A 52,247-nucleotide genomic window follows, 5' to 3' on the forward strand; every position below is an offset into this window, starting at 1 on the left:
CATCAAATACCCCATGCATTGTCCGCGCCGCCCCATGGGACTATAGTTCCCGGACATGTAGAACCGCGCCCGTACTTGGGGGCAACGAGCATTCGCGGGGTAATTGTGAGAAAACTGGCTGCGCCTGCCGCTATCGTGCTGGCTGGCGTATTGGCTCTGGGGGTGGCCGCCTCCAGCCAGATTCTCCCGTCAACGCAGACGGTCCCCGGGCCCACCGCCACACCTTCCGCCGTTGTCCCTTCAGGGATGACGGCACCAAAGGAAACCACGACGGCGGACCCCGCACCTTCAGCGCCCCTCCCGGCGGCCGGCAACGCCTCGGACCCCACCACAGTGCCCGCGCCGGACCCCGGAACGCCGGAGTCGACACCAAGCGTCGGCGCGGGAACCGACACGGACGGCGGGCCCGTCGCTATAGATCCGGTGTTTGAGACGCCACCCCCCGTGCCCAACATCGGGCCCTCCTGGGGGCCTGACAACCCCTCGGACCCCGGCGCCACCGAGCCACCCGTAGCGGAGCCGTCTCCACAAGAGACTGTCGGTCCTGTTCCAGCCGCACCAACACCATCCGCCCAGGCCGCCGGGCCTGGACCGTCTGCCTCTACAACCGAAACGCCTGCACCAACTCAACCAACTTCCCCCAGCGAAACATCGCCATCAACCGAAACGCCTGCACCAACAGGAAGTCCGTCCCCCACTCCAACGCTCGAAACCGCCTCACCAGCCCCGACGGCGACGCCCGAAGCGACACCAACCCCTACACTCACCCCCTTCCCGGGCAAGAGCCCGAGCAGCACCGTGGATCCGGAGAACGGCGCGCTGGCGCTCCTCCCGGACAGCAACACAGCTGCGATCCTGACGGTGTTCAACGCGATCAACAGCTACCGTGCATCGCTCGGCCTGGCTCCTGTGAAGTACCACGCCACGGTGGCCAGCCTGGCTCAGGACTGGTCCAACAACATCGCGACGCGTGAGGTGATCCAGCACCGCGCCAACTTCTGGACTGATCCCCGGGCTCTCAACCCCAACAACGGGGCGGGTGAAGTCATCGCTGTCCGCTGGGACCGTGACGCAGCGCAGCTTGTGGAGTGGTGGAAGGGTTCTCCCGGTCACGACGCCCTTCTGCGTGATCCCCGGTTCAACGTCATGGGCATCGGCATCACCTACACGGACGGCAACTGGCAGACCACCCCCAACCGCTACACGCTCTGGGGCGTAGTGAATTTCTTTGGCTACACATCTTTGCCGGCAGGGACCACCACAAGCCCGGGCGGTACAGTCCCGCCACCAACCGACCCTGTGGGTGTCTGCGAACCGGGCAGCAAGCACCAACCGCCCACCCTTAACTTGAGCGCGGCCTCCATCAGCAGCGCAGCCGACCTCGTGTCGATCGCCGGCGACGGCTCGGTGGTTGCCTACCCATCGTGGGGTGGCGGCAGGTACGGCGGCGGCAAGAGAATCGGCGTCGGCTTCACAGGGCTCAAAGACCTCTTCATCACGGACTGGGACCGCGACGGCGTGTTTGATCTGATCTCCCAAAGACTCGACGGCGCCCTGCTGGTGTACCCCGGCCTTCAGACAGGTGGGTTCAAGGATCCCATTGCCCTTGGCCAGGGCTGGGGGACCCTGAACATCACCGTGGGCACTTGGTGCGCCAACAACCGGCTTCCCCAGATCGTTGCCATGGATTCGGGCGGCAACCTGTACCTCTATAAGAACGCCGCCCTTGCCTACATCCGTGCCCAAGCGGCAATCGGCACGGGATTCCCAGCGATCAGGCTAAGCATGGTGGACTACAACGCCGACGGCTTCCAGGACCTCCTCACCACTGAGGCCAATGGAACCCTCAGGCTGTACCGCGGGAGCGGGCTGGGCACACCCAAGCAGGAATCCCGTCCGGTAGTGGGCGCGGAATGGACCGACTACACGGGCTTGAGGGCGCTTCGCGGCGTAACGGGTCCCGACTCGACGGGTGTTGCCGGACTGGACCGCAACGGAGTCGTTGAATATTGGGATCTCAACACAGGACGGCTTACCACGCCGGTGACCATCGGCATCGGCTGGGGCGGGCTGAAGTTCGCCCAATAGAAAGGCATGCCACCCCAACCTGCGTGTCGGCGTCGTGCGCCAATCCGACGTCGCGCGTCAATCCGGCGTCGCGCGTCCACAGCCGCGGCTAAGCGTCCGAGTGGGACTCGATGGCAACCTTGAGTTGTTCCAACTGCGCCACTTCGCCCTCCAGCGCCTTCTGGAATATGCCATTCATAAGCTTCCGCAGGCCCTTGGGGTGGTACTCAAGGGCGAACCGGAGGCGGGTGGTGTTGCCTTCGGTGCTGAGGTAGAAACCTCCGGTAGGCCGCGCGGGTCCGGCCACCACGGCGTAACGGACTTCGGCTCCCGGGCGGGCTTCGGTGATCCTGAAGTCGGCGGCTACGGGGCGGCCGCCGGGGCCGGAAACCGTCTGCTGGTAGAGGGCGCCTTTTTGGCCGCGAATGCCGGAGCGAAGCGCGATACTGCGCACACCCGAACGCCATAGGGAGTTGTTCATCCCGTCCATGAGGAATCCGTAAACGGTCATGGCGTCCTTGCTGATCACCACTTCATTGGCAGCGAATGCCATGGATACCTCTTTCGGCGTACGGTCGAGTGTCGTAGCCCGGTTCCCCATACGCTGCAGCTAACACCTTCAGAATAGTCAGCGGCGGCCGCCAGCAACACATGACTGCCGAGCCTTGACCGAATGGTTATCTCCCGATTTTCCCGGGGTACTGCTGACAGGAGTCCGTGGGCCGGGTAGAGTGCCTGCGGCTGGCTACAAGCAAATTGGGGGCGTAATGCGAGGTCGAAACTACTCAGGTTCCATGAGGAACGCACGACGACGGCTGGCGGCTTGCGCTGCTTTGTTCAGTCTGGCCGTGGCTGGCGGCGCGGTAACTGCGGCTCCTGCCACGGCTGCGCCGACCACCGCGGTGCCAGCCACTGCGGCCGTTAAGGCACAGAGCAACGCACGCGCCGCCGTCGTCGTTCAAAGTGCAGTACCGGCCACTGCGAATCCACTGCCGAGCGTCGATCCTGTGGGCGACCCCGCGAACTACTCTGTCCTGGTTAACAAGTCCCGGCCCTTGAATCCTGTGAGCTACGCGCCCGGCGACCTAGTCAACGCCCGCGGCTCCGGCCAGTACCTGCGTGCCGAGGCTGCAGCCTGGCTCAATGGGTTGTTCCAAGGTGCGGCTGATGCCGGCACGGGCGGGTTGGCAGTGGTGAGCGGTTACCGTTCCTACGCGCAGCAGCAGCAGGTCTACTCCTATTACGTCAGCATCTACGGCCAGGCACAGGCAGACCTGATCTCCGCACGTCCGGGGCACAGCGAGCACCAGACGGGGCTCGCCGTCGACGTCGGGAACGCCAACGGTTCCTGCGGCCTCAGCACCTGTTTCGGGGACACTCCAGCCGGGATCTGGGTGGCAGCGAATGCCCACAAGTACGGCTTCATTGTCCGCTACCCCAACGGCTACACGAACGTCACTGGCTACAGCTATGAGCCGTGGCACCTGCGCTACGTCGGAGTGGATCTCGCAACCGACATGAAACGCCGTGGCTTCCCCACCATGGAGCAGTATTTCGCCGGCAACCCCACTGCGTATGCCAGCATCACCTCCGGCGCGGACCTGGTTGCTGCGGACTCGTCCGGGCGGCTGCTTCGCTACCCTGCACACGGCGGTGGTGGCTATAGCATCCCCACGGTGATCGGTTCCAACTGGCAGGGCTTGAAGCAGGCCTTCGTGGTGGACTGGGACGCTGATGGCGTCTACGACATTTTGGCGCAATGGGACAACGGCACCTTGGGCTTATTCAAGGGTTGGCCCGGCGGTGCGTTCTCCACGCAGATCGTGGTGGGAACAGGTGACTGGGACAAGATGACTATCACCGTGGGCAAATGGTCCGCGGCGCAGGGGTATCCAGGCATCGTGGGCTACTTCCCCGATGGCGGTCTCCGGTACTACCCCAACACCTCGGGTAGGGCGTTGACCTACCGGGTGGACATTGGAAGTGGCTGGGCGGGCATGGGCCTGACCATGGCCGACTGGAATGCCGACGGCGCCAACGACATCCTGGCCACCACAACGTCCGGGCACTTGCTGAGTTATCCCGGCAACGGCGGGGGTGGCTTCGCAGGCCTGCCCACCACAGTGGGTTCCGGGTGGGGAACCATGAAAGCACTGGTTCCGAGCTTCGGTTTATCCGGTCCGGGCACGCGCAGCATCACTGCCCAAACCGTGGATGGCTACCTCGTCGATTACCGTCTGGGGACCGGGGCCTGGGGCGGTCAGCGCCAGGTGGGCAACGGCTGGAATGGCATGAAGCTGTTCAAGTAGGCGTCCGGTGCGCCGGTCATGGGGAGTCCTGCAACTGCGCTAAGCTAGGACTCGCTCGGGGAGTTTTTCCGGGCAATGCGGGCGTAGCTCAATGGTAGAGCGCTAGCTTCCCAAGCTCGATACGCGGGTTCGATTCCCGTCGCCCGCTCCAGGAAAGCCCCGGATCCAGTGATCCGGGGTTTCTCTTTGCCCGAGGACTGAACCCTGTCCAAGAACAAAAAAGCGCTCGACGACGTCACTCACCAAAGGGGGCCACTTACCCGTCGACCGGGAGGCCTCGTAAGCCTAAACTCTTACGTACATCCACCTATCCGGGAGGTCCTCCAATGACTCTCACCGACGATGGTGAGGCGGGTCCACTCGCCGTCATCAACCGCCTGCTGGAAGCCACGAACAAGCACGATCTTGAAGCCCTGGCTGAGTGTTTCGCGCCGGGCTACGTCAACGAGACACCGGCCCACCCCACCCGGGGATTCACGGGACGGGACACTATCCGCAGCAATTGGGAGCAACTGTTCACCGGCGTACCGGACATCGCAGCCCGCATGTTGGCGCACAGCGTGAGCGGGACCAGCGTGTGGACTGAGCTGCACCTGAAGGGCGCCCGCCGTGATGGCACCCAGCATGAGATGACCGGAGTCATCATTTTCGGCGTGGATGAGGGCATCATCAGCAGTGCCCGCTTCTACCTGGAGCCAGTGGAGAAAGTTGCGACCGTGGACGACACCGCGGATCGCGTCACTCATCGTGTAACGCATGGCCGCCCGGCGGTTCAGCCGGCGCAATAGTCCGACGCCGGCCGGCCCAGTCAGCCAGAGGCCTGCGGTCCAGCACGCGTGACTCCGGCCACAAAGCAATGCGGGGAGGTGTATCGTCAGGAGTCAGGAGCCATTTCGGCTCCGCTCTAAGGGAGCCATCATGGGCGACAAATCACCGCGCCAAACTGCGTCAAAGAAATCCAGCAAATCCATCAAGGAAAAACGCGCGGATAAGCGGGCTTCCGAGTCCTCCGCCACCGAGGCCGCCAAGCCCTCTACCGGCAACAAGAAGTGACCGCACCTACCGGCCCGCTGAGCATTGGTGTTCTTGCTACTTCGCTGAAACCCAACGAGCGACGCCTGCCGATCCACCCGCAGCACTTGGAACGCATTGCTCCGGAAGTGCGCCGGCAACTTCGCTTTGAGTACGGCTACGGCGAGCGGTTCGGTGTCCCGGACAGCAAGCTGGAATCATTGGTGGGCGGGCTCGGTACACGCCAGGAGTTGATTGCCAACAACGACGTCATCCTCCTCCCCAAGCCGCAGGCCCAGGATCTGGCCGAACTCCGTGACGGGCAAACGTTGTGGGGCTGGCCGCACTGTGTGCAGGACCGGGCTATCACCCAGCTTGCCATCGACAAGAAGCTCACACTCATCGCCTTTGAGGCCATGAACCACTGGGCGGGCGACGGCGGCTTTGGCCTGCACGTCTTCCACAAGAACAACGAGCTCGCCGGCTACTGCTCTGTGCTGCATGCCCTGGCATTGACTGGTTCCACCGGTGATTACGGCCGCCGCCTCAGCGCTGTGGTCATCGGTTTCGGGGCCACTGCCCGTGGTGCCGTCACTGCGCTGAATGCCCACGGCGTCCACGACGTCCAGGTGCTCACCAACCGGGGCGTCGCCGCCGTCGGGTCTCCGATCCATTCAGTGCGGATCGTGCAATTCGACCATGACAGCAAGGCGCCGTTCCTCAGCGAAGTCATCACGGACAAGGGGCGCAAGCCCTTGGCACCGTTCCTGGCCGCGGCGGACATCGTGGTCAATTGCACCCTGCAGGACCCGAACGCTCCGCTGACCTACCTCCGCACGGAGGATCTGGCGGAATTCCAGCCGGACAGCCTGATCGTTGACGTGTCCTGCGACGAAGGCATGGGCTTCAGCTGGGCGCGGACCACCACTTTCGACGAGCCCATGTTCCGCGTGGGCGGGCACGTTAACTATTACGCCGTGGACCACAGTCCGTCATACCTTTGGAACTCGGCCAGCTGGGAGATCAGCGAAGCCCTGCTTCCCTTCCTGGACACTGTTGTGGCCGGGCCGGAAAACTGGGATGCCAACGAGACTGTCTCCCGTGCCATTGAGATCCGTGAAGGTGTTATCCGCAATCCGGACGTCCTGGAGTTCCAGGGACGCTCGGCGGAATACCCGCATCTGCCAGTGGCACAGCTTCAGCCAAGATAGCCCGCACAGAATGAAGCGCCCCCGACTGTCGGGGGCGCTTCATCCTGGTTAAGCCGTCTGAGGCTCCTGCACGATCCGCAGCACCCGACGCCGATCGCGCAGGTCCACTTTGATGTGCAGGGATGACTTCCGGGCCAGTACGACGGCGACTACCGCAGCCGCGATGGCCGGTACGCCACCGGAGATCAGGACGGCAAGGTGGGGACCGAGGTGCTCGGCGAGCCAACCCATCATGGGGCCGCCGATTGCCTGCCCACCGATCAGCACCACGAGGTACAGGCTCATGACGCGGCCGCGGATGCTCATGTTGGAGCTGGTCTGCACCATTTGGTTGGCCGCTGTGAGGAACATGAGGCACCAGAATCCGGCGAGGACCATGGTGACGCTGAACCACACCATGGACGGCATCAGCGAGGACACACAGAGCATGAGCCCGTACAACCCCGCCGACGTCACCACCGAGCGCAACCGCAACTGGCGACGCCGTGTGGACGCTACCGCTCCCATCAGCGCACCGAGCGCAACCATGGCGTTCAGCAGGCCGTAGCCTCCGGCGCCGGCGTCGTACACGTTGTCCGCGAAGGCGGCCAGCAGCACCGGCAGGCTCATGGCAAAAACTGCCACGAACCCGGCCATCAACCACGGCCAGTAGATTGTGGGCTTGCTGAGCGCGTAGTTGAGTCCTTCGCGGAGCATTCCCTTCTTGCGAGGGGTCGGCTGGCTGAGGTGCAACTGATCCTTGCGGAGGATCAACAGCATGGCAACAGTGGAGCAGCAGGCTACGGCGTTCGCCGCGAAGGCCCATCCGGCACCCACTGCGGTGAGCAGCACACCGGCCAGGGCGGGACCGATCAGTCCGCCGAGCTGGAATGTGGTGGAGTTAACGCTGATGGCATTCCGGAGGTATTTGGGTCCGACGAGCTCATTGACGAAAACCTGCCGGGCCGGCTGGTCCAGAACCGTCACGAAGCCCAAAAGCAGGGCGATGACGTACACATGCCACACTTCGACGCGCTGGCTCAGGGAGAGCACCGCCAACGCGGCCGCGAGCACGGCGGCCGCGGATTGGCAGATGATGAGGATCTTTCGCTTGGCAAAGCGGTCGGCAATCATGCCGCCCCACGGGCCAAGGAAAAGCGAAGGCATGAACTGCAATGCCACAGTAATTCCGACGGCGGTGACGGAACCGGAAAGCTGCAGCACCATCCAGTCCTGGGCGATGCGCTGCATCCAGATCGCGATCACGGCGATGAAATGACCGATCGCGAAGATCCTGAAATTGGGGACCTTCAGGGAGATGAAGGTATGCCGCCAGGGCAGCTTTTCACTCACGACGGCGAGTGGCTGGGTGACGGTGTCCGCGGGCTGAGGTGCGGATAGGGAATCGATGACGGGCTGGCTGACGTTTGCCGCTGAAGGCGGTGGGGGTGCCAAAGGTAGTCCTCGGATGGAGAGTTTCGGTGGGATGCGTTTAACGCTAGGGTTGCGAGCAGCAATTATGGAAGCGTATTGCGCCTATAACTAGCATTGCGGAACGCAATGACCATGCTGCAAGGGCGCAGTACTCCGGCCCGGCGCTGACCTGCGCTTTAGGAGTTCCGTGTTCGAACCTGTCCAGCTCCGTTCCTTTTTGGCCGTCGCAGAAACGCTGAGTTTCACCAAAGCTGCGGAACGCCTTGGGCTCGCACAGCCCACCGTCAGCCAGCATGTCCGCAAGCTTGAGGCCGCTGCCAAGCGGGTGCTGGTTGCCCGCGATACCCGCGAGGTCCGGCTCACCGACAACGGCGACGCCATGGCCGGTTTTGCCCGCAGCATCCTTGCCGCCCACGACTCCGCCGCCCGCTACTTTTCCGGTTCGGCCATGAGAGGGCGCCTCCGGTTCGGCACCGCAGACGACCTCGCCATCACCGGCCTCCCCCGGATCCTCCGCGAGTTCCGACAGTTGTACCCCCAGATCAACTTGGAGCTCACCGTCAGCCAAAGTGACCAGCTGTACAAGCGACTCAATGCCGGCCAGCTGGACCTTGTGTTCGTGAAATGGGTGGCCGGAGCAAAGGAAGGCACGGTGGTCCGGCACGACAATTTCGCCTGGGTCGGCGTCGAGCAGACCGTACTGGAACCCGGGGCGCCCGTCCCGCTCATCGCCTACCCAGCGCCAAGCCTGAGCCGAAAACTAGCCATTGACGCACTGGAAGCCGAAGGCCGGACCTGGCGGATCACCTGTAGCACCAAGCAGATCAGCGGAGTGCTCGCGGCCGTTCGTGCCGGCATCGGAGTTGCCGTGATGCCGGCGTCGCTGGTGCCCGAGGACCTGAAGGTCATCACGCAACGTTTCGGGCTCCCGCCGGTAGGCGACGTCGACTTCACCCTGATCCGGAATCCCCTGGCCAACGCCGAGGTCATCGATGCCCTCACGCAGGCCATCATGGGGAGGACGCTGAGTAAGTCGAACTAGTGGGCGTGCAGGCTCGGCCCCGTACTGGGACGCCGCCCGGCCCACCATCGGATCATCCGGAGGTCATTCAGCGTGAACCGCCCCTCGGGCAGCGCGGCTCTGATGCGTTCGTCGTCGAAGGGGAGCGCCGGACGCAGTCCGAACGGAAGCTCCGGCGCGAAGGGCGCGGGTTCGCTAACCCCTTCGGCGAGCATATGCGCTTGTGCTTTGGCAACGAGCGGCACCACCATGGTCCACTCCGTTAACTGCGCGAGCACCCGGATTGCCCATACTGGAGCGCGAACGTACAGAGGCCGCCCACCTGCAAGCCGCGCGATCCTGCGGACAGCAGTTCCCAGCTCAAGTTCTTCGGCTCCAAGTAGGGTCACAGTAGGGCTGGCGACACGGCCTTCCATGGCAGCAATCAATGCGTTGACAGCCTCTTCCACTGGAACCGGCCGAACTGTCCGTTCGTGAAAGCCCACCGTCGCGAAGATCGGAAAGGTACGCACGGCGCGGGTGACGTGGTCCACCATATGGTCACCTAGGCCGTAAATCATCCCCGCTTTGAGGATGGTGTGCTCGATGCCGGATTCCCGCAAGAGCTCCTCGGCCGCCCACTTGGTCTCGTGGTAGGCCGAGCCACAGTCAGGCCGGGCCCTTAGGAAGCTCAGCATTACTATGCGCTGCACGCCCGCTCGTCGGGCCGCCTCAATGACCGCCCGGGTGCCATGGACGTGTACACGATCGAAGGTCTGGTCGCCGACCTCCCGATTGATCCCGGCACAATGCGCCACTACGTCGCAGCCAGCGAAGGCAGCCGCCAAGGCATCCACATCATTGATCTGCACGCCCATCCGCCTGGAGATGACAACAGTGTCCGGACTGTTGAGTCGCCCTGCCAAGTGACGCCCTACAAAGCCGGTTCCACCGGTAATGGCTACACGCATATTCTTGCTCCTTCGCTTATTAGCAATGAAGCTAAACTGTATATAGCAATTGTGCTATATTGCAAACATGGCAGATACAGCATCAGACATCTTCGCCGCGCTCGCGCACCCTACAAGGCGGCAGATTCTGCAGGACCTTAAGGACGGCGAGTTGGCTGCCGGTGAGATCGCTGCGCGGTTCAGCGCCACGGGCCCCACCATTTCCCGTCACTTGAGCGTGCTCCGGCAGGCCGGCCTGATTGCGGAGCGGCGCGATGCCAATCGCATCCTGTACTCACTCGTCGGCGAGCGGCTTGCGCTCTCAGTCGGCGACTTCCTCTCCACCGTCTGCCCCGAGCAGATTGTGTTGCGCGAGGTCCGGAAGCGCACCACCCTCCGCCCGTCAACGAGCACATCTGAGGCCTGAATCAACAGGCGTAGTAGGCTCACCGAATGATTCACAAGCTCACTACGCCGTCGGCAAGCTTCCATACCTCCTGGCTGGAAAGTTATGACGAGTGGGGAACCTTGGACCAAGACGGTTCTGCGGCCTTCGTGGCAGCGAGATACGACTTGGATCTTCGCGACAGCAGCGACTTCGCGAAATGGATTGAAGTACTGCATGAATTGCCCAAGCAGAGCTTCCGGCCTCCCGAGAGGCTGGCCAACCAAAGCACCATTTGGGTGGTTCGGGATGCTACCTACCTGGGCTCCGTCAGCCTGAGGCACGCACTCGCAACCGAATACTTGACCGAAGTTGGCGGACACATCGGCTACGGAATAAGGCCAAGCGCAAGAGGCCACAGCCTCGCCAAGTTTGCCTTGAAGGGTGCCATGGAAGAAGGGCGCACGCTCGGAATGGAGCGCGTCCTGGTGACCTGCAAGCAGCCTAATGTGGCGTCCGCCCGCACCATCGAGTCGTGCGGAGGCGTCCTTGAGAGCGTCCGTCCTCCAGCGAGCTTCGCCCCGGCGCTGGGTGTCACCGAATCGATCCGACGCTACTGGATCGATCTGTAGCGCGGAGAAGTGCGCGGTCACTGTCATTGCTGACTTGGCGCGTTCGCTGCACGTTCCGCGCTTTGCACCAGTAACCTCTGGTGCGCACGGCGGGAACGGGTGCGGCTTTGGTGCCCAGGGGGTGCGCACGGCGGGAACGGGTGCGGCTTTGGTGCCCAAGGGGGTGCGCACGGCGGGAGCCGGGAACAAATGTGTTCAACAGGCGATACGTCCTTACCGGGTAAGCGCATTCCCGATATCCTGTGACCATGATCGACCTCACTACGCTGGCTGACCTCACGCCAGGCATCTGTTCCGTCACTCTCCGTTCGCAGGGGATAGACGATGTGGTCCGAATTTCTTCGGACGCAGGCTTGGCCGGGATCGAGTGGGGTACCGATGTACACGTCAGCGATTCCGAGTCAGCGGCGCACGCCAAGGAAGCCACGGTGGCGGCCGGACTCAGCGTCCTCTCGCTCGGCTCGTACTACCGCTGCGGCGCCTTCGAGGACTTTGGCCGCGCGCTGGACCTTGCCACAGGGCTTGGCGCTCCCCGGATCCGCGTGTGGGCCGGGGAACTTGGCTCTGCCGAGGCCAACGAGGACCACTGGGATGCAGTGGTCCAAGACACCCGGCGTATCGCCGATCTGTCGGCCGCCCGCGGCATGGCCATCGCATTCGAGTACCACGGCAACACCCTTACCGACTCCCCCGCCACTACCCTCGACTTACTGAACCGGGTGAATCACCCCAACGTCGGCACCTACTGGCAGCCCGCCGTCGGACTTTCGGATAAACAGGCGCTTGAGTCCCTCCACGAAGTCTTGCCGCACCTGGCGGGCGTGCATTGTTTCTCCTGGGGACCCGAAGCCGAGCGCTTTCCACTGCGGAACCGGAAGCTGCTGTGGCAGACAGTCACCGATGTCCTGCGCGGCAACGGCAAGGATATGGACATCATGCTGGAATTCGTTGAGGATGACCTGCCGGAAAACGTCCTCAACGACGCCGCTTTCCTGCACACGATCACACTGGGCGAGGACTAGCGCCGGCTGCTCAGTCCAGCCCATCCGCTGAAATAGGGCCGTTGTGCCTTGACCTCCACGACGGTTATGACTTCTGACCTGGTCAGACTTGCGATTCCACCGGAGTTTCCGTGCTGCGGCGGAGTTTCACCGCGCCGCTGACCGGCGCGGTGTCAGGGTCGCCGGCGGCCAGGCGGCCGATGTCCTCCAGCGGCAGGTGCACCGTGGACAAGGCAGGGCGGAAGTCGCGGAGGGTTTCGATGTCGTCAAAACCCGCGATAGTGGCATCCCGGGGAATCCATACGCCTTCGGGCCGGAGCGCAGCGGTAACGCCAATGGCCATGACGTCGTTCACGGCGAAGATGCAGAGCCGTTTTTTGGAGGCCTTGATCCGCTCGGCGAGTGCGGGCCCGGCGTCGTATCCTCCAGCGCGGTTGAAGCCGGTACGGATGATCTCTGCTGCGGGTCTTCCAGCGTCTGCGAGACCCCGCTGGAAGCCGCGGACCCGGTCGTCGGAGGTGTACAGCCCTTCGGGACCCGCAACGATGAGGAATTCACCACCATGCGTAGCGGCCAATTCCACAGCAAGGCCGGCTGCGAGCTCCTCATTGGGGACTTCAACCACGTGGTAGCCCTCTGTAGTGGAGGCGCCAACCACCGGGTGGCCAATAACCCCCACATGTCCGCCATTGCGGCAGTAGCGGTCCAGTTCCGCGGCGAGTTCGATGTTGCCTTGCTTGTCCTCGGCGCGCACGGACCGCGAGCCGGCGATCACGATGGAGTCGGCACGTCGGGCGGCGAACGCGGCCACTGCTTCTTTTTCGTCCTGCGCGGCGCCGGATGTGCTGGCCAGCAACACCATGCGGTTTTGCTGGCGGGCTGCTTCCTGGACCCCGCGGGCGATGGCGGAGAAGTAGGGGTCGGCAATGTCGTGAACAATGAGGCCGATCAATCCCGAGCTCGACTTCGCCAGGGCCTGCGCCTGCGCGTTGGGAACATAGCCGAGCTTGTCGGCGGCTTCGCGGACGCGCTCCGCGATGTCCTCAGCCGGCTTACGGGACGAGCCGTTCAGGACCCGGGATGCGGTTGCGAGGGAGACCCCGGCCAATCGGGCAACTTCACTCAGTGTGCTGGCGGCCACGGGGCCCTCCTTTTCTGCAAGCGTCGGGACTGGCGCTAAGAAAATTATGGCAGTCTTCCACCATTTTTGGGAAAGCGCTTGCCAACACGGCGCGCCATGGTGCATGATCGATTGCAGCGGGAATGCGCTTTCCCACATCAAGAACTGCAAGCACCGGCAACCGCAGAGCGACCGGCACACAAGGCACTGGAGAAAACATGGGCTACGAAACAAAGACGATCCGCATCGCCATGAACGGCATCACCGGCCGTATGGGATACCGCCAGCACTTGCTGCGATCCATCCTGCCCATCCGCGACGCCGGCGGCTTCACCCTGGAAGACGGCACCAAGGTTCAGGTCGAGCCGATCCTCGTTGGCCGCAATGAAGCCAAGATCCGCGAACTAGCCGAACTCCACAAGGTTTCCGAATGGACCACGGACCTCGACGCAGTCATCGCCGATCCCACCGTGGACATCATCTTTGACGCCTCCATGACCAGCCTCCGCGCCGCCACCCTGAAGAAGGCCATGCGCGCCGGCAAGCACATCTTCACCGAGAAGCCCACGGCAGAGACCCTCGAAGAGGCCATCGAGCTTGCACAGATCGGCAAGGAAGCCGGCGTCACTGCAGGCGTTGTGCACGACAAGCTGTACCTCCCCGGCCTGGTCAAGCTCCGCCGCCTGGTGGACGAAGGTTTCTTCGGACGCATCCTCTCCATCCGTGGCGAATTCGGCTACTGGGTCTTCGAAGGCGATGTCCAGGCTGCGCAGCGTCCGTCCTGGAACTACCGCAAGGAAGACGGTGGCGGAATGACCACGGACATGTTCTGCCACTGGAACTACGTCCTTGAAGGGATCATCGGCAAGGTCAAGAGCGTCAACGCCAAGACTGCCACGCACATCCCCGCACGTTGGGACGAAGCCGGAAAGGAATACACGGCCACCGCTGACGACGCCTCCTACGGCATCTTCGAACTCGAAACCCCGGGGGGCGACGACGTCATCGGCCAGATCAACTCCTCCTGGGCCGTCCGCGTCTACCGCGACGAACTGGTTGAGTTCCAGATCGACGGCACGCACGGTTCCGCCGTCGCCGGTTTGAACAAGTGCGTTGCGCAGCAGCGCGCCCACACCCCCAAGCCCGTCTGGAACCCGGACCTGCCCGTCACCGAATCCTTCCGCAGCCAGTGGCAGGAAGTCCCGGCCAACGCTGAACTGGACAACGGCTTCAAACTGCAGTGGGAAGAATTCCTGCGCGACGTCGTGGCCGGCCGCGAGCACCGCTTCGGGCTGCTTTCCGCAGCACGCGGCGTCCAGCTGGCCGAGCTCGGCCTGCAGTCCTCCGCTGAGCGCCGCACCATCGACATCCCGGAGATCACGCTCTAATGACGTCACTGATTCTTCCCACCAACGACGGCGGCACCCGCGAGTACCGCCTTCAGGCAGCCACATCGTGGGCCAAGCCGACCGCTCCTTTGACGGCCCGCCACGCCTATGCAGCAGCCCACGTCATCCCCGAGGTCGCTGCGGACAACACTCCAGGCGCACCGGCGCAGCTCGACTGGGACGCCACCCTCGCTTACCGGCACGAGTTGTGGTCCTACGGCCTGGGTGTCGCCGACGCCATGGACACCGCGCAGCGCGGCATGGGCTTGGACTGGGCAGCCACCCAGCAGCTCATCAAGCGCACCGGCGCAGAAGCCGCATCCGTTGTTGCGGCAGGCGACGCCGCCATTTCCGGCAAGTCCGTCCGCGATCTCGTCTCATGCGGCGCGGGCACCGATCAGCTGGACATCGCCACGCTTCCCGAGGGTGCAGCTGGTATCCAGGCCGTCATCGACGCCTACCGTGAGCAGATCGCCGTCGTCAGTGAGGCCGGCCCCAAGGTCATCCTCATGGCGTCCCGCGCCTTGGCCAAGGTTGCAAGCGGTGCTGACGACTACCTGCACGTCTACTCGACACTCCTGCAGGAAGTGGATCAGCCCGTCATCCTGCACTGGCTCGGCACCATGTTCGACCCCGCACTGGCCGGATACTGGGGTTCCGACGACGTCTCCGTGGCCACCGAAACGTTCCTCAGCCTGATCCGCGAGCACGCGGACAAGGTTGATGGCGTGAAGGTTTCGCTGCTGGACGCCTCGCACGAGGTGGCTCTCCGCGCCGCACTTCCGGAAGAGGTCCGCCTCTACACGGGCGACGACTTCAACTACCCGGAGCTGATCGACGGCGACGAGACCCACCACTCGGACGCCCTGCTGGGCATCTTCGCCGCCATCTACCCTGCCGCTTCGGTGGCATTGCAGAAGTACGACGCCGGTCAAGGCAGCGAAGGGCGCGCGATCCTGGACTCCACCCGTGAGCTCGGAAAGCACATCTTCAGCGCACCCACTTTCTACTACAAGACCGGTATCGCCTTCATGTCCTGGCTCAATGGCAAGCAGCCCGGTTTCCAGATGGTGGGCGGCCTGCACTCCGGCCGTTCGGTGCTGCACTTGGCCAAGACCTTCGAACTGGCCGACCAAGCCGGCCTGCTGAAGGATCCGTCACTGGCCGCGTTCCGGATGTCTGACTTCCTGCGGATCAACGGGGTGGGCGCATGAGCGCGGACTTCTCCCGCCTGTCGCTGAACAGCGCCACCACCAAGAAGTGGACGCTTGCTGAGGCTGTGGATGGTTGCGCCCGCGCCGGCATCCCCGCGATCGGTCCGTGGCGTGACCGTGTGGCCGAGGCCGGCTTGGATAAGGCAGGCAAGCTCATCAAGGACGCAGGCCTGCGGGTCTCGTCGCTGTGCCGCGGCGGCTTTCTCACTGCGGCCGACGCTGAAGGGCAGGCCGCAGCCCTCGCCGACAACTTCGAGGCCGTCCGCGAAGCAGTAGCGCTGGACACCCAGGAGCTGTTCCTGGTGGTTGGTGGGCTCGCTCCTGGTGAGAAGGACGTCGTCGCTGCACGCCAGCGCGTCGCCGACCGCCTGGAGGAACTAGTCCCGTTCGCTTCCGAGAACGGTGTACGGCTGGTGCTGGAACCCCTGCACCCGATGTACGCCGCAGACCGCGCGCTCATCTCCACCCTTGGCCAGGCCCTCGATCTCGCCGCGCCGTACGACGCGAAGGCGGTCGGCGTCGCCGTCGACACCTTCCACGTCTGGTGGGATCCGGAGCTGAGGGCTCAGGTTGAACGTGCCGGCCGCGAAAACCGCATCGCTTCCTACCAGGTGTGCGACTTCAACCTGCCGATCGCTGCGGACGCGCTATTGTCCCGCGGCATGATGGGCGACGGCGTCATCGACTTCGCGACCATCGGCACCTGGGTCAGGGACGCCGGATACACGGGCGACATCGAAGTTGAAATCTTTAACCAGGACATTTGGGACGCCGACGGCGACACAGTCTTGGAAACCATGAAGCAGCGCTATGCGGAGCTCGTCCTCCCGTTCGCGTAACAACGTGATCCTCCCGCGGATGCCCTAAGCTCCGCGGGAGGATCGCTCCAAAAGCCAGCGGGTTCCTGCCAAGGTCACGGCGGGGGCCCGCTTTTTTGCGCCACCCATCTTCCTCCGGGCCACAGCTAGCACGGCGGAGGTGCGGCCACCACCCACTTTGATTCTGAAACTGCCCGGACACGCCGCATTGCGGGTGTGTCGCCGCAGTCCCGGGTCCGAAGAAGGTGGTGACGGCGCACCCTCTTTCCAGCATCTCGTGGCCGAGTCCTCTCCATCCGCGCCACGCGTAAATGCCGCGACACTGGGATTCCGCCGGCGGGAGTCGCTTTCGGAGGCGCAATGGGCTTTGCATGACGTTCGCCATCCCCGCTGCCGGAAAAGGCTCGACGGCGGGGGCCCGCGAGCGCCGCCGTCGCATCTTTTAGCGTGCTTGGCTGCTGCGAAGGTACGGCCACCACCCACTTTGATTCTGAAACTGCCCGGACACGCCGCATTGGGGGTGTGTCGCCGCAGTCCCGGGTCCAAAGAAGGTGGTGACGGCACACCCCTATTTGTGTCCGCTATAAGTCGTGGAGTGCGCAGGTGAGATAAGTGGTACACAGCTGAAACATTGTGTCGACGAGAGGAAACAATGGCCGCCTACGCTGGTTTTACCTGGACAAAGACGTCCACGAAACCACTGAAAGGACACCACCATGATGCTCTTGAAGACCCTGAATTTTTTCCTCGACGCCAGCGGCAGCCACAGCGGCCCATCCGGCGAATCCAGCCCCGAGCACTCCCCCGCCATTGCCACGAAGCGCCTGACCTCAAGCGCCTGGGAGGGCTGGTGGGATGACGCAGATCAAGGCTTTCCCGCCGAAGCCTGAGCCTTCAACCCGCCACTGGCCCGGATTCAGGAGGCTCGCGCAGCGAGCTGCACTTTGGCCTTCGGCAGGCCGATAAGGGTGACCAACCCGCCGTCGAGCCCTTCCAATTCCAAGCTGATGTTCCGCGAGCCGTCCTGGGGTTCGACGGAGTTGACTTGGAAAACCTCACCACTGATCCGGACGCTGTCGCCGTTCTTAATGGCCTTGAGCTTCTTGCTCCTTGCACCGGGTGCCATGGCCAGATCCTCCATTGCCGCTACCTGTTCTTTTTCGGCTCGTCACCGTGGGTTTCGCGAAGTTCCTCACCGCGGCGAACTACTTCTTCTTCCTTCTCCTGCATCTTGTCGCTCTTCTTGGTATCGCGCGGCGGAAGCTGGATGCTTTCTTCGGCCTCAATGCCGCCCTGCAGTTGGCGTCCGCGTTCCATCTCGGCGTCGAACTCTGCACCGAACAGTAGGGACATGTTCAGGATCCAGAGCCACAGCAGCATGATGATGACCCCTGCCAGGGCGCCGTACGTCTTGTTGTAGTTGCTGAAGTTGGCAACGTAGAAGCCGAAGCCCAGCGATGCCAGTGCGAAAATCACCAGGGCGATCAGGGAGCCCATGCTCATCCAACGGAACTTGGGCTGCTTGACGTTGGGAGTGAAGTAGTAGAGCACCGCGATGATCGCGACCACGATAATGATGAGGACCGGCCACTTGGCGATGTTCCAAACGGTGAGGGCGGTCTCCGACAACCCGATGGCGCCTCCGATAGCCTCGGCCACGGGGCCGCTGAGGACCAGCATGGCTGCGGCGATGGCTGCACCGACGACGGCAACGATAGTGACGGCGAGCATCGTGCCGCGCAGTTTGACGAAGCCGCGGCCCTCGTCCACTTCATACACCCGGTTCATGGCCCGGCTGAAAGCTGTGGTGTAGCCGGAGGCCGACCAAAGCGCCACCAGAATACCGAAAACCAACGCCAGCCCTGCCGTGTTGGACTGCGTGAGTTCCTCGATCGGCTGGCGCATGGCGTCAACGCCCTGCCCCGGCGCGAACTGTTGGACAATGTCCAGCAGCGCCGATGTTGTGCGTCCGGCGTCGCCAAAGATGCCAATCAGCGAAACCAGGGCCAGGAGCGCGGGAAACAGCGAGAGGACAGCGTAGTAGGTCAGACCTGCCGCCGCATCCGGACACTGATCCTTGGTGAACTCCCGCAACGTCCTCTTGGCAACGTACATCCACGTGGGCTTCACCAGGTCATTGGGACTGTCCGGCTTGCGTGAGTCCTCGGGGGACGGAGCACTCTGCGCCTTGGCTGTGCTGGTGTGGGCTGAGTCTTGTGTAGTCATGGGGCACTCGTCCGTTTGGGTATTTTGCGCGAACAACTGACCCATCAATAGTAAGCATGCTGATGATTCATTCGGAAGAACCCACGCCGGTTAATCCACGCCGATCAGGACCTTCGGCCCCGGAAGATTATCGCGGACCGCATTGGACTGGCCTAAGCCAGCTTGCTCGCCAGCAGGAACTCGAACGGCGACTCAATCACTGACCGGATCACTTGGCCGGCAGCGCCAAGGAGCGTTCCGGAATGTTCAAGGGCAGACACTGTCAGGTTGCCCGGATCCAGCAGACCCGGCGCGTAGCGCTCCAAACTGCTGAGCAGCGCCGGCCTGAGCCATTCCGCAAGCACGGCAAAGTGCCCGCCGAGGACTACGGCTTCAATATCCATCAACCGGGCAGACGAGGCGAGCGCGACGCCCAAGTACCTCCCGGCGTCGTGAACCGCCCGCGTGGCCCGCGGTTCCCGGGCAGCCAAGGCCGCCAGCAGCAGTTCCGTACGCCCACCCAGCGATCCTTCGGGGATGCCGGCCGCCTCGAAAATGGCTTCCTGGCCGGCAAAGGTTTCCAAGCACCCCGCCCCACCGCAGGAGCAAGCAGGCCCGTCAGGGTGGACGACGATGTGGCCAAGTTCGCCGGCTGATCCGCCAGGTCCGGTGTAAAGTTCCGAACCGATAATGACGCCCCCGCCAACACCCACCTCCCCCGAAACATAGAGGAAGTCCGGCCGACCTGCGCCATACCAAAGCTCTCCGAGTGCTGCACTGTTGGCCTCGTTGGACAACCTGACGCCAAGCGGTGCGCCTTCCAGCAGGTCCTGCGGATTCAGCGCTTCGTGCTCCCAGTGCAGGTTTGGAGCGGACAACACAAGGTTGCGCTGCTCATCCACCAAACCCGGAACCGCCAGCCCGCCGCCGAGGATCGAGATGTCCGCAGCGGCCGCAGCGGCTATTGCTTCGTCGGCCAGGCAACCCAGGCGTTCCATGACCTTTTCAGGCGCCAGGCCCCGGTTTCGCGATTCAACAGTCGAGTGGAATCGGAGATTTCCTCCCAGGTCCACGAGGCCCACGGCCAAGTAGTCCACGTTGATCTCCATGCCCACTACGCCACGGCGGGCGCTGAGTTCCAAGCCCTGGCCGGGCCGTCCCCGCTCCCCGTCCCGGTAAAGGCCCACTTCCGAGACCAGCCCGGACTCAACGAGGTCGGCGACCAGGCTGGAAACCGCCGCTTTGGTCAGTCCGGTTCCCGCGGCCAACTGCGCGCGGCTGGGCTTGCCTTCTCCTGTTCGGGCAATGGAGTCCATCACCAATGAAAGATTTCGACGGCGGACGTCACCTACGCGTCCGGGTGCGGTCTGCTCATTCACTGGCGCGGGACCTCCTTACAGATTCTAAGAAATTTTTGCCGGCTTCCATTGACCATGATCCATCATCCACCATATAGTTCAGATTGAAAACTAATTGGAGTGCTTTTCTTCAAGTTCTTCCCCAGTGCTTTGCAAAGGAGCAAAATGACCCCGCAGCCCACCCCGCAGGACCGCTTCACCTTTGGCCTTTGGACCGTTGGATGGACCGGCGCCGATCCGTTCGGCGTCGCCACCCGTCCCGCCCTGGATCCGGTGGAAGCTGTTCACAAGCTCAGCGAGCTTGGCGCCTATGGCATCACGTTCCACGACAATGACTTGATTCCCTTTGATGCCACGGCGTCCGAGCGGGACCTGATCCTGAAGAACTTCAAGGCAGCCTTGGCAGAGACCGGCCTGAAAACGCCTATGGTCACCACCAACCTGTTCAGCCACCCGGTGTTCAAGGATGGCGGGTTCACCTCGAACGACCGGTCCATCCGCCGCTTTGCATTGAGCAAGATCCTCCGGAACATTGACCTTGCTGCGGAACTGGGTGCCGAGACCTTCGTGATGTGGGGCGGCCGCGAAGGCAGCGAATATGACGGTTCCAAGGATCTTTCCGCAGCACTGGATCGCATGAAGGAAGGCGTGGACACCGCAGCCGGGTACATCAAAGAGAAGGGCTACGGCCTTCGGATTGCCTTGGAGCCCAAGCCAAACGAACCCCGCGGCGACATCTTCCTGCCCACCGTCGGCCACGGCCTGGCGTTCATCGCGCAGCTGGAACACGGCGACATCGTGGGCCTTAACCCGGAAACAGGCCACGAGCAGATGGCCGGCCTGAACTTCACGCACGGCATCGCCCAGGCCCTGTGGGCGGGCAAGCTCTTCCACATCGATCTCAACGGCCAGCGCGGCATTAAGTACGATCAGGACCTTGTCTTCGGCCACGGCGACCTCACCAGCGCTTTCTTCACCGTGGACCTTCTGGAGAACGGCTTCCCCAATGGCGGTCCGAAGTACGACGGTCCGCGCCACTTCGACTACAAGCCGTCACGTACCGATGGTTACGACGGCGTCTGGGAATCAGCCAAGTCCAACATGTCCATGTACCTCCTGCTGAAGGAACGCGCCCTGGCCTTCCGCGCAGACCCGGACGTCCAGGAAGCACTCACCACGTCAGGCGTCTTCGAATTAGGCGAGGCGACGCTGAACGCTGGCGAGACCACCGCAGACCTGCTGGCTGACGCCAGCGCGTTCGACACGTTCGACGCCGATAAGGCCGCCGAGCGCTCATTCGCCTTCGTCCGCCTCAACCAGCTGGCCATCGAGCACCTGCTCGGCTCCCGCTAGGTCACTCCCACCCACCGTCATCCCGCCGCCGGGCTCCCCAAGGTCTCTCCTTACAGGGGTCCTTGACGCCCGGCGGCGGTCCCCATAAGGAATGAGCGCATGCCTCTCGTAGCCGGGATCGACAGCTCCACCCAGTCCTGCAAAGTGGTCATCCGGGATTCAGCCACTGGCGCCTTGGTACGTCACGGGCGGGCCTCCCACCCGGAGGGCACCGAAGTTCACCCGGACCATTGGTGGTCAGCCCTCCAGGAAGCAATCGCACAGGCAGGCGGTTTGGATGACGTCGACGCCGTGTCTGTTGGCGGTCAGCAACACGGCATGGTGTGTCTCGATGAGTCCGGAGGCGTTGTCAGACCCGCATTGTTGTGGAATGACACCCGCTCGGCCCCGGACGCGGAAGCGCTGATCCTTGACGCCGGCGATGGCGATGCCACGGCAGGCGCGTCCTACTGGGCATCGCACACCGGAACCGTCCCGGTGGCATCGCTGACGGCCACCAAGCTTCGATGGTTGGCCCGAAACGAACCCGCTAACGCCCAACGGACAGCAGCGGTTTGCCTACCCCACGATTGGCTGTCCTGGCGGTTGGCCGGACACGGGCCCGGAAGTGGGCCGGCCGCCTTGGATCTCCTCCGCACAGACCGTTCGGATGCTTCCGGCACGGGCTACTACTCTGCCAGCAGCGGCGGATACCTTCCAGAAGTCCTCAACAACACGCTCGGCCACGTTCCCGTGTTGCCCGTTGTCGCCGGGCCGTTGGAGGCCGCGGGAAAGACCCCCGGCGGGGCACTCATCGGGCCCGGTGCAGGCGACAATGCAGCAGCAGGTCTGGGAGTAAGTGCGAGTGTCGGGGACGTAGTGATTTCAATTGGAACGTCGGGGACAGTCTTCGCGGTTTCAGATGTCCCGGCGCTTGATGCAAGCGGGCTCGTGGCAGGCTTCGCGGACGCTACCGGCAACTACCTGCCGTTGGCCTGCACGCTCAATGCGACGAGAATCTTCGATGCCACAGCTGCACTACTGGGCATCACCCTGCCGGAGCTCGGCGACTTGGCACTCTCTGCTCCGGAGGGCGCCGGAGGGCTGACCCTCGTCCCATACTTCGAGGGCGAACGAACCCCTAATTTGCCGGAAGCCACCGGCTCCCTCCACGGCATCACCGTTTCCAATTACACTCCCGCCAACATGGCACGGGCCGCTGTAGAGGGTGTGTTGTGTTCGCTGGCCGACGGGCTGGCCGCCTTGCAGGAACAGGGGGTCTCCGCCCAGCGCATCATCCTGGTGGGTGGGGGTGCGCAATCGACTGCGGTCCAGCAGATCGCCGCTGCAGCCTTCGGTGTGCCGGTGTTCGTCCCCGAACCAAGAGAATACGTGGCAGACGGCGCGGCCCGGCAAGCTGCAGGCGTTCTGACAGGGAGCTTGCCGGAATGGCCACTCGAGGGAACAGAGGTTGTTCGCGGAAATATCGCCGAGAGTCCCGAATTCCTGACGAGGTACCGCCACTACGCTGCCAAGGTGGCCAAAAGCTGATCGACGTCGCGGGTGCTCTATCGTGACAGGGTGAGCACTGAAGAAACCGCACCGCCCCGGCCTCCTGTCATGGAGGACGTTGCCCGAGTGGCAGGTGTCTCCCACCAGACCGTCTCCCGGGTGTTGAACAACCACCCCAATGTGAGCTCCAAGACCCGCGAGCGCGTGGAGCAGGCCATCACAGAGCTGGGGTACCGTCGGAACACCGCCGCACGAAGCCTGGTAACACGGCGATCCCAGACCATTGGCGTACTCGGCAGCGAAATGGCGCAGTACGGGCCATCGCACACGCTCCTCGGAGTCCAGCAGGCGGCGAGGGAGGCGGGCTATTTCGTCAGCGTCGCAGCCCTGCGCGAAGTGACGCCGGAGACCATTAAGGACGCCATGGCGCACTTCATGGACCAAGGCGTCGACGGCGTCGTAGTAACGGTGCCCCACCCGGGGACCTTTGATGTCCTCAAAGACATCACCGCCCAAGTCCCCATGGTCGCTGTGGGATCCATCGGCGACGAACACCTCACGGGTGCCACTGTGGACCAGCGGCAAGGCGCGCGTCTCGCCGTCGAGCATCTCTTGGAACTGGGGCACCAACGGATCGGACACTTATCCGGGCCCTCCGATTGGATTGACGCCGCTGCCCGTATCGAGGGTTGGCGGGATGCCCTAACAGACGCCGGGATTGAACCTATGACGCTCATCGAGGGCGACTGGAGCGCCGAATGCGGCTACCGCGAAGGCTTGAAAATCGCCGCCGACCGCTCCGTATCGGCTCTCTTTGTCGCAAATGACCAAATGGCCCTCGGCGTTCTCCGAGCGTTCCATGAACTCGGCGTCCAGGTACCGGAGGACATCAGCGTGGTGGGCTTCGACGACCAACCGGAGTCGGCATACTTCATCCCGCCGTTGACAACGGTGGCCCAGGACTTCGAGGAGCTCGGCCAGCGCTGCATCGCCTTGCTACTGGACCGGCTGGAGAGCGGCACCACCGGCACGCCTGCCACGGTGGCGCCCCGGCTGGTAGTCCGCTCCACCACGGCTCCCGCCTCCAACTAGGTCGCAGCAGTGCGCGTTCTGAGCGCTCAAAACGACGTCTGCTGCTACCTACTTGGGTGCGCCTTCGCCTGACCTCCGCCATGAGCACCTGTTCCACATGGTCCCCTCTTGACATCAAAGTTGTGAGCGCTAACAATTGCATCAGACCTTCTTCACTTTTCCACCCCGACCCCCGGCAATGAGGCCTTGGCCAGCCGGATGGAGACCCCATGAATACCTTTGAAAATCTCCCGCTGGACGAGCAGTTCGTTGTCGGCGTGGACTATGGCACTTTGTCCGGCCGCGCCGTCGTCGTGCGCGTTTCGGACGGAGCAGAACTCGGCAGCGGCGTGTTCGAGTATCCGCACGCCGTCGTGACGGAAAAACTCCCGGGTACCGGCCAGCGCCTCCCAGCCGACTGGGCCCTCCAGGTGCCCAATGACTATCGCGACGTCCTGCGCAATGCGGTACCGGCCGCCGTCGCCGATGCCGGAATCAACCCGGCAAACGTGGTGGGCATCGCCACCGACTTCACCGCGTGCACCATGGTTCCGACGACGGCGGACGGCACGCCGCTGAACGAACTGGAACGCTTCGCCGACCGGCCGCACGCGTTCGTCAAACTGTGGCGCCACCACGCGGCCCAGCCGCAGGCGGACCGCATCAACCAGCTCGCTGAAGAACGCAGCGAGTCCTGGCTTCCCCGCTATGGCGGCCTGATCTCCTCCGAATGGGAATTCGCCAAAGGGCTGCAGCTCCTCGAGGAAGATCCCGAAGTCTACGGCGCCATGGATCACTGGGTTGAGGCCGCGGACTGGATTGTTTGGCAGCTTTGCGGCAGCTACGTCCGCAACGCCTGCACGGCTGGCTACAAGGGCATTTACCAGGATGGAAAGTACCCCTCCGAGGACTTCCTGGCTGCCCTCAATCCTGATTTCAAGGACTTTGTCAGCAGCAAACTCGAACACACCATCGGCCGCTTGGGCGACGCCGCCGGTTACCTCACCGAAGAAGCCGCGGCTTGGACCGGGCTTCCGGCGGGAATCGCCGTGGCAGTAGGCAACGTGGACGCCCACGTCAGCGCGCCGGCCGCGAACGCTGTTGAACCAGGCCAGCTCGTAGCGATCATGGGCACTTCCACCTGCCACGTAATGAACGGGGACGTTCTCCGCGAAGTCCCCGGCATGTGCGGAGTCGTCGACGGCGGCATCGTGGACGGCTTGTGGGGCTACGAAGCAGGCCAGTCCGGAGTTGGCGACATTTTCGGTTGGTTCACCAAGAACGGGGTCCCGCCGGAATACCACCAGGCCGCCAAAGATCAAGGCCTGGGCATCCACGAATACCTCACCGGACTCGCAGAAAAGCAGGCCATCGGCGAGCACGGACTGATCGCCCTGGACTGGCATTCCGGCAACCGATCAGTGCTGGTTGACCACGAACTTTCCGGCGTGGTGGTGGGCCAGACCTTGGCCACCAAACCCGAGGACACATACCGGGCTCTGCTGGAAGCCACGGCTTTCGGGACCCGCACCATCGTGGATGCGTTCCGCGATTCGGGTGTTCCCGTCAGGGAATTCATCGTGGCCGGTGGTCTCCTGAAGAACAAGTTCCTGATGCAGGTCTACGCTGACATCACTGGCCTACAGCTTTCCACCATCGGATCCGAGCAGGGTCCCGCCCTGGGCTCGGCAATCCACGCCGCTGTTGCTGCCGGGAAGTACAAGGACATTCGTGAAGCAGCCGCCGCCATGGCAGCTGCACCCGGCGCCGTTTACACTCCCATCCCCGAAAACGTGGCCGCCTACGAGGTCCTCTTCCAGGAATACAAAGCTCTCCACGACTACTTCGGCCGCGGCACCAACAACGTCATGCACCGCCTCAAGGCCATCCAGCGCGCCGCGATCCAGGGTTCAGCACAACAGGGTTCAGCACAACAAGGCCAGGCCACCCAGTCCGGCACCTTGGAAGGAGCCACAGCATGAGCACCCTTCTGGAAACAATCGCGAAGGTCCGCAAGGAAGTCTGCGAGCTGCACGCCGAACTGACCCGGTACGAACTTGTGGTTTGGACCGCCGGCAACGTTTCGGGTCGGATCCCGGGACATGACCTCATGGTCATCAAGCCATCGGGCGTCTCCTATGACAACCTGACGCCCGAGCTGATGGTGGTCACCGACCTCTATGGCACACCTGTGAGGGGCATCAACACCGGAAGCGCCGGGACCGTGGACTGGGGCAACCCGGACCTCTCCCCGTCATCGGATACCGCCGCGCACGCGTACGTCTACCGCCACATGCCGGAGGTGGGTGGCGTGGTCCACACGCACTCCACCTACGCAACGGCCTGGGCTGCCCGCGGCGAGGAAATCCCCTGCGTGCTGACCATGATGGGCGACGAATTCGGGGGGCCCATTCCGGTGGGACCGTTCGCGTTGATCGGTGACGATTCCATCGGGCAGGGCATCGTGGAGACGCTCAAAAACTCCAACTCTCCCGCGGTGCTCATGCAGAACCATGGCCCCTTCACCATCGGCAAATCCGCCCGCGACGCCGTCAAGGCTGCGGTCATGTGCGAGGAAGTGGCCAGGACAGTCCACATTTCCCGACAACTCGGCGAGCCGCTGCCCATCGACCAAGCCAAGATTGAGTCCCTCTACGACCGATACCAGAACGTTTACGGCCGCTAAAGCGCCGCCGCTAAACCATTCGGACCACCACACTCCAGGAGCACCCCATGCCTACCGCCGTCAATACTTCCGCTAACAACACTTCCCTCGACCAGTACGAGGTCTGGTTCCTCACGGGCAGCCAGCACCTCTACGGCGAGGACGTCCTCAAGCAGGTCGCAGCGCAGTCGCAGGAGATTGCCAACGTCCTCAATGCCAACAGCAACGTTCCGGTCAAGCTCGTGTGGAAGCCCGTCCTCACCGATTCCGACGCCATCCGTCGCACCGCGCTGGAAGCCAATTCAGACGATTCCGTGATCGGCGTGACCGCCTGGATGCACACGTTCAGCCCCGCCAAGATGTGGATCCAAGGCCTGGATGCCCTCCGCAAGCCCCTGCTTCACCTGCACACACAGGCTAACCGGGACCTTCCCTGGGCTGACATCGATTTCGACTTCATGAACCTCAATCAGGCAGCCCACGGCGACCGCGAGTTCGGATATATCCAGTCGCGCCTCGGCGTGCCGCGGAAGACCGTCGTCGGGCATGTCAGCAACCCTGAGGTTGCCCGCCAGGTTGGTGCGTGGCAGCGCGCCTCGGCCGGATGGGCCGCCGTCCGCACGCTGAAGTTGACCCGCTTCGGCGACAACATGCGCAACGTCGCCGTCACCGAAGGCGACAAGACCGAAGCCGAGCTCCGCTTCGGCGTCTCCGTGAACACGTGGTCCGTCAACGAGCTCGCCGACGCCGTCCACGGCGCAGCAGAGTCCGACGTCGACGCTTTGGTTGCAGAGTACGAGCGCCTTTACGACGTGGTTGACGAACTCAAAGCAGGCGGCGACCGTCACGAGTCGCTGCGTTACAGCGCCAGGATCGAGCTGGGTCTCCGCAGCTTTCTGGAAGCCAACGGCTCCGCAGCCTTCACCACCTCTTTCGAGGATTTGGGGGCGCTGCGTCAACTGCCGGGAATGGCCGTCCAGCGCCTCATGGCCGACGGTTACGGCTTCGGCGCCGAGGGCGACTGGAAGACCGCGATCCTGGTCCGCGCCGCCAAGGTGATGGGCGGCGACCTGCCCGGTGGCGCGTCACTCATGGAGGACTACACGTACCACCTTGAGCCCGGCTCCGAGAAGATCCTGGGCGCGCACATGCTGGAGGTCTGCCCGTCGCTCACCGCCAAAAAGCCGCGTGTTGAGATCCACCCGCTGGGCATCGGCGGCAAGGAAGACCCTGTCCGCATGGTGTTCGACACCGACGCGGGCCCCGGCATCGTCGTGGCGTTGTCCGATATGCGCGATCGGTTCCGCTTGGTGGCCAACGTGGTGGACGTCGTCGATCTCGACCAGCCACTCCCCAACCTGCCCGTAGCCCGCGCACTCTGGGAGCCAAAGCCCAACTTCGCTACCTCGGCCGCAGCGTGGCTCACCGCCGGCGCCGCGCACCACACGGTATTGTCCACGCAGGTGGGCCTGGACGTATTCGAGGACTTCGCCGAAATCGCCAAGACCGAACTCCTCACCATCGACGAAGGCACCACCATCAAACAGTTCAAGAAAGAACTTAACTGGAACGCCGCGTACTACAAGCTGGCCGGCGGCCTGTGAGCACCGAATTCACCCTGAGTGCGGGCGGCTACACCGCCGTCGTGACCGCCCGCGCGGCTGCGCTGCGCGTCCTGCAATTTGAAGGCCGGGACCTCGTGGTCCCGTTTCCGGAGGGCGGCCCGATCCCTGACTACCGTGGCGTTATTGCCGCGCCGTGGCCCAACAGGATCGCGGACGGCGCGTACAGCTTGGACGGCGTCGAGCACCAGCTTCCTATCAACGAACCGGAGCGGGCTACTGCGCTGCACGGGCTTGCGTTCCCGCTCGATTGGGCCCTGAAAGAGTCCGACGCCGGCTCGCTCACATTGACGTGCACGGTAGGGCCCACGCCGGGATACCCGTTCGTGCTGGAGCTTTCGGCCCGATTCATGCTGGACGACGCCGGACTTCATACGTCCGTCACAGCAGTCAATGCGGCGGACGTCGCCGCCCCTTACGGCGTGTGCCCGCACCCTTACCTTGTGGCCGGCACATCACCGCTGGATGAGTGGGTTCTCGAGTTCGCCGCCGACTCTTACCTGGAGGTCACGCCGGACCGGCTGCTGCCCTTGGGTGTCGTCGGCGTGGAAGGACACGAGTTCGACTTCCGCTCAGCCCGCGCCATCGGCAGCACCGAAATCGACCATGCCTTCACAGGAATAGCGTTCGACGGCGGGCTGGCGCGGCTGTCGCTACGCGACCCTGCGGGCACCGGCGTCGGAATGTCCTGGGACGAAAGCTGCCCATGGCTGCAGATCCATACGGCTGACAAGCCGGCACCCGTCCCGGGCCGAATCGGACTGGCTGTGGAGCCCATGACGTGCCCGCCGGATGCCTTCAACAGCGGCACGGACCTGATCCGGCTGGAACCCGGCACCCAACACACGGCGTCCTGGAGCATCTACGCCCTGTAGCTCCCCAACTGGGTCGCAGTAGTGCGCGTTTTGACCGCCCAAAACGCGCACTAATGCGACCTACTTGGGTGCGCCGGCGGTGCTTTGGCGGACCACCAGCTCGGGGGTGAACACCACGGACCGGTGTTTGGTTCCGCCACTCTCTTGCTCCTCGGCGAGCAACTCAATCGCCGTCCGGCCGAGCGCCTCGGTGGGCTGTCGGATGGACGACAGCGGCACCACTGCGGAGATGGCGAAATCGATGTCGTCGTACCCAATGAGGGCGATGTCCTCCGGAATACGAACGGTTCGCAGCATCGTCAGGGATTGCATGACTCCGAGGGCCAGGAGGTCGTTGGAGCAGAAGACGGCTTCGGGCCGCTCTTCCGGGGAGCGTTCCACCAAGCTGTTGCCCACTTTGCGGCCGGTCAGGACGGTCTGCCCCACTGAGTCGAGCACCTCGATGGTGGCATCCGATACTTCACTGACAGCGCGCTGCGCGCCCTTGAGTCGGCTGGCTACCTGGCGGATGGAGGGCGTGCCAACAAAAGCCAGACGACGGCGGCCCAGGTCCAGCAGGTGCTTGGCGGCCAAGTAGCCGCCTTCCTCGTCATCCACGGAGACCGAGCTGCAACGATCGGTGTCTGCGAGTTCATCCACCAGGACTGTTGGGACTCCTCGTTCGCGCAGGGTATCGATCCGCTGACCCACGTCACCCACCGGCGAAATCAGCAGGCCTTGGACACGCTGTTCTTGGAACAGATCCATGTAGTGGGCTTCGCGCGAAGCATCCTGGCCGCTATCCCCCACCAGGACGACACTGCCCAAAGTCGCCGCCGCATCTTCCGCCGCACGGGCCACGGAGGAGAAGAAAGGGTTTCCAACGTCGAGCACGATCAAGCCGATGGTCCTGCTTTGGCCGGCGCGGAGCTGGCGGGCGGCGTCGTTGCGGACAAAGCCAAGTTCAGCGATGGATTTCAGGACACGTTCCTTGGTCCTCTGCGAAACCCGATCCGGATAGTTCAGCACATTGGAAACAGTTCCCACTGCTACCTGGGCGTGGGTTGCAACGTCTTTGATGCTGGCTGTCTGGGACATGCTTTCCGATCTCCGCTGGCTGACGTCAATGTGTTGGAAACGCCTTGACACCCTCCCGTTTACGAGGGTAATTTGAATCGTAACAAATGAAACGATTCAAAGACGAGTGATCCTGGAGATCCGCACATGAGGGTTTGTTTCCGCTCTTCAGTCCAGCCGGAACTGATGGCCGAGTACAAGCAGCGCCACGCCGCCGTATGGCCGGAGATGCTGTCCGCACTGAAAAACGCAGGGTGGAACAACTACTCACTCTTCCTTGCTCCGGACGGCCAATTGATCGGCTATCTGGAATGCGAAGACTACGAGGCAGCCCAGGCCCGCATGGCCGTGACTGAGGTCAATGCCCGCTGGCAAGCCGAGATGGCCACCCTCTTCGCAGACAGCGACGTCCCTCCGGACCAGGGCTTCGAGGTCATCGAGGAAGTCTTCAACCTTGAAGACCAGCTTGCCGCGGCGGGTGTCGTCAAAGATGCCACCAGCGCCGCGCACATAGATAAAGACTCCGCCCACGATTATCAAAAGGAACAAGCATGAACACCACAGAATCGGCCCTGGGCCGTCTAGGGGAACTGGCCATTGAAGTGCCGTCCTGGGCCTACGGAAATTCCGGGACCCGATTCAAGGTCTTCGGCACTCCGGGTACTCCGCGCACCGTTCAGGAAAAGATCGCCGACGCCGCCAAGGTCCACGAGCTGACGGGCCTGGCCCCCACCGTGGCGCTGCACATTCCGTGGGACAAGGTGGATGACTACGCCGCCCTGCGCGAGTACGCCACCGGCTTGGGCGTTGGGCTGGGCACGATTAACTCCAACACTTTCCAGGATGACGAGTACAAGTTCGGCTCCCTGACCTCGTCCAATGAGTCCGTGCGGCGCCGCGCGATCGATCACCATTTGGAGTGCATCGAGATCATGCACGCCACTGGTTCCAAGGACTTGAAGATCTGGCTGGCCGACGGCACCAACTACCCGGGCCAGGACGATATCCGCGGCCGCCAAGACCGCTTGGCAGAGTCCCTCCAGGAGATCTACGCGGGCCTCGGCGACGAGCAGCGCCTGGTCCTGGAGTACAAGTTCTTCGAGCCGGCTTTCTATCACACCGATGTTCCGGACTGGGGTACTTCCTACGCGCAGACCCTTGCCCTGGGCGAGAAGGCGTTCGTCTGCCTGGACACCGGCCACCACGCCCCGGGTACCAACATCGAGTTCATCGTCATGCAGCTCCTGCGCCTGGGCAAGCTGGGTTCCTTCGACTTCAATTCCCGTTTCTACGCGGATGATGACCTGATTGTTGGCGCGGCTGATCCGTTCCAGTTGTTCCGGATCATGCACGAGGTCATCCGTGGTGGCGGTTTCGGAAAGGATTCCGGCGTCGCGCTGATGCTGGACCAGTGCCACAACCTTGAAGAGAAGATCCCGGGCCAGATCCGCTCGGTCCTCAACGTCCAGGAAATGACCGCCCGCGCCCTGCTCGTGGACACCGCCGCGTTGACCGAAGCCCAGCGCGCCGGGGATGTCCTGGCCGCCAACGGCATCTTCAACGATGCCTTCTACACCGACGTCCGCCCGGTCCTGGCCGAGTGGCGCGAATCCCGCGGCCTGCCCGCCGACCCGATGGCCGCCTACAAGGCCAGCGGTTACCAGAAGAAGATCAATGAGGACCGCGCAGGCGGCCAGCAAGCCGGATGGGGCGCTTAAAAAGATGAGCACTGTTGAAGAACTGATCAACCGTTCCAACCGCCTCGGAGCGGACAAACGGAACACCAACTTCGCGGGCGGCAACACCTCCGCCAAGGGCATGGAGAAGGACCCTGTCACAGGCCAGGACGTTGAGCTCCTCTGGGTCAAGGGCTCCGGTGGCGATCTCGGCACACTGAAGGCTGAGAACCTTGCAGTTCTCCGGCTGGACCGGCTGCAGGCACTCAAGTCCGTTTACCCCGGCGTCGAGCGTGAAGACGAAATGGTGGCCGCGTTCGATTACTGCCTGCACGGCAAGGGCGGCGCAGCGCCGTCGATCGATACCGCCATGCATGGCCTGGTGGACGCCGCCCATGTGGACCACCTGCACCCGGATTCCGGCATCGCGATTGCTACCGCCGTGGACGGCGAGGCACTGACCTCCAAGGTCTTCGGCGACAAGGTTGTTTGGGTGCCTTGGCGCCGCCCTGGCTTCCAGCTGGGCTTGGACATCGCCGCGATCAAGGAAGCCAACCCCCAGGCCATCGGCACCATCCTGGGCGGCCACGGCATCACCGCGTGGGGCGCCACGTCCGAAGAGGCCGAGGCCAACTCGCTCTGGATCATTGACCAGGCCGAGAACTACATCAAGGAAAACGGCAAGTCCGAGCCCTTCGGCGCCACCCTCCCCGGCTACAGCGCCCTCCCGGAGGCAGAGCGCAAGGCCAAGGCCGCTGCCCTCGCACCGGTGATCCGCGGCCTGGCCTCCACGGACAAGCCGCAGCTGGGGCACTTCAGCGATGACGCCGTCGTTCTTGAATTCCTTGAGTCCGAAGAGCACCCGCGGCTCGGCGCGCTGGGCACCTCCTGCCCGGACCACTTCCTGCGCACCAAGGTCAAGCCGCTGGTCCTGGACTTGCCGGCCGACGCCTCGATCGAAGACTCCGTGGCCCGCCTCAAGGAACTCCACGCGGCCTACCGCGAGGATTACCAGGCGTACTACGACCGTCATGCTGACGAGAACAGCCCGGCATTGCGCGGCGCGGACCCGGCCATCGTGCTGGTTCCCGGCGTTGGCATGTTCTCTTTCGGCAAGGACAAGCAGACCGCACGCGTGGCCGGCGAGTTCTACATCAACGCCATTAACGTGATGCGCGGCGCCGAGGCCATTTCCACCTACGCCCCGATCGAGGAATCCGAGAAGTTCCGCATCGAGTACTGGGCGCTGGAAGAAGCCAAGCTCGCCCGCATGCCCAAGCCCAAGTCCCACGCCACGCGCATCGCGTTGGTGACCGGTGCGGCGTCGGGCATCGGCAAGGCGATCGCCACCCGTTTGGCGTCCGACGGCGCGTGCGTAGTGATTGCCGACCTGAACCTTGAGAACGCGCAAAAGGTGGCCGAGGAACTGGGTGGTTCCGACGTCGCCATCGGCGTCCAGGCGGACGTGACCGACGAAGCCCAGATCGCCGCCGCCATCCAGGAAGCCGTACTCGCCTTCGGCGGCCTGGACCTGGTGATCAACAACGCCGGACTGTCCATCTCCAAGCCCCTGCTCGAAACCACGGAAAAGGACTGGGACCTGCAGCACAACGTCATGGCCAAGGGCTCGTTCCTGGTGTCCAAGGCCGCAGCCAAGGTGATGATCGATCAGGGCCTGGGCGGAGACATCATCTACATCTCCTCCAAGAACTCCGTGTTCGCGGGCCCGAACAACATCGCCTATTCGGCCACCAAGGCGGACCAGGCGCATCAGGTCCGACTGCTCGCCGCTGAACTGGGCGAGCACGGTGTCCGCGTCAACGGCATCAACCCCGACGGCGTGGTCCGCGGCTCCGGCATCTTCGCCGGGGGCTGGGGCGCCAAGCGCGCCGCGGTCTACGGTGTGGACGAGCAGGAACTGGGCAAGTACTACGCCCAGCGCACGCTCCTGAAGCGCGAAGTCCTCCCGGAACACGTGGCCAACGCCGCATCCGTGCTCACCAGCAACGAGCTGTCCCACACCACCGGCCTCCACATCCCCGTGGACGCCGGCGTTGCGGCAGCATTCCTGCGCTAGGACTCATAGTGAACAACGGAACCACCGCGAGCACCGCCCCGGCACACGCCGGGGCGGTGTCCGCTCCCGCAGTGTTCGCCGCAATCGACATCGGCGCCTCCTCCGGCCGCGTCATGCTGGGCCGCGTTTCCACCGCGTCCGGGGTGTCTCTGGAGACCATTCACCGTTTCCCCAACGGGGTGGTGGAGCTCGACGGCGGCCTCCGCTGGGACTTCGATGCCCTGTTCGCTGAGGTGCTCAAGGGCCTGGCGGCGGCCGCTGCCGTGGCACGTGGGAACGGCGAGCGCATCGTCAGCATCGGCATCGATACGTGGGCTGTCGACTACGGCCTCGTGGACAAAGCCGGCGCGCTCACCGCGCAACCGTACAGCTACCGGGACGAACGGAGCCGCGCCACTGTGGAGCGGGTCCATGCGGTCATTTCGCCGGAGAAGTTGTATGCCACTACTGGCTTGCAGTACTTGCAGTTCAACACGGTGTACCAACTGGCGGCAGAGCCGAACCTGGACGGGGTGCAGGCTCTCCTGATCCCGGACCTGATCGCCTTCCTGCTGACCGGTGAGCGCCGGACCGAGGCCACGAACGCCTCCACCACCGGGCTCTTCGACGCCGTTTCGGGCCAGTGGGCCACGGAGTTCCTGGATGCTCTCGGCTTGCCCCGGAACATCTTCCCGCCGCTCGTCCAGCCCGGTGAAACCGTGGGCACCCTGCTGTCCGCGGTCCTTGAGCAAACGGGGCTGCCTGCGGACACTACGGTGGTGGCAGCTGGGTCGCATGACACTGCTTCGGCGGTCGCCGCCGTCCCCGCTGATCAGGAAGACTTTGCATACATCTCCTCAGGGACCTGGTCCCTTGTGGGCGTGGAGTTGGACGCCCCGGTGCTCACCGAAGCGAGCCGCAAGGCCAACTTCACCAACGAACGCGGCGTGGACGGCACCATCCGCTACCTCCGCAACGTGGGTGGCCTGTGGCTGTTGAGCGAATGCCAGCGTACGTGGGCTGCCCAGGGATTCAGCCAGTCGCTCCCGGCTTTGCTTGACTCAGCTGCTGCGCTCCCTGCCGGAGGTCCGCAGATCAACCCGGACGATCCTGCCTTCACGGCCCCTGACAACATGCCGGACCGTATCCGCGCAGCCGTGCGCAACACCGGCGCGGTGCTCCCGGACCGGCCTGCCGCCGTCGTGCGTTGCATTATGGATAGCCTCGCTGCCGGGTATGCCCGGACGCTGGCCGACGCCGAACGGCTCACCGGCCACAGCACCAGCGTGGTGCACATCGTGGGTGGCGGTTCGCAGAACCGGCTTTTGTGCCAACTAACCGCTGATGCGACCGGCAAGCCCGTGATCGCCGGACCCGTTGAGGCAACTGCGCAGGGCAACGTCCTGGTCCAGGCGCGCGCTGCCGGGGCGGTGACCGGTGGGCTGGCCGAACTGCGTGCGCTGGTGGTGGCAGGAACCGCACTGGAACACTACGTGCCGGCGGCCGCCCTGCAGTCCAGCCGTTCGTGACCGTGTTTGGACGGGGAATGGCCCGGGAGTCTGGTACGTCACAGCGCCGGATGAGGGTGCCGCGCTAAACTGGTCGCATTATGATCCGCACAATGTTCAAGTCCAAGATCCACCGCGCAACGGTGACCCACGCCGACCTTCACTACGTCGGTTCCGTTACTGTCGACCTGGACCTTCTGGACGCAGCCGACATCCTTCCCGGTGAGCTCGTCTCCATTGTGGATGTGACCAATGGCGCCCGGCTGGAAACGTACACGATTGCGGGCGAGCGCGGTTCCGGCGTGATCGGGATCAACGGCGCGGCAGCCCACATGGTCCACGTTGGCGATACCGTCATCCTCATCACCTACGCGGAGATGACCACGGAAGAGGCACGGACCTACGAGCCCCGCGTTGTCCACGTGGGCACGGACAACAAGATCCTGCAGCTCGGCAACGACCCCGCCGAGGGCCACACCCCCGGGCTCATGCGCCCGCCGCACGCGCTCAGGAACGCAGCGCACCTCAGCTAAGGCTCCACAGCAACGTTCGACGTCGGCACTCAGGTGAGTGCCGACGTCGGGCGCGTTTCGGGTCCGTATGACGGAACTCTCCCGAGAAAGCGCTTACTCAGATCTCATTTGTGGCTAAGCTGTCATTCGTGACCCAACCAGCTTCCGCCCGCACAGCGCCATGATCGGCGTCCTGTCCGGGTTCTTCGTGGTGTGGGCCATCATCCTGGTGGGCATGTTTGTTGGTCGGCGGAACATCCTGGGCGAGAACGCCCGGTCCGTCCTGAGTTCGCTGACGTTCTTCGTGGCGAGCCCTGCCCTGCTGTTCGAGACCTTGAGCAAGGCCAAACTGCACGACGTTTTTGCCGCTCCCCTACTGGTCACGGCAGTAGGCGCCGTGGCGACGGGTCTGCTGTTCTTCCTGATCGCAAAGTTCTGGCTCAAGCGCGCCATGCCGGAAGCGCTGATGTCCTCCATGAGTGCATCCCTGGCCAACTCAGCCAACCTAGGCATCCCCATCGCCGTGTTTGTCCTGGGCGATGCGAGTTATGTGGCTCCGTTGTTGATCTTCCAACTGGCGTTCTTCACGCCCATGTACCTGATGGCCCTCGACGCCAGCACCAGCACCCACCGCACCACTTTCCTCCGCTTCCTGCTGATGATCGTGAAGAACCCCATGATCGTGGGCTCGGCGCTTGGCCTCCTGGTAGCGGGCACCGGTTTCCAGGTCCCGACGCTGATTCTTGAGCCGATCCACCTCATTGGCGGTGCCGCGATTCCGGCCATGCTGATGTCCTTCGGCATGAGCCTGAACGGATCAAAGCCACTGCAAAAAGCCGCGGGCCGCAGGTTGGATACTTTGCTGGCCAGCGGGTTCAAGCTCATTGTCCACCCGTTGATCGCGTACCTGTTCGCGCGCTTCGCGCTGGGCATGGAAGGGCACGCGCTGTTTGCCGTGGTGGTTACCTCCGCCCTGCCGACAGCACAGAACGTCTTCGTGGCGGCGAACCGCTACCAAGCGGGAATCACCGTGGCCAAGGACACCGTGCTCATCACCACCATCGTGGCGGTGCCGGCCATGATCGCCGTGGCCCTGCTGCTCGCGTAGCCGCACCGATTCCCCAACTGAGTCGCAATTGTGCGCGTTTTCAGCGCTCAAAACGCGCTCTGCTGCGACTTACTTGGGTTATTCCACGTCCGCGCTGGCCAAGTAGTAATCCAGAAGCTGCGCGCAGCGAATGAAGCCCAGGTGCGAGTATGCCTGCGGATGGTTACCCAGGTGAGTTTCCGTGCCGGGATCGTACTCCTCCGGCAGCAAGCCCGTCGGTCCGAACAATGCCACCAACTGATTGAACAGCTCCAGGGCATCATCCAGGCGGCCAACGGCAAGGTACGCCTCGATCAGCCAGGTAGTGCAGATGTGGAAGCCGCCCTCCAAACCCGGCAGCCCGTCGTCGTACCTGTACCGGAAAACGGTGGGCCCCACACGCAACTCGCGTTCAACGGCTGTGACAGTGTCCAGGAACCGCTGGTCCTGAACATCCAGCAAGCCGGAAAGGCCTATGTGAAGCACGGCGGCGTCTAGGTCAGGGCTGTCGTAAGCCACCGTGTAGGACATTGCCGACGAATCCCAGCCCTCGCGCAGGACTTCCTCGCGGATGGTTTCGGCAGTGGGAGCCCAATCAGCGTGGGGTGGGCGCCCGTGCAAAGCGGCAGCCCGGAGGGCCCTGTCCAGCGTGACCCAACACATCACTTTGGTGTACACGTGGTGCCTCGGGGGCCTGCGGGCTTCCCAAATCCCGTGGTCGGGCTCGTGCCAACGGGCAAGCACCGCATGTGCCATCTGTTCCATCAGGTACCAGTGTTCATCGGGCAGGAATCCACGCCGCTCGGCAAGATCCTGGATCAGCTCGGCAATGGGCCCGAACACGTCCAACTGCACCTGATGATCTGCCGCGTTGCCGATCCGGACGGGTCGCGAACCCGCATAACCGGGAAGGCTTTCCACGATTGCCTCCGTGGAGAGCGGCGCCCCGGTCACCGAATAGAGAGGATGCAGCCACTCGGGCCCTGGAGCATTCTTGAGGATACGGTCCAGCCAAGCCAGGAACCCATCGGCTTCCAGGGTGGAGCCCAACGACACCAGCGCATTCACGGTCATTGATCCGTCACGCAGCCAGCAATACCGGTAATCCCAGTTACGGGTCCCGCCGATGCCCTCAGGCAGCGACGTGGTGGGCGCGGCCAGCACTGCACCGGTGGGCTCGTGGACGAGCGACTTCAGCACCAAGGCTGAGCGGCGCACCAATGAAGTTTTGATGGTGGGCAGCTGCAGTGCCTTGATCCACTCCCGGGAAGACCGCCCGACGCCGGCACGTCGGTTTGGCTCCCCCGCAGGGTCCGCGGGCAGCGGCTCAGTGTCACCGCAGCGAAGGTTCAGCACCACAGGACCGTGATGGAGGGGAACTTCAGCGGTGGCAGTGGCATATTTGCCGTCGCTGCTGATCCGGAATTGAACCCCTGGTGCGGACAGGATGATCGGATCCGAAGTACCCATGATGTGGACTTCGTCGCCCCGGATCTCCATGCTGAAGGGCGCGTTGGCGTAGTCCGGCCGGGGCGCAAACACTACGCGCGCAGTGCCCGTCCCGGAGAGGACGCGCACCAAACTGGTGATGCCTTCCGGCGCTGGCTCCAAGTAGTCGGTCACCGTGACATCGGCCCAGCGCGTCTCAACGATCATGGTGTTGTCCACATATCGCTGCGCCAGTACCGGCGACGCCTTCACGGGTTCGATGCTGAAGTGCCCAGCTGGCTCACCCCCAAGAATGTGGGCAAATATTGACCCGGAGTCCGGCAAGGGGTGGCTCATCCAGCAGACCTTCGCGTCCGGCGTGAGCAACGCCGTTGAGGTTCCATTGCCAATCATCGAATGCCGTTCCAGCCCCACAGCATCCTCGCCGAACAGCCAGGCCCGCCGCAGTTCGAACAGCAAAGCCAGCACGTGCGCAAAGGATTCCGGATCCGGGATGGTGTGGGCCGCCGTCGTATCTCCCGGTCCGACGTGCAATCCGAGGTCAGGCCCGCGCAGGGTTGCGATCGCTTTTTCGTCGCTCTCGGCATCGCCGGCATACAGCGCAGCACTTACCCCAAGCCGCGCCCGGAGCTGCTCCAGCGCCTGGCCTTTGGCTGGTTCCTCCACAGTCAAATCCAGCACCGTTCCATCGATGATGAAATACAGCCCGAACTCGATGGCGATCTTCTGCGAAACGAAAATCACCCGCTCCACCACCTCGGGCGTCGCCGGCCGGGTGTGCACGGCAACCCCAACGGGCTTTCGGACAATACTGATGCCCTTCTCGAAAGCAACGGCTTCGGTCAGCGCCGTGGCCACCTGCTGAAGCAATTGCTCCGTGGCGAGCGACAGTGTGTAGGCGTAGCCCATGTCGAACTCCATGCCATGGGAACCCACCAGATGGACCTCGGCCGGGAGCCGGGAAACTGCTGCCAGATCCCGCAGTGAGCGTCCGGAGATGATGGCAGTGTGCGTGTTGGGCAAGGCGGCAAGCGCACGGAGCGCCACGGCGGCGCTATCCAGCGGCAGTGTTTCCGTCGACACGCCCTCAGCGGAGCAGAGCGTCCCGCCATAATTGCACGCCACCAGCAGTCCGGGAACCCTGGCCAGTGCCCTAAGCTCCGCGAAGAGCTGCGGCGTGATGCCGTTCTCCACGTCAGACTGGAGGACAGAGCGAAGGAGGCCAAGCGGGAGCGATTTCATGAGCAGCGCCGAGTCGGCTACTGCCTGGTTCAGGTGCGTAGGCATGGCGAATCCTTCCGAAGCGGATAGCTACAGTTTCCGCCCGGACGGTTTCACTTGACTACCTAGTAGATTGCAATTAAGTAAAGCTTTTCCTTGGATTTATGCGGCGAGGTCCCGCACTCGCTTTTCCGGAGCGAGGCGGGACCTGATGCAACCACTAAGCCGCGAACGTGTCCGCGATGTCCAGGACCTCGTCCAGAATGGCCAGGCCCGTCCGGGCATCCTCAACGCTGATATTGCACGGCGGAACCACATGGATACGGTTGAAGTTGGCGAACGGGATGAGTCCACGTGACTTGCAGGCTGCCACGAGTTGGTTCATCTCGGTGCTGGAAGAACCGTACGGAGCCAAGGGTTCACGGGTGGCACGGTCCTTGACCAACTCGATGGCCCAGAAGACACCCCGGCCCCGCACTTCGCCCACGGACTGGTGACGTTCGGCGAATCCGGCGAGCGCCGGCCCGATCACGTCAGTGCCGAGGCTCGCTGCGTGCTGCACCATCCCTTCGCGTTCCATGGCATTGATGGTGGCTACGGCGGCCGCCGTAGCCAGCGGGTGCCCGGAGTAGGTCAGTCCGCCCGGGTAGGCGCGGGTACCAAAAGTAGCTGCGATTTCCGGACTAATTGCTACGCCACCGAGGGGAACGTAGCCGGAGTTCACGCCTTTGGCGAAGGTGATCAGATCCGGGACAACGTCAAAATGCTCGACGGCGAACCACTTGCCTGTGCGTCCGAAGCCAGCCATGACCTCATCGGCTATGGAGACGATGCCGTACTTGGTGCACAGCTCCCGAACGCCTTGCATGTATCCGGCCGGAGGAACGTAGATGCCCGCCGTTCCGGGGATGCTCTCCAGCATGATCGCAGCGATGCTGGACGGACCTTCGAACTCGATGAGCTGTTCCAGGTGCTCCAATGCCCTCTGGGCTTCCTCTTCCTCGGTGGTGGAGTGGAACGCCGTGCGGTAGAGGTATGGCGGGAAGAAGTGAATGGTGCCCGCGGAGCCGTTGTCACTGGCCCATCTCCGTGGATCACCGGTGATATTGACTGCCAATTGCGTTCCGCCATGGTACGAGCGGTAGGCGGAAAGGACCTTATGGCGGCCAGTGTGCAGCCTGGCCATTCGGACGGCGTGCTCATTGGCATCTGCCCCGCCGTTGGTGAAGAAGATCCTGTCCAACTCCCCCGGGGTCCGCTCGGCGATCAGCCGTGCGGCTTCGGATCGGGCGTCGTTCACATAGCTGGGAGCAATGGTGCACAGTTTTGCTGCCTGCGCGGCGATCGCCGCGACTACGGCCGGGTGCTGGTGTCCGATGTTGGTGTTGACCAGCTGCGAAGAGAAGTCCAGGTACTTGTTGCCCTCTCCGTCCCAGAGGTGTGAGCCCTCTGCTGCGCTGATGACCATGGGGTCCAGCGTGTCCTGCGCAGACCAGGAGTGGAAGACGTGCTTGCGGTCCAGGTCGTAGGCGCGTTGGGCTGCCTCGCGGTCCGTTTGTGTTGGTTCAAGGGTGGCGGTCATGGTGGCTGTCCTGACGTCGTCGGCGCTTAGGAGTTTTGGGGGAAGCCGAGGTTGATTCCGCCGTGGCTGGGATCCAGCCAGCGGGTGGTGACGGCCTTGCCTCGGGTGAAGAATCCGACACCTTCAGAACCGTGGGCATGGGTATCTCCGAACAGGGAGTTCTTCCACCCGCCAAATGAGTAGTAGGCCATGGGCACCGGGACGGGGACGTTGATGCCCACCATTCCCACCTCAACTTCGTTCTCGAAGCGGCGGGCTGCACCGCCGTCGTTCGTGAAAATCGCGGTGCCGTTGCCGTACGGGTTGGCATTGATGGTGGCCAGGGCGTCGTCGTAGCTGTCCACCCGGACCACCGAGAGCACGGGTCCGAAGATCTCGTCCTGGTAGATGGACATATCGGTGGTGACGTGGTCGAACAGGGTGGGGCCCACGAAGAAGCCGTCGCCTTCGGCGTCGGGAACTACGCCACGACCGTCGACGACGAGCGTGGCACCTGCCGCTTCACCGGCGTCGACGTATCCCGAAACCTTATCCCTGTGCTGGGATGTCACCAGGGGGCCCATGTCGCAACCACGCAGTCCGTCGCCGGTGCGCAGGCTGCGGGCACGATCAGCGATTTTGTCCACCAGCGCATCGGCGACGTCGCCCACGGCCAGGAGCGCTGAGACAGCCATGCACCGTTCACCAGCGGAACCGAACCCTGCGTTAATGGCGGCGTCGGCAGCGAGGTCAAGATCGGCGTCGGGAAGGACAATCATATGGTTCTTAGCGCCGCCCAGGGCCTGGACCCGCTTGCCATGGGCGGTGGCGGTCTCGTACACGTACTTGGCGATCGGAGTGGAGCCCACGAAGGAAACGGCCTTGACGTCCGGGTGCGTCAGCAGGGTATCAACCGCCACCTTGTCACCGTGAAGGACATTGAAGACGCCGTCGGGCAGGCCGGCTTCTTTCCAGAGCTCGGCGACCCAATTGACGGCCGTGGGATCCTTCTCACTGGGCTTGATGATGACGGTGTTGCCTGCCGCGATCGCAATCGGGAAGAACCACATGGGAACCATTGCCGGGAAGTTGAACGGGCTGATGATTGCCACAGGACCCAGTGCCTGCCGGATGGAATGGATGTCCACTTTGGTTGAGGCGTTCTCCGTGTAGCTGCCCTTGAGCAGGTGCGGAATACCGCAAGCGAACTCCACCACTTCCTGTCCACGGGTTACCTCGCCCAGGGCATCATCCAAGACCTTGCCGTGCTCGGAGGTGATAATCGCCGCGAGCTCATCCTTTCGGGAGTTGAGGAGCTCACGGAAAGCGAAAAGGATCTGGGTGCGGCGAGCCAAGGAGGTATCGCGCCATGCCGGGAAAGCAGCTTTCGCGGAGGCGACGGCGGCATGACCGTCCTCGACGCTGGCCAAAGCAACCTGCCCGGTCACCTTTCCCGTGGCTGGGTTTGTGACGGGAGCTGTGCGGTCGCCGGCGGGGACGTAGCTGCCGTTGATCCAGTGCTCGATGGTGTTCAAGAGTTCTCCTTGGTGCAGGGGGGGGTGTTTTCGAAGGTTGGAATAAGTCTGTCCGTCGTGACGTCCGCCCAGAAGAGCCCATGTGTAAAGGAAACCTCGGCGAGCCTTACACTGTGTAAATGCTGCCTACCGTTCGCGCCATCCTCGGGCTTCCAGTGCTGCGAGCCGCCGCTCCCAAGGTCCTTGGCGGCACAACGGGATTGGACGCGCCCGTTCGTTGGGTGCACGTCAGCGAAATCCTCGACGTCGGCAACCTGCTGTCCGGGGGGGAACTGGTTCTGACCACGGGACTGGAGCTGGAAAAATCCCCGGAAGAATCGGCGTCGTTCATCCGGTCACTGGAGGAGGCCGGAGCCGCAGGATTGATCGTGGAACTGGTCGGGCAGCGCCAACGCAGCCGAACGGCCTTGGAGAAAGCCGCCCGTACGGCAACATTGCCGGTGGTTGTTGTGGAACATCGGGTGCGGTTCGTCCAGGTCACGGAGATCGTCCACAGGATGATCGTGGCTGAACAGCTGGAGCGCGTGGAACGCGCCCGGGACGTCCACGAAGCATTCACCGTGCTGAGCCTGGAAAGTGCCGACACCCAACGCGTCGTGGAGCAAGCAGCCACCATGATTGGGGCTTCAGTGGTGCTGGAGGACCTTTCGCACTTGGTGCTTGCCTACGCGGGTCACCACGTGTCCACCACGGATCTTCTGGACGACTGGGAGCGACGATCCAGGACCACTCCCTTCCCGGCACACACCGGACGGTCCGGACCAGAGCGATGGCTGCAGGCAGCAGTGGGAGTACGGCAACAAGTCTGGGGCAGGCTGGTAGTGCCCATGCCGTCCGCGGCTTTCGGCGCCGACGAAGACATGGCGATCATGGTTCTTGAGCGGGCCGCCCAGACCCTGGCGATCAACCGTTTGGCGGATCGCGATCAACGCGAGCTCAGCCATAACGCACAGGCCGGACTCCTGAACGCGCTCCGCCAGCCCCGTGGACTCAGCGAAGCGGAGGCACTTGCGCGGGCGGGTTCCTTGGGTTTGAAACGCTCGTCCTACTACGTTCCTCTGGTTTTCCGGACCGCCCTGCAGGCTTGGGGTTCCCCCGTCCTGCCCGCGGACCCCTTCGCCGGGCAGCAGGACGAACGCGAACTTCTCGAGCGGCTGGCCAAGGCGTTGAAGTCCAGCGCCGGCACAGCTTTGGTGGCAAGCATCCAGTCCGGTTCGGTGGGGATGATCCTCGCCCTCCCCGCCCGCCAGCAAGAGGAGGCGACCCTGCAAATCCTGGCCGGGGCCGCAGCAGGGCCAGGGGCTGATGCGACCTCCAACGCCCTACCCAATTCCGCGGTGCCCCCTGCATGGATCATTGGAGTGGGCCGCATGAAGGCAACGCTTTTGGAAGCCGCAGCCGGCATCGACGAAGCCGCCCATGTAGCGGAGAGTGCCGCTACGCTCCGGGAAGCGGGCAAGCCCTACTATCGGGCTACAGATGTGCGCCTTCGCGGGCTCCTGGCCCTCCTGCGCAAGGACCCACGCGTTCAGCAATTCGTGGAGTCGGAGTTGTCAGCCGTCCTCCAAGCGGACGCCGAGGGCAAGGGCGAGTATCTGGAACTGCTGGGGCTTTACCTCGGGTCCGGTGGCAACAAAGCAGCCATGGCGCGCAGCGGTTACCTGAGCCGCCCTACTCTTTATGCCCGGCTCGCCAAGTTGGAGGAACTGCTGGCCGTGGACCTGGACGACGCCGAATCGCGAACCTCACTGCATGTGGCGCTCCTGGCGCACCTCATCCGGGGCCAGTAACCGGGCGCCTTAGGTGCGACCATGGACGGATGGCAAAACCCTTCACCCTCACGCAGCTGCGGTACTTCGCCGTGGTGGCGGAACTCGAGAACATGACGGCAGCGGCCCAGCGACTGATGGTGACGCAGTCTGCGCTATCCGCGGCGATGGCCCAGTTGGAAACGAGCCTGGCCACGCAGCTGTTCGTTCGCCATAAGTCCCGGGGCCTTCGACTGACACAGAGCGGCCGGCAATTCGCCAAAGACATCAAGTCCTTCCTTGAGCAGGCAGATTCGCTGTATGAGTCCGCGCGAGGCCTGTCCACCACGCTGGTTGGCGAGCTGAAAGTTGGCGTCTTCGCCCCGCTGGCGCCTTTCCGCCTTCCTGCCATCCTGCAGACGTTCGAAAGCCGGCATCCCGGCGTCGAGGTTTCCATTCTGGAGGCGGATCTGGCTACGTTGCAGGACGCACTGATGGATGGCCGTTGCGATGTCGCCCTCACCTACGGCCTGGGCCTTGGCAAGGGTTTCGCGTACAAGGTGGTGGAGCGGGTTCCGCCACACATCCTGGTCCATGAGGGGCATCCGGCGGCGGGCCGCCCGGAACGTGAAATCTCACTGATGGAGCTCGACGGCGAGCCTTCCGTAGTGCTGGACCTTCCGCATAGCCGGGAGTACTACGAGCAGCTCTATGCCATGGCCGGAGTAGTCCAGAATGTCCGGCACCGATTCGCAGGTTATGAGACCGTACGCTCATTCGTTGCCAAGGGCCACGGCTATGCCATCCTCAATCAGCGGCTGCACAGTGACGTCACCTACTCAGGTGGAAAGGTAGTCCCTCTGGCATTGACGGATGCTTTCCCGCCGATCGAGGTGATGTTGGTCCGGCCGGAAGGAGTCCAGGCCACCCAACGGGTGTTGGCTTTCGAAGAGACCTGCCTGAAGTTGTACGGCGCCGTCCGGGACTAGGTCCCGACAACTGGGTTATCGAATAAGTCGATCGCAGAATCAAAAACAATCAATTGGACAGATGTGATCCGCGTCACCGAAGGTTGAACCAGTCCAGCTTCTGCACTACCGGGTAAATACCCCAAAGTGCCCGCCGTTGCAGTAAACGTCACCTCAGCTGGACCTCCGTTTGCCATCTTGATCAGAGGAGATTCGATGGTTCAGAACAGCGTAGAAAGTGTCCGTGTGGTTTCGGCCCACGGACCCATCCGCAACAACGAAGCAATATTCGCCGAAATCATTTCCCACAGCCGAAACACCGAATCGGCAGCAGGAAATCTGAGCACCCTAGCGTGGCAGTCATGACCCTCAATAAGCTTGCCGAGCAAGAATCGGCCCATGATCCGGCACCGTCGACGCCCACCACCACCGGCAATGTCCAGCCCCATCACAAGTCCACAGCCATGCAGAAGCGTGTCCTGGCTGGCGGCAGCGTCGGCCAGTTCATCGAGTTCTACGACTTCACCCTCTACGGCCTCACGGCCGTGGTGTTCTCTCAACTCTTCTTCCCGGGCAGCAACCCGCTGACGGCAATGCTGGCCACGTTCGCCACGTTCGGCGTGGCTTTCGTGGTCCGCCCCCTGGGCGGCCTGTTCTTCGGCGCACTGGGTGACCGGATCGGTCGGCGCCGGGTCCTCACCATCACCCTCATCGCGATCGGCGGAGCCACGGCCCTCATGGGGCTGCTCCCCACGTACGCCCAAATCGGAGCTTGGGCACCGGCCCTTCTGGTCCTCTGCCGGCTGATCCAAGGATTCTCCGCGGGTGGCGAATCCGTTGGTGCGCCGTCCTTCGTGTTCGAACATGCGCCCGTCAGCAAACGTGGTTTCTGGCTCAACATCACCATCGCAGCAACGGCGCTGCCATCGGTGGTGGCGGGCTCCATGATCCTGATCCTCAGCCAATCCATGCCCAATTCGGCGTTCATGGAATGGGGCTGGCGCTTGCCGTTCCTGCTCGCCCTCCCCCTTGCCTTGTTCGGAGTGTGGATCCGTAGCCGCACCGAAGAAAGCGATGTCTTCAAGAAGGCACAGTCCGGGCAGACCAAGGAGTTCAGCCCCATTCGCGAGGCCTTCCGCGAAAACAAGCTCCGCATGTTGCAGGTCATCTTCGTGATGGGCCTGACAGCAATGGGCTTTTACTTTCTCTCCGCCTACTTCGTCTCCTATGTCCAGACGACGGGAAAACTAAGCCGCGAGCAGTCACTGATGGTCAACGCCGCGGCACTGGCACTCTATGCCGTACTCCTGCCGATCGGCGGGCGACTCGGGGATCGTTTCGGCCGCAAGCCAATGTTGATCGCCGGTTCCGCTGCCCTGGCTTTGCTGTCCATCCCGAGCTTCATGCTCGTGACCAGCGGCAGCCTGCCCCTTGCACTGCTCGGCCAATCAATCTTCGTGGTGGCACTCTGCATCTACGGTGGCGGCTGCTACACGTTCTTCGTCGAAATCTTCACCACCAAGACACGCTTCACCTCGGCAGCTGTCAGTTACAACGGCGCCTACGCGATCTTCGGCGGCACCGCTCCACTGATCGGCACCGCACTGGTAGGCGCTACCGGGGTACCGCATGCGCCAGGCCTCTACATGGCGGCAGCTGCCGCCGTCGTACTTCTCCTGATCCTCTTCACCAAGGTGCCTGAGACCCGCGGCCGCATGGGCTGAGACCCACCGCACCCACTGCACTTCCAAGCACTCTAAGGACCCCCATGACTTCCTCCGCTTTCCTTCAGGACTTCCACCATGTGGCCACCATCGGCGCCACAGCTAACAACGGCGTCGACCGCCAGGCCGCAACGCCGGATGATGCCAAGACCCGCGCCTGGTTTGGGCAGTGGATTCACGACGCCGGATGGCAGCTTCAGGTGGATGGCATCGGCAATATGTTCGGGCTGCTTGAGTGGACGCCCGGGGCGCCCTTCATCCTGATCGGTTCCCATCTGGACAGCCAGCCGTTGGGTGGCCGGTTCGACGGCGCCTACGGCGTGATTGCCGCCCTGCACGCAGCCAGGGCCATTGACCTCGAAGTCAGGGCGGCCGGCACTGCGCCCCGCTTCAACCTGGCCGTCGTCAACTGGTTCAACGAGGAAGGCGGCAGGTTCGCACCATCCGTCATGGGAAGTTCCGTTTTCACGGGGCTGTTTGACCGTGAACAGATGTTGTCCGTCAAAGATCTCCAGGGCGTCTCAGTCCGTGAGGCGTTGGAAGGCATTGGTTACCTGGGCACGGACGCGGGACCGAAGGCCGCGGGCTATGCGGAAATCCATATAGAGCAGGGCCGCATCCTGGAACGGGAAGGAATCAGCATCGGTTTGGTGGACAGCAGCTGGTACACGCAGAAGCTGGACATTGAAGTGCTGGGCGAACAGTCCCACACTGGTGCCACCGCCATGGCAGACCGGCACGATGCCCTGGTGGCGGCATCGAAAATCATCCTGATGGTCCACGAGGTCACCAACGACTTCGACGAGGAAGCATTGGTCTCTTCCGTAGGCCAGCTGACGTTGGAGCCCAACTCGCCCATCGTCGTCGCACGTCGTGTGCACCTGGTGGCGGATTTGAGGTCGGGCGACCCGGAGATCGTCAATGCAGCCCGCGCCAGGTTGCTGGCCGACATCGGGAAACTGGCCGCTGAACATGACATCAAAGTCAACATCAAAGACTTCGACATCCGCCCCATCCGACGTTTCCCGGAAGCCGGGCTGGAACTATCAGCCAAGATCGCGGCCAACCTTGGGCTGTCTTCCCGCCGCATCCAGACCATGGCCGGGCACGATTCCGTGGCCATGAACACGGCCGTTCCGTCGGTGATGTTGTTTATCCCGAGCGTGGACGGCGTATCCCACTGCGAGCGCGAATTCACCAGCGACGAGGACATGGTGACGGGCGTGCAGATGCTGACGGGTGTTGCCCGGGAACTGGTGCAGGGAGAGCTGGCATGACCGCGTTGCACTACCTCGACGCCAGTACGGCCCTGGGTCTGTTCCGGCGCCGTGAGCTCTCTCCGGTGGAACTACTGCAAGCGGTGATCGACCGCATCGGGGAGGTAAACGGCGGCGTCAATGCGCTGACTGAGACACTCTTTGAGGAAGCCCTGCCGGCGGCACGAAAGGCAGCCACCCAGTATGCCCGAGGCCGGGACATTACTCCCCTGCTTGGATTGCCGGTGGCCGCAAAGGAAAAGCACGGGCTCCAAGGCCGCACGCTTTCCCAAGGTCTCGTGATGCGGAAGGACACCATTGCAGAGTCCGACCATCCTGTGATTGACAGGATTCGACGGGCCGGCGGGATCATCCATGCCCGAACCACCACGCCGGAATTGAGCTGCGCCACTGTCACGCACAGCCCGCTCTGGGGTGTCACCCGAAACCCGTGGAACCAACAGTTCTCCCCCGGTGGGTCATCGGGAGGTTCGGGTGCGGCGTTGGCTGCCGGGTTCGCGCCCCTGGCTACGGCGTCCGACATCGCTGGATCAACACGGTTGCCGGCGTCGTTCACTGGAACCGTTGGCTACAAGGCGCCCTACGGAAGGATTCCAGGGTTAGCCCCGTTGTCAGCGGACCACTACCGTGGTGATGGGCCCATGGCACGTACCGTGGCAGACACGGCATTGCTGGCGAACATCATGTCCGGGCGGCACCCCGGTGATCACACCACGGTGGCCGACACTTCGTCCATAACTCCGGATCCGGCAGCGGTGGCCGGTTTGCGGATCGCGCTTTGCCTACGCTTGGGCAATTACCCGGTAGCTCCCGACGTCGAGGCCAACACCCGTCGAGTGGCGGAAGCTCTGACGGCGGCGGGGGCCGTGGTGGAGGAGATCGTCCTCCCTTGGACTGTCGAGGAAATCAGCAGAACCATGTTCACGCACTTCGGATATCTGCTGGGTCCGGCCATGGAGGACGAAACGGCCGGTAGCGAGCCGCAGCTCGCCGCCTACACCAGGCGCTTCATGGCTGATGCCCGCGCGGCAGCCAAGGCCAACCGATATGTCGATGGGCTGCGCGCCGAAACCCTCCTGCAGGCGCAGCTGGCAGAGGCCATGACCGGGTTCAACGCGCTGCTGTGTCCGGCGTCGGCTATTCCAGCTCTGGAAGCCGACGCCGACTATCTCAACGGAATCGACGCCAACGGCCAACACCTCAGCCATTACTGGCAGGCACATATGACCGCGCCGTTCAACATTGCCAATCGATGCCCGGTCCTGGCCGTTCCCAGCGGCATGGCAGACTGCGGTATTCCCACAGGGGTGCAGATCGTGGGACATCCGTTCGATGACGCAACCGTATTCCACATCGGCGCAGCCGTGGAATCCGTACTTCCCTGGGCTGATCGCCACCCCATGGCACCCGAATTCGCGGGGCACTCCGGGTAGCGGAGCTACCCTACGCGCTCACCAGCCCCGCGACCTCGGCCACGAGTTCCACCGACCGCAGGCGCTCTTCGGTGCCAATGCTCTGGTGCGCCACGATCAGTTCATCGGCATCAGCGAACGCCGCGAACTCGTCGAGGTAATCGCGCACCACATCTTTGGTGCCCACGGCGGAGAACTTCATCATCTGGGCGATGTGCTGGCCCTGCGGGGAATCGAGCACCATGTCTGCTTCGTCGTCGGTGAATTCGCGACCGCCACCAAAGAACAGTGAGACACGGGCGCGCTTCACGGCGAGGTGGATGGCCTGGGCCTCGGCGTTGGAATCCGCGGCGGTAACGTTCACTCCGGCGATCACGTGAGGCTCGGACAGCTGGTCCGAGGGCTGGAATTCACGGCGATAAACAGCTACGGCATCCTGAAGCGCGGCAGGAGCAAAGTGCGAAGCGAAAGCGTACGGAAGGCCCAACTGGGCGGCCAACTGGGCGCCGAACAGCGAGGACCCCAGGATGTACAGCGGCACGTTGGTGCCCTTGCCTGGCGTCGCTTCAACACCTTGGATGCGGGTGGGACCAGTGAGGTAGCCCTGCAGTTCCAGGACATCCTGCGGGAACCTGTCCGAGGACGTGTGGTCGCGGCGCAGCGCACGCATGGTGTTTTGGTCACTGCCGGGGGCACGGCCAAGACCGAGGTCGATCCGCCCCGGGTGCAGCGTCTCCAACGTGCCGAACTGCTCAGCGATGGTCAGCGGCGAGTGGTTGGGCAGCATGACGCCACCGGCACCCAGGCGGATGGTTTTGGTGTGGGCGGCGACGTGGGCGATCAGCACGCTGGTAGCGGAGGAGGCAATCGCGGACATGTTGTGGTGCTCGGCGTACCAGACCCGGCGATAACCCAACTCTTCGGCCTTCTGCGCCATGGCCACGCTGCCCGCGAGGCTTTCCGCCACCGTCTGGCCCTTCCCGATGGTTGCCAGGTCGAGGATGGAAAGAGGAACAGTCACAGGAAAGGCCTTTCGGTACGTTTTTTTGTGCCCGCACGGTTGATTGCCGGGCACTCTAGCGACAACGACGACGACACCCGGCTTATTTCTGTGAGTTGCGTCGCGCTGTGGTTACCCAAGTTCCAGGGAACGGTTTTGTGACCCCGTTCGACGCCCGATTAACCGCCGTGAACCCCTGTATCCCAGCGTTTCAGATCGCTTTGACCGCTTCCCAGGAGCTGCCGGATAGTTGCAGCCACAAGGACGCATCAGACTTCCCGATTCGGGCAATCCAAGGAGAAATAATGGCACGCTTTGCTCTCAAGACCGGCGCCACCGCGGCGCTGGCCGCTACGGCGTTACTGGGGCTGGCGGCCTGCTCCGATCCCGGGGCGACGGCCGCAACGGGGGCGACCGCTCCGGCGTCGAGCGCTTCATCAAGCACCAAAGAGTTCAACCTGACCCCGCAGCAGGACCGCATCAAGGTGTCTGTGGACTCAGCCGCGGCCGCATTGGTTCCGGACGCCATCAAAGCGGACGGCAAGCTGACCGTGGTGACCACCGGCGGCACTCCGCCGTTGAGCACGTTTGCCACGGACAACAAGACCCTCATTGGCAGCGAAGTGGACATCGCCTACGCAGTGGGTGAGAGCCTGGGCCTTCAGGTGGAAGTGCTGCCCGTAGCGTGGGCCGACTGGCCGCTTGGCGTCGAATCCGGCAAGTACGAGGCCGTCCTCTCCAACGTCACTGTGACCGAGGCCCGTAAGGAGAAGTTCGATTTTGCCACGTACCGCAACGACCTCCTGGGCTTCTACGCCAAGACCGACTCGGACATCTCCACCATCAAGGAAGCCAAGGACGTGGCCGGGAAGCGCATCATCGTCGGCTCGGGCACCAATCAGGAAGCCATCTTGGTGCGCTGGGACGAGGAGAACAAGAAAAACGGTTTGAAGCCGGTTGAGTTCCAGTATTACGACGACGACTCCGCCTCCCAGCTCGCCCTCCAGTCAGGCCGCGCGGACCTGACGTTCGGACCCAATGCCTCCGCGGCGTACAAGGCTGCGAAAGATGGAAAGACCAAGGAAGTGGGCACGCTAGAAGGCGGCTGGCCGCTGAAGGCCGAAATTGCCTTCACAACCCAGAAGGGCAACGGACTCGCCGTCGCCGCCCAGGCTGCACTCAACACCCTCATCAAGGACGGCAACTACGGCAAGATCCTGGACCGCTGGGGACTCTCCTCCGAGGCCATTCCGGCGTCCGAGCTGAACCCGGCAGGCCTGCCCAAGAAGTAGGCTCGC

Annotated in this window: 45 protein-coding genes and 1 tRNA gene; 34 read left to right on the forward strand and 12 right to left on the reverse strand. The window is 63.4% G+C overall.

Going from position 1 to position 52,247, the window contains the following annotated elements; all coding sequences use genetic code 11:
* Nucleotides 1–105 precede the first annotated feature (105 nt).
* A complete protein-coding gene (locus AC6CH8_RS17705) occupies nucleotides 106–2,088 on the forward strand; it encodes a CAP domain-containing protein (protein ID WP_498191682.1) in 1,983 nt (660 codons plus the stop codon).
* 88 nt (nucleotides 2,089–2,176) lie between these two features.
* Here the strand turns inward: AC6CH8_RS17705 and AC6CH8_RS17710 are convergent, their stop codons facing one another.
* Entirely contained in the window at nucleotides 2,177–2,620 is a 444-nt protein-coding gene (locus tag AC6CH8_RS17710; RefSeq protein ID WP_091469821.1) for an SRPBCC family protein, read from the reverse strand.
* A 241-nt stretch (nucleotides 2,621–2,861) separates the two neighbouring features.
* Between AC6CH8_RS17710 and AC6CH8_RS17715 the strand changes: the two genes are divergently transcribed.
* The 5 genes from AC6CH8_RS17715 to AC6CH8_RS17735 all read left to right on the forward strand — a co-directional run bounded on the left by AC6CH8_RS17715 (nucleotide 2,862) and on the right by AC6CH8_RS17735 (nucleotide 6,598).
* Nucleotides 2,862–4,376: a M15 family metallopeptidase gene (locus AC6CH8_RS17715; RefSeq protein ID WP_498191683.1), complete on the forward strand. Its 1,515-nt coding sequence runs from the start codon at nucleotides 2,862–2,864 to the stop codon at nucleotides 4,374–4,376.
* Between the two features lie 77 nt (nucleotides 4,377–4,453).
* Nucleotides 4,454–4,527, forward strand: a tRNA-Gly gene (locus AC6CH8_RS17720).
* A 175-nt stretch (nucleotides 4,528–4,702) separates the two neighbouring features.
* Nucleotides 4,703–5,164: a nuclear transport factor 2 family protein gene (locus tag AC6CH8_RS17725; protein WP_420179187.1), complete on the forward strand. Its 462-nt coding sequence runs from the start codon at nucleotides 4,703–4,705 to the stop codon at nucleotides 5,162–5,164.
* Between the two features lie 130 nt (nucleotides 5,165–5,294).
* Entirely contained in the window at nucleotides 5,295–5,429 is a 135-nt protein-coding gene (locus AC6CH8_RS17730) for a hypothetical protein (protein ID WP_011776304.1), read from the forward strand.
* Nucleotides 5,426–6,598 (forward strand): N(5)-(carboxyethyl)ornithine synthase, encoded by a 1,173-nt coding sequence (locus AC6CH8_RS17735; RefSeq protein WP_498191684.1) that lies wholly within the window; start codon nucleotides 5,426–5,428, stop codon nucleotides 6,596–6,598. Before AC6CH8_RS17730 ends, AC6CH8_RS17735 begins: the two co-directional genes overlap by 4 nt.
* A gap of 48 nt (nucleotides 6,599–6,646) precedes the next feature.
* Here AC6CH8_RS17735 and AC6CH8_RS17740 read toward each other — a convergent pair whose 3' ends face one another.
* Nucleotides 6,647–8,032, reverse strand: a complete 1,386-nt coding sequence (locus tag AC6CH8_RS17740; protein ID WP_498191685.1) for an MFS transporter — start codon at nucleotides 8,030–8,032, stop codon at nucleotides 6,647–6,649.
* Between the two features lie 166 nt (nucleotides 8,033–8,198).
* Here AC6CH8_RS17740 and AC6CH8_RS17745 point away from each other — a divergent pair, with 166 nt between their 5' ends.
* Nucleotides 8,199–9,053 carry a LysR substrate-binding domain-containing protein gene (locus AC6CH8_RS17745; protein ID WP_024818365.1) on the forward strand — a complete coding sequence of 285 codons (855 nt, stop codon included), beginning with the start codon at nucleotides 8,199–8,201 and terminating at the stop codon, nucleotides 9,051–9,053.
* Here AC6CH8_RS17745 and AC6CH8_RS17750 read toward each other — a convergent pair.
* Nucleotides 9,050–9,982 (reverse strand): NAD(P)H-binding protein, encoded by a 933-nt coding sequence (locus AC6CH8_RS17750; RefSeq protein WP_498191686.1) that lies wholly within the window; start codon nucleotides 9,980–9,982, stop codon nucleotides 9,050–9,052. The two genes, AC6CH8_RS17745 and AC6CH8_RS17750, sit on opposite strands and share 4 nt — an antisense overlap.
* 67 nt (nucleotides 9,983–10,049) lie before the next feature.
* Between AC6CH8_RS17750 and AC6CH8_RS17755 the strand changes: the two genes are divergently transcribed.
* The 3 genes from AC6CH8_RS17755 to AC6CH8_RS17765 all read left to right on the forward strand — a co-directional run bounded on the left by AC6CH8_RS17755 (nucleotide 10,050) and on the right by AC6CH8_RS17765 (nucleotide 12,000).
* Nucleotides 10,050–10,388, forward strand: coding sequence for a metalloregulator ArsR/SmtB family transcription factor (locus AC6CH8_RS17755; RefSeq protein WP_498191687.1), 339 nt, complete (start codon nucleotides 10,050–10,052; stop codon nucleotides 10,386–10,388).
* Between the two features lie 26 nt (nucleotides 10,389–10,414).
* Nucleotides 10,415–10,978, forward strand: a complete 564-nt coding sequence (locus tag AC6CH8_RS17760; protein ID WP_498191688.1) for a GNAT family N-acetyltransferase — start codon at nucleotides 10,415–10,417, stop codon at nucleotides 10,976–10,978.
* A 248-nt stretch (nucleotides 10,979–11,226) separates the two neighbouring features.
* Nucleotides 11,227–12,000, forward strand: coding sequence for a sugar phosphate isomerase/epimerase family protein (locus tag AC6CH8_RS17765; protein ID WP_498191689.1), 774 nt, complete (start codon nucleotides 11,227–11,229; stop codon nucleotides 11,998–12,000).
* An 82-nt stretch (nucleotides 12,001–12,082) separates the two neighbouring features.
* Here AC6CH8_RS17765 and AC6CH8_RS17770 read toward each other — a convergent pair whose 3' ends face one another.
* Complete coding sequence (locus tag AC6CH8_RS17770) at nucleotides 12,083–13,120, reverse strand: LacI family DNA-binding transcriptional regulator (RefSeq protein WP_498191690.1); 1,038 nt, start codon at nucleotides 13,118–13,120, stop codon at nucleotides 12,083–12,085.
* A 197-nt stretch (nucleotides 13,121–13,317) separates the two neighbouring features.
* Here AC6CH8_RS17770 and AC6CH8_RS17775 point away from each other — a divergent pair, with 197 nt between their 5' ends.
* The 4 genes from AC6CH8_RS17775 (at nucleotide 13,318) to AC6CH8_RS17790 (ending at nucleotide 17,409) form a co-directional block, all read left to right on the forward strand.
* Nucleotides 13,318–14,487 (forward strand): Gfo/Idh/MocA family protein, encoded by a 1,170-nt coding sequence (locus AC6CH8_RS17775; protein WP_026005605.1) that lies wholly within the window; start codon nucleotides 13,318–13,320, stop codon nucleotides 14,485–14,487.
* Nucleotides 14,487–15,701, forward strand: a complete 1,215-nt coding sequence (locus AC6CH8_RS17780; RefSeq protein ID WP_498191691.1) for a dihydrodipicolinate synthase family protein — start codon at nucleotides 14,487–14,489, stop codon at nucleotides 15,699–15,701. The genes AC6CH8_RS17775 and AC6CH8_RS17780 overlap by 1 nt, the downstream gene beginning before the upstream one ends.
* The gene (locus AC6CH8_RS17785; protein WP_498191692.1) at nucleotides 15,698–16,540 is read left to right on the forward strand and encodes a sugar phosphate isomerase/epimerase family protein; all 843 of its coding nucleotides are present in this window, start codon (nucleotides 15,698–15,700) and stop codon (nucleotides 16,538–16,540) included. Before AC6CH8_RS17780 ends, AC6CH8_RS17785 begins: the two co-directional genes overlap by 4 nt.
* A gap of 695 nt (nucleotides 16,541–17,235) precedes the next feature.
* Nucleotides 17,236–17,409, forward strand: a complete 174-nt coding sequence (locus tag AC6CH8_RS17790) for a hypothetical protein (RefSeq protein ID WP_364308921.1) — start codon at nucleotides 17,236–17,238, stop codon at nucleotides 17,407–17,409.
* A gap of 26 nt (nucleotides 17,410–17,435) precedes the next feature.
* Here the strand turns inward: AC6CH8_RS17790 and AC6CH8_RS17795 are convergent, their stop codons facing one another.
* The 3 genes from AC6CH8_RS17795 to AC6CH8_RS17805 all read right to left on the reverse strand — a co-directional run bounded on the left by AC6CH8_RS17795 (nucleotide 17,436) and on the right by AC6CH8_RS17805 (nucleotide 20,103).
* Nucleotides 17,436–17,645: a hypothetical protein gene (locus AC6CH8_RS17795; protein ID WP_498191693.1), complete on the reverse strand. Its 210-nt coding sequence runs from the start codon at nucleotides 17,643–17,645 to the stop codon at nucleotides 17,436–17,438.
* 20 nt (nucleotides 17,646–17,665) lie between these two features.
* Nucleotides 17,666–18,745 (reverse strand): YihY/virulence factor BrkB family protein, encoded by a 1,080-nt coding sequence (locus tag AC6CH8_RS17800; protein WP_498191694.1) that lies wholly within the window; start codon nucleotides 18,743–18,745, stop codon nucleotides 17,666–17,668.
* Between the two features lie 152 nt (nucleotides 18,746–18,897).
* Entirely contained in the window at nucleotides 18,898–20,103 is a 1,206-nt protein-coding gene (locus AC6CH8_RS17805; RefSeq protein ID WP_498191695.1) for an ROK family transcriptional regulator, read from the reverse strand.
* A 144-nt stretch (nucleotides 20,104–20,247) separates the two neighbouring features.
* Between AC6CH8_RS17805 and xylA the strand changes: the two genes are divergently transcribed.
* From xylA to AC6CH8_RS17840, 7 genes are all read left to right on the forward strand, one after another.
* Nucleotides 20,248–21,435 carry a xylose isomerase gene (xylA, locus tag AC6CH8_RS17810; RefSeq protein WP_420179199.1) on the forward strand — a complete coding sequence of 396 codons (1,188 nt, stop codon included), beginning with the start codon at nucleotides 20,248–20,250 and terminating at the stop codon, nucleotides 21,433–21,435.
* 99 nt (nucleotides 21,436–21,534) lie between these two features.
* The gene (locus tag AC6CH8_RS17815; protein ID WP_498191696.1) at nucleotides 21,535–22,965 is read left to right on the forward strand and encodes a xylulokinase; all 1,431 of its coding nucleotides are present in this window, start codon (nucleotides 21,535–21,537) and stop codon (nucleotides 22,963–22,965) included.
* A 69-nt stretch (nucleotides 22,966–23,034) separates the two neighbouring features.
* Nucleotides 23,035–24,018 carry a LacI family DNA-binding transcriptional regulator gene (locus AC6CH8_RS17820; protein ID WP_091469784.1) on the forward strand — a complete coding sequence of 328 codons (984 nt, stop codon included), beginning with the start codon at nucleotides 23,035–23,037 and terminating at the stop codon, nucleotides 24,016–24,018.
* Between the two features lie 209 nt (nucleotides 24,019–24,227).
* Nucleotides 24,228–25,979 (forward strand): ribulokinase, encoded by a 1,752-nt coding sequence (gene araB, locus AC6CH8_RS17825; RefSeq protein WP_498191697.1) that lies wholly within the window; start codon nucleotides 24,228–24,230, stop codon nucleotides 25,977–25,979.
* The gene (locus tag AC6CH8_RS17830) at nucleotides 25,976–26,683 is read left to right on the forward strand and encodes an L-ribulose-5-phosphate 4-epimerase (protein WP_178995765.1); all 708 of its coding nucleotides are present in this window, start codon (nucleotides 25,976–25,978) and stop codon (nucleotides 26,681–26,683) included. The genes araB and AC6CH8_RS17830 overlap by 4 nt, the downstream gene beginning before the upstream one ends.
* 47 nt (nucleotides 26,684–26,730) lie before the next feature.
* A complete protein-coding gene (gene araA, locus AC6CH8_RS17835) occupies nucleotides 26,731–28,266 on the forward strand; it encodes an L-arabinose isomerase (RefSeq protein ID WP_091469776.1) in 1,536 nt (511 codons plus the stop codon).
* Nucleotides 28,263–29,159, forward strand: a complete 897-nt coding sequence (locus AC6CH8_RS17840; RefSeq protein WP_498191698.1) for an aldose 1-epimerase family protein — start codon at nucleotides 28,263–28,265, stop codon at nucleotides 29,157–29,159. Before araA ends, AC6CH8_RS17840 begins: the two co-directional genes overlap by 4 nt.
* A 60-nt stretch (nucleotides 29,160–29,219) precedes the next feature.
* Here the strand turns inward: AC6CH8_RS17840 and AC6CH8_RS17845 are convergent, their stop codons facing one another.
* Entirely contained in the window at nucleotides 29,220–30,236 is a 1,017-nt protein-coding gene (locus AC6CH8_RS17845) for a LacI family DNA-binding transcriptional regulator (RefSeq protein ID WP_498191699.1), read from the reverse strand.
* 126 nt (nucleotides 30,237–30,362) lie between these two features.
* Between AC6CH8_RS17845 and AC6CH8_RS17850 the strand changes: the two genes are divergently transcribed.
* The 6 genes from AC6CH8_RS17850 (at nucleotide 30,363) to AC6CH8_RS17875 (ending at nucleotide 37,075) form a co-directional block, all read left to right on the forward strand.
* Nucleotides 30,363–30,770 (forward strand): L-rhamnose mutarotase, encoded by a 408-nt coding sequence (locus AC6CH8_RS17850; RefSeq protein ID WP_420179205.1) that lies wholly within the window; start codon nucleotides 30,363–30,365, stop codon nucleotides 30,768–30,770.
* Nucleotides 30,767–31,933: an L-rhamnose isomerase gene (rhaI, locus tag AC6CH8_RS17855; protein ID WP_091469766.1), complete on the forward strand. Its 1,167-nt coding sequence runs from the start codon at nucleotides 30,767–30,769 to the stop codon at nucleotides 31,931–31,933. Before AC6CH8_RS17850 ends, rhaI begins: the two co-directional genes overlap by 4 nt.
* Nucleotides 31,934–31,937: 4 nt before the next feature.
* Nucleotides 31,938–33,968 carry a bifunctional aldolase/short-chain dehydrogenase gene (locus AC6CH8_RS17860; RefSeq protein ID WP_498191700.1) on the forward strand — a complete coding sequence of 677 codons (2,031 nt, stop codon included), beginning with the start codon at nucleotides 31,938–31,940 and terminating at the stop codon, nucleotides 33,966–33,968.
* 8 nt (nucleotides 33,969–33,976) lie between these two features.
* On the forward strand, nucleotides 33,977–35,476 hold the full coding sequence (locus AC6CH8_RS17865) for a rhamnulokinase (protein WP_498191701.1): 1,500 nt from the start codon (nucleotides 33,977–33,979) through the stop codon (nucleotides 35,474–35,476).
* Nucleotides 35,477–35,556: 80 nt separating this feature from the next.
* Nucleotides 35,557–35,988 (forward strand): aspartate 1-decarboxylase, encoded by a 432-nt coding sequence (gene panD, locus AC6CH8_RS17870; RefSeq protein WP_498191702.1) that lies wholly within the window; start codon nucleotides 35,557–35,559, stop codon nucleotides 35,986–35,988.
* A gap of 160 nt (nucleotides 35,989–36,148) precedes the next feature.
* Nucleotides 36,149–37,075 (forward strand): AEC family transporter, encoded by a 927-nt coding sequence (locus tag AC6CH8_RS17875; RefSeq protein WP_498191703.1) that lies wholly within the window; start codon nucleotides 36,149–36,151, stop codon nucleotides 37,073–37,075.
* A 78-nt stretch (nucleotides 37,076–37,153) separates the two neighbouring features.
* Here the strand turns inward: AC6CH8_RS17875 and AC6CH8_RS17880 are convergent, their stop codons facing one another.
* The 3 genes from AC6CH8_RS17880 to AC6CH8_RS17890 all read right to left on the reverse strand — a co-directional run bounded on the left by AC6CH8_RS17880 (nucleotide 37,154) and on the right by AC6CH8_RS17890 (nucleotide 42,820).
* Nucleotides 37,154–39,790 (reverse strand): trehalase-like domain-containing protein, encoded by a 2,637-nt coding sequence (locus AC6CH8_RS17880; protein WP_498191704.1) that lies wholly within the window; start codon nucleotides 39,788–39,790, stop codon nucleotides 37,154–37,156.
* Nucleotides 39,791–39,944: 154 nt separating this feature from the next.
* Nucleotides 39,945–41,306, reverse strand: coding sequence for an aspartate aminotransferase family protein (locus AC6CH8_RS17885; RefSeq protein ID WP_498191705.1), 1,362 nt, complete (start codon nucleotides 41,304–41,306; stop codon nucleotides 39,945–39,947).
* A 26-nt stretch (nucleotides 41,307–41,332) separates the two neighbouring features.
* A complete protein-coding gene (locus AC6CH8_RS17890; protein ID WP_498191706.1) occupies nucleotides 41,333–42,820 on the reverse strand; it encodes a CoA-acylating methylmalonate-semialdehyde dehydrogenase in 1,488 nt (495 codons plus the stop codon).
* A gap of 119 nt (nucleotides 42,821–42,939) precedes the next feature.
* On the opposite strand from AC6CH8_RS17890, the gene AC6CH8_RS17895 reads away from it, so the two are divergent.
* From AC6CH8_RS17895 to AC6CH8_RS17920, 6 genes are all read left to right on the forward strand, one after another.
* Entirely contained in the window at nucleotides 42,940–44,610 is a 1,671-nt protein-coding gene (locus AC6CH8_RS17895; protein WP_498191707.1) for a PucR family transcriptional regulator, read from the forward strand.
* Between the two features lie 29 nt (nucleotides 44,611–44,639).
* The gene (locus tag AC6CH8_RS17900; RefSeq protein WP_091469746.1) at nucleotides 44,640–45,557 is read left to right on the forward strand and encodes a LysR family transcriptional regulator; all 918 of its coding nucleotides are present in this window, start codon (nucleotides 44,640–44,642) and stop codon (nucleotides 45,555–45,557) included.
* Between the two features lie 195 nt (nucleotides 45,558–45,752).
* Nucleotides 45,753–45,902, forward strand: coding sequence for a hypothetical protein (locus tag AC6CH8_RS17905; RefSeq protein ID WP_475037672.1), 150 nt, complete (start codon nucleotides 45,753–45,755; stop codon nucleotides 45,900–45,902).
* Nucleotides 45,899–47,260, forward strand: a complete 1,362-nt coding sequence (locus AC6CH8_RS17910; RefSeq protein WP_498191708.1) for an MFS transporter — start codon at nucleotides 45,899–45,901, stop codon at nucleotides 47,258–47,260. The genes AC6CH8_RS17905 and AC6CH8_RS17910 overlap by 4 nt, the downstream gene beginning before the upstream one ends.
* 44 nt (nucleotides 47,261–47,304) lie before the next feature.
* The gene (locus AC6CH8_RS17915; RefSeq protein WP_498191709.1) at nucleotides 47,305–48,537 is read left to right on the forward strand and encodes a M20 family metallo-hydrolase; all 1,233 of its coding nucleotides are present in this window, start codon (nucleotides 47,305–47,307) and stop codon (nucleotides 48,535–48,537) included.
* Nucleotides 48,534–49,970, forward strand: coding sequence for an amidase (locus AC6CH8_RS17920; RefSeq protein ID WP_498191710.1), 1,437 nt, complete (start codon nucleotides 48,534–48,536; stop codon nucleotides 49,968–49,970). The genes AC6CH8_RS17915 and AC6CH8_RS17920 overlap by 4 nt, the downstream gene beginning before the upstream one ends.
* Before the next feature lie 10 nt (nucleotides 49,971–49,980).
* Here the strand turns inward: AC6CH8_RS17920 and AC6CH8_RS17925 are convergent, their stop codons facing one another.
* Nucleotides 49,981–50,970, reverse strand: coding sequence for an LLM class flavin-dependent oxidoreductase (locus AC6CH8_RS17925; protein ID WP_026005610.1), 990 nt, complete (start codon nucleotides 50,968–50,970; stop codon nucleotides 49,981–49,983).
* Nucleotides 50,971–51,254: 284 nt separating this feature from the next.
* Between AC6CH8_RS17925 and AC6CH8_RS17930 the strand changes: the two genes are divergently transcribed.
* A complete protein-coding gene (locus AC6CH8_RS17930) occupies nucleotides 51,255–52,241 on the forward strand; it encodes an ABC transporter substrate-binding protein (protein ID WP_179017791.1) in 987 nt (328 codons plus the stop codon).
* Nucleotides 52,242–52,247: the final 6 nt, after the last annotated feature.

The sequence above is a fragment of the Paenarthrobacter sp. GQ52 genome, from assembly GCF_059759005.1.

Coding starts and splice junctions, on each gene's coding strand:
- AC6CH8_RS17710 (WP_091469821.1), bottom strand. CDS start 2,620: ATGGCATTCGCTGCCAATGAAGTGGTGATCAGCAAGGACGCCATGACC.
- AC6CH8_RS17715 (WP_498191683.1), top strand. CDS start 2,862: ATGAGGAACGCACGACGACGGCTGGCGGCTTGCGCTGCTTTGTTCAGT.
- AC6CH8_RS17725 (WP_420179187.1), top strand. CDS start 4,703: ATGACTCTCACCGACGATGGTGAGGCGGGTCCACTCGCCGTCATCAAC.
- AC6CH8_RS17730 (WP_011776304.1), top strand. CDS start 5,295: ATGGGCGACAAATCACCGCGCCAAACTGCGTCAAAGAAATCCAGCAAA.
- AC6CH8_RS17750 (WP_498191686.1), bottom strand. CDS start 9,982: ATGCGTGTAGCCATTACCGGTGGAACCGGCTTTGTAGGGCGTCACTTG.
- AC6CH8_RS17755 (WP_498191687.1), top strand. CDS start 10,050: ATGGCAGATACAGCATCAGACATCTTCGCCGCGCTCGCGCACCCTACA.
- AC6CH8_RS17760 (WP_498191688.1), top strand. CDS start 10,415: ATGATTCACAAGCTCACTACGCCGTCGGCAAGCTTCCATACCTCCTGG.
- AC6CH8_RS17765 (WP_498191689.1), top strand. CDS start 11,227: ATGATCGACCTCACTACGCTGGCTGACCTCACGCCAGGCATCTGTTCC.
- AC6CH8_RS17775 (WP_026005605.1), top strand. CDS start 13,318: ATGGGCTACGAAACAAAGACGATCCGCATCGCCATGAACGGCATCACC.
- AC6CH8_RS17780 (WP_498191691.1), top strand. CDS start 14,487: ATGACGTCACTGATTCTTCCCACCAACGACGGCGGCACCCGCGAGTAC.
- AC6CH8_RS17785 (WP_498191692.1), top strand. CDS start 15,698: ATGAGCGCGGACTTCTCCCGCCTGTCGCTGAACAGCGCCACCACCAAG.
- AC6CH8_RS17790 (WP_364308921.1), top strand. CDS start 17,236: ATGATGCTCTTGAAGACCCTGAATTTTTTCCTCGACGCCAGCGGCAGC.
- AC6CH8_RS17795 (WP_498191693.1), bottom strand. CDS start 17,645: ATGGCACCCGGTGCAAGGAGCAAGAAGCTCAAGGCCATTAAGAACGGC.
- AC6CH8_RS17800 (WP_498191694.1), bottom strand. CDS start 18,745: ATGACTACACAAGACTCAGCCCACACCAGCACAGCCAAGGCGCAGAGT.
- xylA (WP_420179199.1), top strand. CDS start 20,248: ATGACCCCGCAGCCCACCCCGCAGGACCGCTTCACCTTTGGCCTTTGG.
- AC6CH8_RS17815 (WP_498191696.1), top strand. CDS start 21,535: ATGCCTCTCGTAGCCGGGATCGACAGCTCCACCCAGTCCTGCAAAGTG.
- AC6CH8_RS17820 (WP_091469784.1), top strand. CDS start 23,035: ATGGAGGACGTTGCCCGAGTGGCAGGTGTCTCCCACCAGACCGTCTCC.
- araB (WP_498191697.1), top strand. CDS start 24,228: ATGAATACCTTTGAAAATCTCCCGCTGGACGAGCAGTTCGTTGTCGGC.
- AC6CH8_RS17830 (WP_178995765.1), top strand. CDS start 25,976: ATGAGCACCCTTCTGGAAACAATCGCGAAGGTCCGCAAGGAAGTCTGC.
- araA (WP_091469776.1), top strand. CDS start 26,731: ATGCCTACCGCCGTCAATACTTCCGCTAACAACACTTCCCTCGACCAG.
- AC6CH8_RS17845 (WP_498191699.1), bottom strand. CDS start 30,236: ATGTCCCAGACAGCCAGCATCAAAGACGTTGCAACCCACGCCCAGGTA.
- AC6CH8_RS17850 (WP_420179205.1), top strand. CDS start 30,363: ATGAGGGTTTGTTTCCGCTCTTCAGTCCAGCCGGAACTGATGGCCGAG.
- rhaI (WP_091469766.1), top strand. CDS start 30,767: ATGAACACCACAGAATCGGCCCTGGGCCGTCTAGGGGAACTGGCCATT.
- AC6CH8_RS17860 (WP_498191700.1), top strand. CDS start 31,938: ATGAGCACTGTTGAAGAACTGATCAACCGTTCCAACCGCCTCGGAGCG.
- panD (WP_498191702.1), top strand. CDS start 35,557: ATGATCCGCACAATGTTCAAGTCCAAGATCCACCGCGCAACGGTGACC.
- AC6CH8_RS17875 (WP_498191703.1), top strand. CDS start 36,149: ATGATCGGCGTCCTGTCCGGGTTCTTCGTGGTGTGGGCCATCATCCTG.
- AC6CH8_RS17880 (WP_498191704.1), bottom strand. CDS start 39,790: ATGCCTACGCACCTGAACCAGGCAGTAGCCGACTCGGCGCTGCTCATG.
- AC6CH8_RS17885 (WP_498191705.1), bottom strand. CDS start 41,306: ATGACCGCCACCCTTGAACCAACACAAACGGACCGCGAGGCAGCCCAA.
- AC6CH8_RS17895 (WP_498191707.1), top strand. CDS start 42,940: ATGCTGCCTACCGTTCGCGCCATCCTCGGGCTTCCAGTGCTGCGAGCC.
- AC6CH8_RS17900 (WP_091469746.1), top strand. CDS start 44,640: ATGGCAAAACCCTTCACCCTCACGCAGCTGCGGTACTTCGCCGTGGTG.
- AC6CH8_RS17905 (WP_475037672.1), top strand. CDS start 45,753: ATGGTTCAGAACAGCGTAGAAAGTGTCCGTGTGGTTTCGGCCCACGGA.
- AC6CH8_RS17910 (WP_498191708.1), top strand. CDS start 45,899: ATGACCCTCAATAAGCTTGCCGAGCAAGAATCGGCCCATGATCCGGCA.
- AC6CH8_RS17915 (WP_498191709.1), top strand. CDS start 47,305: ATGACTTCCTCCGCTTTCCTTCAGGACTTCCACCATGTGGCCACCATC.
- AC6CH8_RS17920 (WP_498191710.1), top strand. CDS start 48,534: ATGACCGCGTTGCACTACCTCGACGCCAGTACGGCCCTGGGTCTGTTC.
- AC6CH8_RS17930 (WP_179017791.1), top strand. CDS start 51,255: ATGGCACGCTTTGCTCTCAAGACCGGCGCCACCGCGGCGCTGGCCGCT.